This window comes from Streptomyces sp. ADMS (genome assembly GCF_033441795.1).
Classification (GTDB): domain Bacteria; phylum Actinomycetota; class Actinomycetes; order Streptomycetales; family Streptomycetaceae; genus Streptomyces.
In genome coordinates this window covers 147,949-188,748 of record NZ_JAVFVX010000001.1, presented here as the reverse complement: position 1 = coordinate 188,748, position 40,800 = coordinate 147,949, and the positions used below count along the sequence as shown (strand labels likewise).

The following is a 40,800-nucleotide window of genomic DNA, read 5'->3' as shown; positions in this document are numbered from 1 at the left end:
GTGGCCGCGAACGGAGTGCGGCACCCCTCCTCACCGCCCAACAGACCGTTGCTCAAGCCGCGTTCACGTTGCAGCTGGTGCACCAGCGCCTGCACCCGCAGGCTGAGGCCGACCTCGGCGCGGGTCGTCCGGGCGTCACCGAGGGCCTCCGCGCGGCCGTACACGGCAAGACCGGCCACCGTCAGCAGCAGGCAGATCGGGACCGTGATGACCACCGCCGCCCGGCCCCTGATGCTGCGCCAGCCGGGCAGTGAACGACGCCCGGGGCCGTTCGGCCGCTGCGGCGGCGCCCTGAACTGCCTCTGCCGAAACCGCCCTTGGCGGCTGCGCCGAGACTGCGGAGCAACGACCTGATTGGCGTCCACACCCTCATGTCACGAAGCCAGTGCGACCGCCGCAGCGGGCGGTTTCCGACCTGTTGGACCCCGTGGGAACCTGGGTTGCGCCAGCCTCACACCATGGGTGGCGGGACTGTGACCGCCGCCCCGGTGGTGGGTGCGGAGGGATCCCTCCGGCCGCCGCAAGCCGCTCGGCACCGGGCAGGGCCCGGCCGGTGGACCGGGGGCGACGGACAGGCGACGAGGGCGGAGGGCGGCGTTCCGGCTGCGGGACGCCGCCCTCCGACGACTGGCTACTGGCTACTGGCTACTGGCTACTGGCTACTGGTTCGAATCGGATCAGATCAGATCAAGTGGTCGCGCAGGTAGTGCCGTTGAGGGTGAAGGTGGTCGGCGCCGTGTTCGTGGCACCCTTCGCCCCGATGAAGCCGACGGTGACCGAGCCCTCAGCCGGGATCGTGGCCGTGTAGGAGGCGGGGGTGACGCTCACGTTGCCGCCGCTCTGGGTGGGCGTACCGCCCCACATGTTGTTGATCGTCTGGCCGTTGGCGAACGTGAAGCCCAGGGTCCAGTTGGTGAGGGCTGTGGTGCCCGTGTTGCGCAGGGTGATGTCGCCCTGGAAGCCGCCCTGCCATTCGCCGACGACCCGGTAGGCGACGGAGCAGCCGGCTCCGGGGTTGCCGCCGCCCGGGGACGTGGTGACGTTCACCGTGGCGGAGCGGGACGAACGGTTGCCGGCCGCGTCCCGTGCGTACACGGCGAAGGTGTACGCGGTCGCCGCGGTGAGGCCGGTCACCGTGACCGAGTTGGTGGTGGAGGCGGCGGCTGTCGTCTCCGTACCGCCGCTCACGCGAACCACGTCGTAGCCGGCGACGCCAACGTTGTCCGTCGACGCCGTCCAGGTCAGAGTGGTTGACGTGGCCGTGGTCCCGGACGCCGCCGGGGTGCCGGGGGTGGTCGGCGCCTGGGTGTCGGTGCCCGTGCCGCCGCCGTAGATCGTGGCCTCTTCGGAGGTCTGGGCGATGCCGTTGGCGCCGTTGAAGATGCGCTGGCCCCAGGAGCTGAGCTGATTCGGGTCGAAGCCGATGGACAGGTCGAGGATCGGGTCCGTGTTGCCGCTCCACGACCAGGCCAGGTAGCCCAGGTCGAGTTGCTCGGCCGTGGCCATCATCGTGTCCTCGTCCGGATCGCCCCACTGGTCGGCCGGGCCGCCGAACTCACCGATCAGGATGGGGAGTTCCGCAGTGACGAAGGCGTTCAGATAGTCCGTGATCTCCGCCGCCGTGTCGAAGACGCTGTACATGTGGATCGAGAAGATCAGGTTGCCGGTGGTGTCGGCGTCGTACACCGACTGGGCGTTGGCGCGCATGACGCCCTGCCAGTCCTGGCCCCAGTTGGGCGCGTCCACCATGATCGTGTGCTCGAAGCCCGCGGCACGCAGTTTCTGGACCGCGGCGATGGTGGGGGCCGTCCAGCCGGCCGGATCGGTGTTGCCCCAGGGCTCGTTGCCGATGTTGATGATGACGTGGTTCTCCTGGCCGGCGAGCACGCTCTTGAGGCCGATCCAGTAGTCGGCCGCATGGTCGAGCGTCCCGGCCGCCGCCTCCTCGCCGTAGCCGGTGGTGTCGTGCACCTCCAGTACGCAGATCAGGCGGTTGGCCTTGCACTGGGCGACGACGGCGGCCACGTCGTCGGCGCTGTTCTCGGTCCAGCGGTGTCCGTCGGCGAGGACGACGCGGACGCTGTTGGCGCCCAACGCCTTGACGTCCCTGAGGGACTGGGTCTGGTTCGGGTACCAGGTGTGGGCGTGGTTGACGCCCCGCATCACGAAGTCGTTGCCGTTGCCTTCGAGGAGGCGGCCGTTGGAGATGTGGAGGCCGGTGGCCAGGGCGCCGGGCGGGTCGGCCTGGGCCTGAGTGGGGGTCGGGGCGAGCACCAGGAGGCCGAGGATCGTGGCGAGCCCGGTCAGCAGGACGGTTACGGGGTTCTTTCGCGTGGTGCCTCGTGTCGTGCTTCTCGTTGTTCTCACTGCGACTCCAGAAAGTGAGCGCGAGGAAACTTCAGCATCAGCGGAAACGTGGGAGCGCTCCCATAAACCCACCGCGACAGGGACACGTCAAGGCATCGCGCATCATTCGACGCCGGAGCGCTGACTGCGGAACGTACGGCGGTACGTGTCCGGGGGCACGCCGATCGTGCGGTTGAAGTGGCGGCGCAGGGTCGTGGCCGTGCCCATGCCGACGGCCTCCGCGATGGCGTCGACGCTGTCGCCTGTCGCCTCCAGCAGCTCTTGCGCACGCCGGATCCGCTGGGTCAGCAGCCACTGCAGCGGGGTCGTGCCCGTGACCGTCCGGAAGTGGCGGCCCAGGTTGCGCGAGCTCATGTTCGCCCGGCGGGCCAGGTCCTCGACGGTCAGCGGGCGGTCGAGCCGTTCGATCGCCCAGGGGAACAGGTCGGCGAGCGGATGGTCGTCCTGGGCGGGCACCGGCGCGGTGACGAACTGCGCCTGGCCGCCGGCCCGGTGCGGGGGTACGACGAGGCGGCGGGCGACGGTGTTGGCGATCGCCGAGCCGTGGTCGAGGCGTACGAGGTGCAGGCACAGGTCCATCGAGGCCGCCTTTCCGGCGGAGGTGAGCACGCTGCCGTTGTCGACGTACAGCACGTCCGGGTCGACCTCGACGCGGGGATGACGGGCGGCCAGGATCCCGGTGTGCGCCCAGTGCGTGGTCGCGCGCCGCCCGTCCAGCAGTCCGGCGGCGGCCAGCACGAACGCGCCGGTGCACAGGGAGGCGACGCGCGCTCCCGCCTCGTGGGCCGCGCGCACGGCTTCGACGAGTTCGGCGGGCGGCGCCTGGTCGACGTCGGCCCAGCCGGGGACGATCACCGTGTCGGCGTACGGGAGTTGGGCGAGGCCCGCGTCGGGCTCCAGGAGGAATCGGCCGGCGCGGCCCGGGCCCGGGCCGCAGAGGGCGACGGTGTACCAGGGGGCGGCCAGGTGGGAGAGATCGGCGCCGAACACCTCGTAGGCGATGGCCAGTTCGAAGTGCAGCATGCCGTCGGCGAGGGCGATCGCGACGGTGCGTGGGCCGGGACCCGTGTCCGTACCCATGCCTGCGCTCGTGCCCATGTGCGCGCCCGTGTCCGTGCCCATGCCCATGTCCGTGCCCATGTCCGAAATTGTACGGGGCATGTCGTTCCGGACACTCGTGTGGTTCGGGCGTCGACGCCAGGATGGCAGCAGGTGGTCAGCGGAGGATCACGCGGACGCGACGGGGAGAAGTGGTCATGGGATCGGTATCGGGGTCAGTGTCAGGGCGGGCGGTCGCGGTGTACGGCGCGTACGGGCACACCGGGCGCTTCGTGGTCGCGGAGTTGCTGGACCGGGGGTTCGTCCCGGTCCTCTCCGGGCGGGACCCGGAACAGCTGCGGAAGCTGGCCGCGTCGCGCCCGGGGCTCGACGCCCGGCCGGCCTCGGTCGACGACCCGGGCTCACTGGACCGCGCGCTGGCCGGCGCCACCGCCGTGATCAACTGCGCCGGGCCCTTCGCCGCGACCGCCGCGCCGGTGATCGAGGCGGCTCTGCGGGCCGGGATCCCGTATGTGGACGTGGCGGCGGAGATCGAGGCCAACCTCGACACGTTCACGCACTTCGCGGAGCGTGCCCGTGCCGCGAACGCCGTGGTGATCCCGGCGATGGCCTTCTTCGGCGGCCTCAGCGACCTGCTGGTCACCGCGGCGATGGGCGACTGGACGTCGGCCGACGAGGCGCACATCGCGTACGGACTGAGCAGTTGGCATCCCACCGCCGGGACGCGTGTCGCGGGGGCGGTCTCCCGGGAGCGCAGGGAGGGCCGGCGCGTCCGTTTCAGCGGAGGGCGGCTGGAGTACCACGACAACGCGCTGCCGACCCTGAAGTGGACCTTCCCGGACCCGATGGGGCCCCGGGAGGTGATCGGCGAGTTCTCCATGGCCGACGTGGTCACCGTCCCCAGCCACCTCGCCGTACCCGAGGTGCGCAGTTACATGGCGGTCGAGGCGGCGAGGGACCTGGCGGCGGCCGACACCCCGGCGCCGGTCGCGGTCGACGAGGACGGGCGGTCCGATCAGACGTTCGTCGTCGATGTCGTCGTACGGGCCGGGGGCGTTGAACGGCGCGCGGTGGCTCGGGGCCGGGACATCTACGCGGTGAGTGCGCCGCTGGCTGTGGAGGCGGTGGGGCGGGTGCTGGCGGGGCGTACGCGGACGGTCGGTGTCGCTTCCGCCGGGGCGGTCTTCGACGCGGTCGACTTCCTCGGCGCTCTGTCCGGGCACGTCTCGTTCGAACTGTTCCGGTAGGCGGCAGGGGGCCCGTCTCAGGGACCTGTGCCGGGCCTGGGACCTGTGCTGGGCCTGGGACCTGTGCTGGGTCAGGGCGCGCAAGGTCAGGGCCTGCGCCAGGCGCCGAGCAGTTCGTCGGGGCCGTAGGTCGCCTGAAGGCCGGAACAGCTGACCCCGTTGCGGGAGACCGCGACGAGCGGTACGGGCTCGTCGGTGATCGCAGCCCGGTGCTTCTGCAGCGCGGCGAGGTCGTGGTTGTCGAACGGGGCACTCTCCAGCCACTTCACGGAGCCGAGGAAGAGCAACTCCTTGGCGACCGGCTGCCGGTCGGCGCCCACGACGTCGATCTCTACATCGTTGCTGCGGGTCCAGTACCCGCCGATCGCCGGCGCGGCGGGCAGGACCCCGTCCGGCAGGAGACGGGCGAGGGATTCCCGGACCAGGGGTTCGATCGCACGGCCCCGCCAGCTCGTCCACCGCTCCCTGATCCGGCTCAGGGTCAGGTCCCCTCGTCCACGTTCGATCTCCGCCATGTGCGGATCCAGGAACGCGAGCCAGAACCGCAGGTAGGGGTCGGTCACCCGGTAGCGGCGTTCCTTCGACGGCCGTAGGGAGAGGGGAAGCTCGGCCACTACCACCCCCTTGGCGGTCAGGACGTCCGTGGCCCGGGTGAGGGTGGTGTGGCTGATGCCGCCGGCGGCGCGCGCGATGTTGGTGAAGGTGCGTTCGCCGGTTCCGATCGCCCGTAGGACTTCCCCGCTCATCGCCTGTGGCGGAAACTCCGCGGCCAGTGAGCGCTCGGCGGAGACCAGCAGCGCCGAGACGGGGTTGTCGAGCGAGTCGCGCAGGAACTCCCGCACGTCCGCTCCGGGCCGCCACTCCGCGCAGATCAGCGGGAGGCCGCCGGTGATCAGGGTGGCGTCGAAGGCGGCCGCGGGTTCCAGGTCGAGCATCTCGCCGATGTCGACCGGGTTCAACGGGCCCACGACCATTTCCCGGCCGCGCTGATGGAAAGGGCGGTCGTAGCTGTTGAGCGCCTCCATCATCGACAGGTCGGATCCGACCAGGAGGAGAAGCACCGGCTTACGGCTGAACAGGCGGTCCCACGCCCTCTGCAGCATGCCCTCGAAGGCGTCGACGCTGTCCATGAGATACGGGACCTCGTCGATGACGACCACGCTCGCCCGGTCGTCGGGCAGGACCTCGGCAAGCAGCCTGAAGGCCGCGTTCCACTGAGCCGGGGTCTCCTCCGCGAACAGTTCCCGGTCAGGGAGCGTGGACCGGGCGGCGGCGTCGAGGAGCTCCGTCAGCTCGTCCTCGGCCGTGCCGCCCGCAGCGGTGAAGAAGAGGGAGGGCGTCTCGGTGCGCCGGAGGAACTCCTCGACGAGGCTGGACTTGCCGACTCGGCGTCTTCCCCGCATGAGGATGCACTGGCCCGGTTTGGCCGACCCGGCGGCGTCCTGCACGGCGTGGAAGGCGCTGCGGAGCACGGTCAGCTCGCGGTCCCGTCCGATGAAACGGCGCATGAGAACACTCCCACAGGCAATGGTATCGATGGAGATACTATCTCCATCGATACCATCTTTCCCGAGGGCCTGCACAGAAAGGGCTCCTCAAAGGGGACACGCGCCCGGCCCTCCCCGTGCATGCGGCACCCCGCCCCCCAGGTCCACCCGCTCGACCGCCACCCCTCCCCCGGGTGGCAGCCGATGACCGGCAGGCAGTTCCTCACGTGCCTTCGGGCAGCTCTGTCCTTTCGCGCTGGTCAGCTACCACGCCGGCGGCCGAGGATCGCCCCAACGGAGTGGCACGTGAGGTGAGTTCGTCTCGAACGGTCGCTCCGCGTCTGCTCCTGGAAGGTGGACGGCCCCCATGAAGCACATCGCCAAACAGGCGGTCCTGGCCGACTGACGTCCGTCGCCGTGACGGCCTCACTCACCGTCGACGCGACGAGCGCGTTCGCGATCAACGAAGGCACGTGCAGCCGGAGCGACTTCCTGCAGATCACCATCCACCGCCCCGGCGAGAACTCGCAGATGCGGTGTTACGCCAACGCCGGTGAGGCCAACCTGCTCACCACGAACTGGTGGGCCGGATCTCGACCGGCAACAACCGCGTCCAGGGGCTCGGGGACGGAAGCTGGCAGCCCGCTCAGGCGATCGACAAGTGGACCGTCTTCACCTGGCCGAACCACCCCGGCGGGGTCGACATAAACAAGGTCAGAATCCTCTGAGCCACCGGCCGGCCCGGGGACGGCGATCCTGCCGATCGGTGTCCCTGGCCGGTATGGCCGCCGGTTGCCGGTTGCCGGTTGCCGGTTGCGGGCCGACGGCACCCGATCGGTCGGCACGCCGTCCCGATCCGACCGTGCGCACGATGGCCGCGCAGGTGCGAGCGGGGATGCGCGCGCCTCAGCGCGTCTGAGACCTGAGATCTGAGATCTGCGTCGGATGGTCTACGCACGAGATGCCGCAAGGCAGAGAGACAGGAGTGGTCCGGCACAGCACGGCGGCTGTGCCGGGCCGGGGAAGCAAGCAACTGGGCTGACTCCAGAGGCACATGGCCGAAGGGCCCCTCCGTCCGGTACTGGACGGAAAGGCCCCTCGCGGTGGGTCAGCAGGCGTACGTCAGGCCGCCGGTTTCACCGTCGGTGTCGATGCCGTCGCCTCGCCCTTAGCCAGCGGCCACTCCTCGTGCAGCTCCCCCAGCGGAATCCGGTGCTGGAAGATCGGCGTTCCGAAGATGGTCAGCTGGACATGGAGGGCGCCGGACAGATCCACGCCTCCGTACAGGGCCCAGGAGCCGCTCGCCGAGCCCGTGCCGTCGCTCGATCCCTCCGCCGAGGCGTCCGCCTCCACCCGGAGATACGGGGCGAGGTCGGCGCTGACGCCGACGGTGCCGTACAGACCGATGAACGCCTCGGCGCCCAGCGACGCCTTGACGTCACCGGTCGCCGTGACCTTCACGTCCAGCGGCGTCCCGGTCATCGCGGACTCGCTGACCGGCGTCCAGCCCTTGCTCCAGGAGAAGGTGCCGCCGACGCGGAAGTCGCCCTTGAGGTCCTGCTCGACGTCGACGGTCACCTTGCCGTCGGCGTCGACCTGGAAGTAGCAGACCAGGTCGAGGTTGACGACGATCGGGACCGGGCCCGCATAGATGACGGGGTCGGCGTGGAGCTCGGCGAAGGGGATGCGCAGGGGCTTGCCGTCGGTCGTGGTGGTCCCGGCCGCGCGGCCCTTCAGCGACCACTGCGAGGCCCAGTCACCGGTCAGCCCGAGGAACGCGCCGCCGGGCGCGGAGCCCGTCCCGCTGCCGGAACCGTCGTACGAGAACGCGACTTCGGGCGCGAGCTGGACGAAGCCCTGCACCGAGGCCGACGCCGAGGCGGGAGCACCCTCGGCCGTGGCTATGGCGGCGCCCACGTCGATACGCAGGCTGCCCAGCGGAAGCCTGGCACCCTCGGGGCCGAAGGTGAGGTCGCCGGTCTTCGCCCAGGAGACCTTCACGCCCTCGACGAGCGGCTCGACCTCGATGGCGGCCGGGTCCACCGGAACCTCGCCCTCGGCCGTGCTCTCACCGAGTACGTCGCTGAGTTCTGCGGACTTGGTGATCACCTCCGTACCGCCGCTCGCATCCTCGCCGACGACCTCGGTCACCTCGGCCAGCAGACCGTCGGGGGCACCGGGGGCGGGAGCACTGGCGATGACGTCACCGACGGCGACGGGGGCGGCGGTCGTCTCCGACGCGGAGGGCGAGGGGGACGAGGGCGAGGATGGTGCGGAGGCGGAGGGGGAAGAGGGGGGCAGGGCGGCCGGCTTCGCGGCGATGACCGCCCGCCCGCTCTTCTTGTCGTACGAGGCGACCTTGAGCGACGACCTCTGCGCCGTGTCGCCCGCTTCCGCGGCGTCCTGGGTTGCCACGGCCGTGGGGGCCGCGTTGCCCAACGGCGCCTGCACGACTGCGAGTTGTTCCGGCGTCGAGGCGGCGACGGGGGTCTCGGCCGCAGCCGCGGCCGCGCTTTCCACCTCCGGCGACGAGCTTGCGGAGCAGCCTGTGGTCAGCAGGGCCGCGACGGTGACCGACGCCAGTAGGGCATGTCTGGTGAGCTTGTGCACGCGTGGGGGTCCTCGGGATCGAGTCGATCGAATTACGGGACGGGGCACAGGGGTCACACAGGAACGGTTACCCCCCGGTAGCCATGCATGAGCATGCCAGCCCCACGCGCCCCCGAGACACGCTTCCTTCACTTTCCCCACATCACGATCCTGTGATGTGGATCACTGTCCGGTGCACTTCCCGTCTCACTGTCCGGCGTCCAGGCGGTACTGCTCCGACTGCACCAGATACATCCGCCGGAACAGGCCCGGCCCGTCGCCGTCGGCCCTCAACAGCTCCTCGAACGTGCCGTGTTCGGCGACGCGGCCCCGTTCCAGCACGTAGATGTCGTCCGCGTGCCGGACGCTGTGCAGACGGTGGGTGATCAGGATGATCGTCTGGCCCGCCGCCGCGAGGCTGCGGATCTGGTCGAAGACGCGCTGCTCGGTCTCCGCGTCCAGGGCGCTGGTCGGCTCGTCGACGACCAGGACGCGGGCGTCGCGGTGCCGGGCGCGGGCGATGCCGAGGCGCTGCCACTGGCCGCCGGAGATCTGGTGGCCGCCCCTGTAGCCACGGGCGAGGAGGGTGTCCCACCCCCGGGGCAGGCCGGCGATGGTCTCGTCGGCGCCCGCGTACTCGGCGGCGGCGCGCAGGTGTTCGTCGTCGTGCGGGGCGTCGGGGCGGCCGATGGCGATGTTGACCCGGGCCGTGAAGGGCCAGCGGTAGAAGTCCTGGGCGACGACCGCGACCCGGTCGAAGAGGTCGGTGCGGTCCAGCTCGGTGGAGTCGAGTCCGTCCCAGAGGATGCGGCCGGAGTCGGGCGCGTACAGCCCGCACAGCAGCTTGGCCAGGGTCGACTTGCCACTGCCGTTGTTGCCGACCAGCGCGACGATCCGGCCGGTGTGGATGGTGACGTTCACCGCGTCGAGGGCGGGTTCGGTGGCCGTGCCCGGGTAGGTGAAGGAGACGTTCTCGAAGCGGATGGTGTCCACGTGGGGCGGCAGCGGGAGGCCTGTGTCCGGGATGAGCCGGCGGTCCGCCTCCTGGCACAGCCGTTCCAGGTCGGCGACGAACAGGCTCTCCTCGTAGAGGAAGTTGAGCTGGACGACCAGCGCCTCCAGGTTGGCGGACCCGGTCCGGATGGCGATGACCGCCGTACCGGCGACGGCCAGGTTCATGGCGCCCGTCCACAGCAGCAGCCCGAGCACGCCGTACGCGCCGGCGGTCGCGATGCCCGTCCATCCGGAGGCGATCAGCCCCGTCCGGGCGGCCAGCGAGGCGAGCCGGGTCTGTTCCCGCTCACCCGTCTCGGCCATGGTCCTGAAGTGCCGCAGCAGAAACGGCCCGATGTTGTGCACCCGCACCTCGGGAGCGGCCTGCGTGTCGATCAGCAGTCGCCCCAACAGCTGCCCCGCGCGGGCGTGTTGGACCCAGGTATGGAAGGAGACGTACCGTCGGCGGGCGATGGTGAGCGCGCTCCAGGCGCTGGGCAGCGTCATCAGCGCGAGGAGGGGAAGGAGCGCCGGATGCAGCACGGTGAGCACTCCGGCGGCTGCGGCCAGCGCGATGCTCGCGGTCATGACGGACGTACAGAACCGGATCATGCGCCGTGCGGACTCGGCCCCCCACTGGGCGGAGTCGAGGAGTTTGTGGAACTCCTCGTCCTCCACGGCGGCCAGCTCGACCCGGGCCACCCGCTCCAGATACTCCTCGGTCGCCACCCGGAACACCTTGGGCTCCAGCCGCCCGGTACCGGCGGTCGACGCGGACCGCAGCAGCGCCCCGACGATCGCGGTGACCGCGACGACGACCAGCGCGGGTACGGCGGCCCGCAGCCGGTCGGTGGTGTCGCCGCCGCCGAGCAGGTGGGTGAGCACCCGGTTGACGGCCACGAGCCCGACGGCCTGCGCCACTCCCCCGCCCAACTCGGCGACGGCGACCCGGCGCAGGGCGCGCGGGTCGGCGCGGTGGGCGAGCCGGATGGTGGCGCCGATCAGCCGGGGCATCCGCGCGACCATGGTCCGCAGCCCCAGCTCCAGAAACGACCCGTGGTGCTGGTTCCACCCCGTGTCGTACCGCAACGGCCCCCCGAACAGCAGCCGTTCGGACTCGGAGACCCCGTCGTCGGCGCGGGTTTCCTCCTTGGCCGCCTTCTCTCCCCGGCCCTTCCTGTCCGTCTTCTCCGTCTTCCCCGTCTTCTCCGTCTTCTCCGTACGTTCGTCACGCGTCGTCATGCGAGTAGGTCCCCCTTGGCAAGCCGGTCGAGCCGCGCATGTCCTGCCCAGTTCTTCCCGCGCGCGGAATCCCTCACCCGGTCCGGGGACCGCCAGGGGTCACGTACCGGAGCACGACCGCTCCGCCGGGCTCGAACCCGCGCCCTCGCTTCCACCCCGCCCGCGCCCCTCCCGCCGCCCCGCCGCCACCAGCCCCACCGTCAACCTGTACGCGAACCCGCCCCGCGAGATCTCCGGCGCCGAGCTGGTCTTCGTACCCGTGACGCCGAAAACGGGGTGGGTGGCGTGGGAGGAGCCGGAGCGGTACGCGGTGATCTACCCGTGCGCGGGCGTGCTGGCCGAGCACCGCGGTGGGCGTGGGGCGTCCGCCGCTCTCGGGGCGCTCCTCGGGCCGGCCCGGGCCGCCGTGCTCGTACTCCTCGACTCGCCGCACAGCACCACCCACCTGACCGCCGTGACCGGGCAGACACTCGGCTCGGTCGGGCGGCATCTGCGGGTGCTGCTCGACGCGGGGCTGGTGGAGCGGCGGCGGGCCGGGAGGTCGGTGCTGTACTCACGTACGGCGGCCGGTGAGGTCTTGGTCAAGGCTTCGGGGGCGGGGGCCGGGCCCGACACCTACCGGAGTTAGCATCCGTTTATGACCACAGACGCCACGCCTTCCTCCTCCCCTTCCGCCGACTCCCCGCTCTCCGTCGAGATCGGTGCCCTCACGGGCGGTTCCGCGGACCTCGCCCAGTACGCGGGCAAGGCCGTCCTCATCGTCAACGTCGCCTCCAAGTGCGGGCTCACCCCGCAGTACGCGGGGCTGGAGAAGCTCCACGCGCGGTACGCCGAGAAGGGCTTCACCGTGCTCGGGGTGCCCTGCAACCAGTTCCTCGGCCAGGAGCCCGGCAGCTCCGAGGAGATCGCCGAGTTCTGCTCGGCGACGTACGGCGTGACCTTCCCCATGACCGAGAAGGTCGAGGTCAACGGGGACGCCCGGCACACCCTGTACGACCGCCTGGTGGGCTTCGCCGACGGCGAGGGCCACACCGGGGACATCCGCTGGAACTTCGAGAAGTTCCTCATCGGCCGCGACGGTCAGGTCGTCGCCCGCTTCTCCCCGCAGACCGAGCCGGAGACGGACGAGCTGGTGGGCGCGGTCGAGAAGGCCATCGGCTGACCTGTCCGGTTCACTGCCCCGGTTCAGTCGGTTGACCTTGTCCCTGGGGCAAGGGTGAGCGTCCTTGTCACCGGGCCGACCGTGCCCGGTGACGGAGGATGTCGGTGTGGACGGCTACGGGGACGACGACCTGCTCACCATCGGCGCGTTCGCCGCACGGGCCCGGCTCTCGCCCAAGGCCCTGCGGCTGTACGACCGGCTGGGACTGCTCGCCCCCGCGCACGTCGACGAGGTGAGCGGCTACCGCTTCTACCGCACCTCGCAGACCGAACGCGCCCGACTGGTGGCCCTGCTGCGCCGGCTGGACATGCCGCTCGCCCTGATCGGCGAAGTGGTGGGTCTCGTAGAGCTGGACGGGCCGGCCGCCGCCGAGCGGCTCGCCGCCTACTGGGCGGACGTCGAGGCGCGGATCGCGGCCCAGCGCACACTCGCCGACTACCTCCGTGGACGACTGTCGGGGAGGAGCTCCGAGATGGACGAGTTGTACGGGAAGTTCGTGGTCGAGACGGCGGACGTACCCGAGAGGGTGGTGCTGACGGAGACGCGGCACACTCTCGCGGATGAGCTGCCCGCGTGGATCGGGGCGTCGCTGGGGCGGCTGGAGGCGGGGGCCCGGGAGTGCGGGGGCGTGACCGCGGCGCCGTTCGTCGTCTACCACTCGGAAGTGTCCATGGAGAGCGACGGTCCGGCCGAGTCGTGCGTCCCGGTCGCCGACGAGGCCGCCGCGCGGGCTTGGGCGCAGACGCACGGGCGGGCCTGGGAGACGGCGGTACGGGTGGAACCGGCCCGGCGGCTCGCGTACACGCGGATCACCAAGGCTCAGGTGGCCCATCCGCAGATCATCGCGGCGTTCGAGGCGGTGGAAAGGTGGATGTCCGAACAGGGGATCGAACCGGCGGGGCCGTGCCGCGAGGGGTACTTCGCGGACTGGGACGCGGCGGGGCCGGACGACGCGGTGTGCGACATCGCGTTCCCCGTCGGATCCTGAAAGATGTCCTGACCGGATCCCGAAAGCTGTGCTGACCGAATCCCGAAGGCTGTCCATGCCGGATCCTGGTAGCTGTCCTGAAGGGCGCGGCCGGAATTATCCGGTCGCGCCCGCCAGGGGAACCATCCCAAGCTGATGGGGCTCTTTTCCGTCATGCCCCGGTCACCACCTGGTCACATGGGGCCCTGTCAGCCAACTCCCGGGGTGCTATTAGCGTCTACCCCGAAGAGACTCCACCGGACGGACACCCGCCAGTCATTCGCGCGCGCCCGAGTCGAACCGAAACGGAAGTTGCAGTGGCCTTTGCCGAGCTGACCCCACGCAGACCTGTCATGCGCGCCGACAAGCCCACGCAGGCACGTGAGGTGTGGCACGAGCGCCACCGGGTGGCCCTGACGGTGACGGCGTGCGCGGTGCCGCTGTACTTCGTCTGGTGGGCGGTGTTCGCGACCGGCGGCGGCGACCTGGCCGCCCAGGTGGCGTGGGCCGAGTTCGCGAAGATGTACCCGGGCTCCGCATACAACCTGTTCTGGTACGGCGGTCTGCACGCGGCCAACTACAGCCTGATGTCCCCGTACCTGATGGCCGCCGTAGGTGTCGTGGCGACCACCATGCTGTCGGGGGTCACGGCCACGGTTTTCGGCGCGGAACTCGTCGCGCGCACCGGCGTGCGCAAACCGCTGTGGCCGGCGATGGCGGTGGGCTTCTCGCTGTGGTGCCAGGTGATCTCGGGGCGCTCGACGTTCGTGCTGGGCACCGCCTTCGGGATGGCGGCCGTACTGGCGGTGGTGAGCGGGCGCAGCGCGCGGCACCTCGGCGCGGCGGCCGTGTGCGCGACGCTGGCGACCACCGGCAGCCCCGTCGCCGGCCTGTTCGCCCTCGTCGTCGGCGCCGCCTACTTCCTGTCGCGCGACTGGGGCCGGGCCGCGGCCCTGCTGGTGCCTCCGGTGGCCGTGGTGGGCGTCACGACGCTGCTGTTCCCCTTCGAGGGCGAGCAGCCCATGCCGTTGGCCCGCATCGGGCTGCCGGTCGTACTGTGCGCGATCGTCGTCCTGACGGCCCCGAGTGCCTGGCGCACACTGCGGCTGGGCGCCGCGGTGTACGCGGCCGGCGTGGTCCTCTGCTACCTGATCCCGACCCCGATCGGTACGAACGTCGAGCGGCTCTCGGAGCTGGCGGCCCCGGCGACGCTGCTCGCGATCATGATGTACCGGGCCGAGGGGAGGCGGCCGGGTCAGGAGCCTGGCGGGGAGCAGGAAAGGGAGCCCGGCGGGGAGCCGGGAAGGGAGCCGGACGGGGAAGCCGCCCCGGTGTCCGCCCCCGCCCCCGCTCCCCGGCTGACCCTGCCGCTGCCCTGGTTCACGCATCGGCGGAGCATGGTGGCCCTCGGGCTCGCCATGGTTATCGCCGTGAGCTGGCTGTCCGGCAAGACGATCGCCGACATCGTCACCAACACCTCGGTGCCCGAGTGGGCCGTCAAGACGGACGGCGTCGTGAACGAGCTGAAGCGGCTCGGCGCCGAGCAGACACGCGTCGAGGTCGTCCCGGCCCGTGACCACCGCGAGGCCGCCATCCTCGCCCCGTACATCAACATGGCCCGCGGCTGGAACCGGCAGGCCGACGTCGAACGGGGCCGGCTGTTCTACGAGGGCCACGGCGGCACCGAGGAGCCCGAGGGCGGCTTCTCCGCCGAGGCCTACAAGGCCTGGCTCTCCCAGTGGGCGGTGGGCTTCGTCGTCCTCGTCAACGGCGAACCGGACGGCCCGGCGAAGCTGGAACACGCCCTGGTGACCAGCGGGCCGGACTATCTCCAGCCGGTCTGGGAGGACGCCAACTGGAAGATCTACCGGGTCAAGAACGCGACCCCGCTGGTCGACAAGCCCGCCTCCGTGGTCAGCTCCGACGGCGCCAACCTCGTCGTCCGGATGCCGAGGGCCGGCGAGGTGACCGTACGGATCGCGTACTCGCCCTGGCTGTGGGCGGAGAACGGCTGCCTGACGGACGACGGCGAGTTCACCAAGCTGACCGTCGAGCAGCCCGGCAACGTCCGGATCAGCTCCGCGTACGGCGGGCCGTCCCGGGAGACGGCGCTGGAGTGCGAGATGGAAGCCGACGAGACTCAGTAACGAGGACGAGCAACGACGACACAAGCGCGAGAGGCGCTCGCCCCGGTCGGGGCGAGCGCCTCTCGCTTGTCCTGCTCCGTCTGCGTACCGCTTCTCCGTACCGCTTCTTCGTACGGCTCAGCCGACGCGCGTCAGCTTCTTGTCGAAGCCGGGCTCGACCAGGTCCTTCTGGAGCTGCACCGGTACCTCCACCGCGCCGCCGCTGCCGTCGCCCACGGTGAGGGTGCCCACCGCGGTGCCCGCCTTGGCGGAGTGCGGCAGTTCGTCGGCGGCGTCGAACGACAGCTCGACCTTCAGTCCGGCCCAGCCGACCGCCGTGACGTCCTTCGACAGCACGACCGGCGTACGCCCGCCGAGCCCGTCGTCGACGTACCCGACGACGTCGCCCTTCTTCAGGATCTTCGACGAGAGCAGCGCCTCCCGGGCGGCGATCAACGCCGTCTCGCTCACGTCGTTGACGGTGTCGATGATGGGCGGCGTGTGCTGGCCGAGGATCGCGCCGACGACGGTGACCGTCTCACCGCCGACCTCCCTGGTGCCGGCGAAGAGCAGGTTGCCTCCGGCCACGGTGGTGGTGCCGGTCTTGATGCCGATGGCGCCGTTGTACGGGACGAGGTCGTTGTAGTTCCGCCAGCGCTGCCCCGACGGGTCGATCCAGTAGGGCTGCCTGGTGATGTCCATCAGCGCCGGGATCTTCACCAGTTCGTGGCCCAGCTTCACCTGGTCCTCGGCGGAGGAGACGGTGGTGTCCTTGAGGCCGGAGGCGTCGGTGTACGTCGTGTTCTTCATCCCGAGTTCCTTGGCGGTGTCGTTCATCTTCTTGATGAACGCCGCCTCGGTCCCCGCGTCCCAACGCGCCAGCAGCCGCGCGATGTTGTTCGCGGACGGAATCATGATGGCCGACAGCGCCTGCTTCAGGGTGAGGGTGTCGCCCGCCTTGGCGGTGGGAAGGGTCGACTCACCGTCCGCGTTGTAACCGCCCTCCTTCTCGGCGGTCGCGTCGATCTCGATCTTCGTGCCCTCCTCGCCGGCCTTCAGCGGGTGGCCCTTGAGGACCACGTACGCGGTCATGGCCTTGGCGACCGACCCGATGGCGACCGGCGTCTGCTCGCCGAAGTTCCCCATGGCCCCGATGCCGTTGACATCCATCCAGCCCTGCCCCTCGTTCGGCCACGGCAGTGCTGCGGCCTTCCCGTCGAAGGTGTAGGAGTCCTTGGCGGTCAGTGTGAGCTCGGGGGTCGGCAGCGGACGCATTGTCTGTACGACTGCAAAGACGATCGCCAGCAGGATGACCACCGGCGTCCAGATCTTGACGCGCCGCGCGATCGTCCGTACCGCGGTGTCCCTGGGCGGCGGGGTGTTCGTCAGCTCCGCCAGCAGGTCCAGCGGCGGCTTCGGCGGCAACGGCTGCTGTGTCGTCCGCTCCGGCCCGACCTGCGGGATGGCGGCGGTGGCATCCGCGGCGGCCGCCTTGGGCGGCTGGGCGACGGGCGTACCGGCGTGCGGTGTGGCGGGCGGCGGCTTACGGGTGGCCGGGTCGTCCAGCTGCCTCAGGGCTACGAATTTGCTGGTGCGCTCAGCAACGGACTCGCCGTTGGCGTCCCTGGCGTCCGACTTGGCGTCCGCGTCACCCTGGTCGCCGCTCTTGTCGCCGCCCTCGGGCTTCTCGGCCGCTTTGGCCTTCCCGGCCGGGAGATCACCCAGTTTGAGCATCGTCGTCGGCTGGTCGACCTGGGGCGCGGCGGGCGGACGTACGGCCTTGAAAACGGCGGTGGGCTGGTCGACGGGGGGCTTGGGGGCGAGGACGCCACTGGGGTCGGGGCCGGCGTCAGGGTTGGCACCGGCGCCGGGGTCAGGGTCGAGAGCAGAGGCGATGTCGGCCTCCGCGCCCGGCTCGGACCCCGAACCGACCGCCCCCTTGAGCTCGGGCTTGATCTCGGGCCTGCCTTCGACCGCGGCCTTGGAGTCGGACTCGGAGTCCGGCTCGGGCGTCGATTCGCTCTCCTGTGCACTCTCCGGCTCAGAAGAGTCCTCGTCGGCATCGCCGGATGCCCCGCCGGCGGCCCCAGGGACCCTGTCAGCGGCCCCGGAGGGCCCGTCGGGTCCCGCGTCGCCCCCGGCGTCCGCCACGGGCTCCTCGCCGCCCTCAGGGGCGTCGGCCGGAGCGTCCGCATCCGGGGCCGGCTCCGCGTCCGCATCGGGGCCGTCCTTCTCGGCGGCACCCTCGACGCCTTCGGACTTCCCCTCGCCCTCGTCCGCACTGGCGACCCACGCGGCCACGGCCGCGCGCAACCGGGTGCTGCCCGATCCGTCGGTGCCGTCGGCCGAGCCGGCCTCGGTGGCATCCCCGGGCCCGTCGGCGGCCTCCGCGGCCGTGTCCGCCGCACCCACCTCGGCGTCGGTGTCGGCGTCGACGTCCGCGTCCGCGGCCTCCGCCGGAAGCTCCGCTCGCGAGAACACCCGCGTCGCCGTGTCCACGCCGCCGCGCGCCGTGGGCTCCCGGTCCCGGGCCACCGCGAGCCGCGGGTCGCGTACCCCGGCGCCGGATTCACTCCTGGCCCCGGGAACCGGCCCCGTGCTCCCCGACGTCGGTTCTTCCGACGACTCGCGCTGCTTCGACCTGTCGGGGGACTCGCCCGCCACCGATGCCTCCTCCATGCGCCGCACGTTCTCCGTGCGTGTACCCAACCGTGAACCGTCAATGGCAGCCCGAACGACACTGTCCGAACCGCCTACCAGTGTCCTGTGCGCAGCCTTGACTCCTGCGGTAGACGAGAACGACATACCTACTGGTTCCACTACGAACCGGTCACGCCCTCTCGACAGATGAATGTGAGAGGGGTCACCCTGTCATTCATCCACGCGGGGAGGCATGGATGGGCAGGAGCCGCAGATCAATTCCGGAAGAGCTTCTTCTGCTGGCGCTGGACCCGGCCACGGGTACCACCGCACAGCCGCAGTCGCTCGACCTCGGTCTGGCCGGAGCACAGCTAGTGGAGCTGGCGATGGCCGGACGGATAGCCCCGGACGGGGATCGTATCGCCGTGGTCGTACCACGGCCGACTGGAGATCCAACACTGGACTGTGCGTTGGAACTGCTTCGCCGACGCGGAGCACCCGTACGCGCAGTGAACTGGATTGGCGGGCCCCGCCTGGGGCTGCGTCAGACCTACCTCTCGCATCTGGAGCGGTGCGGCATGGTGCATGCCGTGGCGGGACAGATGTGCGGGGTGCTGCCGACGACTCGCTATCAGGCGACGGACACGGAGATCAGCCGGGAGATCAGAGCCCGGCTGGACACCGCAATCCGCACCGGCGTTCCGCCGGACCCGCGGACGGCGGCGCTCGCCGCGCTGGCCCATGCGGTCGGTCTCGGCAAGCACCTGTATCCGGGTAACGAGGGACGCTCGTCCCGCTCCCGGCTGCGGGACCTGATCCGGCACGACCCCATGGGCGGACTGGTGGCCCACGCTGTCATGGACGTGCAGAACGGCGTCGCGGCCCAGCCGCGCCGCAGCCCGGCACCGGCAGGCCGTCAGGCCGCCCCCGGAGCCAGGCCCGCACCGGAGCCCGCACGCGGCGTTCCGATGCAGCCGCACCGCGGATCAATGGCACGCGCCGTGGCTCACTGAGCCGCAGTCCCACGGCGTACGCCCGATCCACCGCAGCACCCGCACCACGCAGGACATCATCAGCACCGCACCGCAGTCCCCAAGACCGGTTCGGGAGCCGCTGGTTCGCGCGGGGCGGTGAGGACCGCAAGGACGTCCGCAAGGACTCCGGAACGGCCCTCGCCGCCCCGCGCGGCCGCATGTCCGGAACCAGGTCCCCGGCCCACAGCGGTCGTCCGGCACGAGGCGTCCGGCACATGCGCGCCCGAGGACGACCGGAAACGCACCCGGACGGTAAGCGGAATCCGCCGGACTGGCGTGTACCGGGCGCATATCTCCTGCCTCGGCACCGCATATCCGCAGTTTCCCAGCGGTAGCACGCGCCTTGGTGGCAGTCTGCTCAACAGCAGATACGGAAAGTGGCAAGTACACGCACGCAGCCGGAGGTGCACGTCCCATGCCGTCCAACGTCAATCCCACCGTCAGGCGACGCCGGCTGGGCCAGGAGTTGCGCAGGCTCCGCGAGCAGAAGGGCATGACGGCCGAAGAGGTCGCCGAGCGGCTGCTGGTGTCCCAGTCGAAGATCAGCAGGCTGGAGAACGGCCGCCGCAGCATCAGCCAGCGCGATGTCCGCGACCTGTGCGGGGTGTACGAGGTCGAGGACCAGCGCATGGTCGACTCCCTGATGGAGATGGCCAAGGACTCCCGCCAGCAGGGCTGGTGGCACGCGTTCGGGGACGTCCCGTACAGCGTGTACATCGGGCTGGAGACGGACGCGGCGTCACTGCGGGCCTTCGAGTCGCAGATCATCCCGGGCCTCCTGCAGACCCGCCCCTACGCCGAGGCCCTCATCCAGGGGGCGTTGCCGGAGACGTCGACGGACGACGTCGAGAAACGCGTCCAGGTGCGACTGCGCAGGCAGGAACGCGTCTCCACCGACGACAATCCGCTGCGGCTGTGGGCCGTCATCGACGAGGCGGCGCTGCATCGCGTCGTGAGCAACCGCCTGGTGATGCGCGAGCAGTTGGAACACCTGGCCGAGATGTCACAGCTGCCCCACGTCACCGTCCAGGTGCTGCCGTACGAGGTGGGCGCGCACCCGGGCCTGAACGGCCAGTACGCGATCCTGGAGTTCCCCGACGCGGCGGATTCGAGCGTCGTCTACATCGAAGGCGTCACCAGTGACCTCTATCTGGAGAAGGCGCCCGACGTGCAGAAATACAGCGTGATGTACGAACATCTTCGGGCACAGGCGCTGAATGTGGACCAATCGCGCCAGTTCATCCTGAACGTCGCGAAAGAGTACGCGCGCTGACGGTCCCGACTCCCCCTGCACCCCTCCAGGCCCCCTCAGCCCGAAGAAGTGCCGCACGATACACCGCCGCCACTCAGGACCGGAAGACCCCAGTGAAATATGCCATCCGGAAGAGTGAACGGCCGCTTCAGACGGAGCAGTTGGCGAGTAGCGTCGATCACGCCATCGAGCAACAAACGTTGGCGCAAACCGAACCACGAGTTCCGCATCGAACCCGCAGTCCGGTGACAGCAATTCGACAACTGGTCCACTGGAGCAAAAATGGCAATTCTGCAAGGCGCCACGGGAACCTGGACGAAGTCCTCCTACTCCGCCGGAAACGGCGCGTGCGTCGAGGTCAGGTCCACCGTGGCGACCGCTCTCGCCGTACGTGACTCCAAGGTCACGGCCGGCCCGACGCTGGCGTTCCCCTCGGACTCATGGAACACGTTCGTGACCGAGGTCAGCCGGGGAACTCTCAACCCCGCCTGACACACCGTGACGACCGACAATTTCATAAGCACCACCGAAAGAGCCCTCTCGACTGGCCCGCCGTCCTAGCCGAGGGGGCTCGGCCATGCTCAGACTGCGGACTCTTCGAGCAATCGGTCGAGCAGACCCATGGAGTCCTCCACCGACAGGGCGACATCCCCTGCCAACGTCTCCATCGCAGCCCGATAGACAGCCACTTCGGCAGGATCGTTGGTCATGACGCTGGAGGTGAGAAGTTCGTTGTAGACGGTTGCCTCGCCCCCGCCATACGTCAGGATCGTGAAGTCACCGTTGGAGCCGGGATGGGACGACCGGCGCAGCGGCACGACCTGGATGGTGATGTTCGGGCGCGTGGCGAGTTCCCTGAGCCGTCGACGCTGTTCGCGCATGATGTGCGGCTGCCCGTCGAACTCGTGCAGGAGAACTGACTCCTGCATCACCACATGCAGGTCGAAGGGCGATGACAGCCGGGTGAGGATCGACTGACGGGCAGCGTTCATGTCCGCCACCACGTCCGCCTTGCGAGCCGTCCCGTCCGGAGCCCCTTGAGTGAGCACCACGGCTCGTCGGTACTCGGCAGTCTGCAACAGGCCGGGCACCACCATCGTATGAAAGACGAACTCCCGCACCGCCTGAGACTCCAGCTCGATGAAGTCGCGGAAACCATGTGAGATCACGTCTCCATAGCGGGTCCACCAGCCGGCCTCATCGGCATCACGGCACAACCGCTCGAAGTACACCCGGCTCTCCGCGTCCACCCGATACAGGTCCGCGAGCCTGGAGTACGTGTCCAGCGACACCTTCGTACTGCCCGTCTCCCAACGGCTCGCTGTCGCCAGGCTGACCTCCAGCCGGTCCGCGACCCCCTGAAGCGTCAGCCCCTCGCCGGCGCGCCACTGGCGGAGCTGTGCGCCAACTCGTCGCCTGCGGGCGGATGTTCCCTCACTCATGCAGACCTCCTGCCGGAAGTCTGACACTTGCACCTCTCTCTCCGCATCACCTCTGAGAGTGAAAGTTTTCAGATCTTCCAGAATTACTTGCACACTTGCCCGAGAGGTGAGCAGACTCCAAGTCACCGCCCGTCACATTCGGCCATTCACGGCATTCACCCGTCGACGAGGGAAGAGCCATGCACCAACCGCCGGACAGAGCAGCCGTCGCCTACCTCTGCACCACCGTGCACACGGACCCACAACCGCTCCTGCAGGCCTGCCACGTCTACGCCCGCCGCCGAGGCTGGCGAGTCGTCGACGTGCAGCACGACACCACCGGCCAGAGCGATCCGACCAGTTCCCGCCAACGCCCTGCCCTGGCCCGCGCCATCGAGACCCTCAGCAACACCGAAGCGTCGGTTCTCCTGACCGTCTCGGCCGAGATGATCTCGCCGCTCTCCACGGAGTACGCACAGGTCACCGGACACGTGGCCCACGTCGGCGGTTTCATCCACACCATGGGCTGGGCCGAGGTCCGGTCCGCCACCAGGAGATCCACGTGAGCAGGCCACACCGAGTCGGCACCTGGGACAGTCGGGGCCGGGCCGTCCGGTGCACGGCGAGCGCCTGGCGGTAATCACGGTCCGCACGAATCTCCGCCTGGGCGACGGAGTTCAGGATCCAGAACGCAGTCCCAGAGCGCTGTGCTCCACCGCACCCGCGGGAAGATCGCTCTTCACCGAAGCCCGAGCAGTCAGCTCCACGAGTCCGGCCCGGAGGTCGGCGGCCGGCTCAGCAAGGACGATCGCGCTGATGATCAGCTCCATCATCAAACAGTCGTACTCGTCGCCCATCCTCCGAACGCGCTCCCCATCAGCCTCCACCACAGCAGAGGTGATCCTCCTGCCACCGGCCACGGGGGCAAGGGACACCTCGTAGATACCATGCCCGGTCCAACTCCGGTGCATGTAAACGACATCGGCTTCGACGAAGACGTTCCACTTCTCATCCATGTCCCGGGCTCGATATCCGCGCCGGATCCGGTCCCAGTCCCCGTCAGTCCAGACACGACCGGGCAACTGGGACACCGACCTCGGCGCGTTCATCGGATGAAGGCGCCGAAACGACTCTCGGGTGAGCGGGGCATCGGAAGACATGGCGTGATCCTACGGATGCACCACTTCAACAGGACAGTGCATTACCTCCAACCAGGCAGAGGGTGACCCCAACAGCGCGCACAGCACGCATAGTTGGACGGCTCCTCGTCGGCGAGCCGTCCCATACGGCAACGCTCCCGAACCACGCCGACCGCCACCTCACTCGCAAGGCTCCCCGGTCAACGCAAGTCGGCGACGTACCGGTCCGTCCCCGGTACCGTCGGAATGAACGGCGCCACCAACTCCACCCGCCCCAGGCCGACTTCGTTGACCGCCTCCCTCAGCCCCGCGAAGTGCCGCTCCCAGCAGTCCCGCGGGTCCGCCTCCAGGAACTACAGCAGCTTCAGCCGTACGTCCACACCCTCGACCTGCTTGACGTACGCCATACGGTCGCCGGGCAGCGTGGTCGGATGGAAGACGGTGACCATCGCGGCGGGCGATCCCACGAGCCGCTCGGGCAGGTGCCGGGCGCGCAGCCACTCCAGCAACTCCGCCCGCGCTTCCGGGGTTTCGGCGTCGATGACCTGCAACACCAGGCCCGTGTACGGGTGGTCCAGGGCGTGGAAGTCACGGGGGCCGGCGGCGCCGTCCCGGTAGACCGTCGTCTCGTGGTCCTGGAACGCGGTGAAGACGTGGGTACGGTCGTGGTGGACGCGTGCGTCGCGGTTGAGGCGTTTGTTGATGCCCACGGTCCAGCGCATGTGGTCGGCGTAGCGGCCGTCCGTGATCCAGTAGGTGGAGAGATAGCGGCCAGCGGTGACCGGCCGCGCGATCGCCGACTTCTCGGGTTGGCGCGCAATCACTGAACTCCGGACAGAGTTGAGCGGAACGCCTCTCCCAATCTGACACTTCGTCAGCTAGACCGGACACATGACAGACGACGCGACGCACGCAGACGAAACCCGCAGCCACGTGTACGCCGAACTGGCCGCCGTCGGCCCCTACAGAGCCGACCTCGGGCACGCGCTTATCACCATGGTCGAGCCGCACCCCGGCAGGGAACGCGAATACAATCGCTGGTACGAAGACGACCACTTCATCGCCGGTGCGATGGCCATGCCATGGATGTACTCCGGGCGCCGCTGGGTCGCCACGCGGGAACTGCAACTCCTGCGCTACCCCGAGAAGTCCGCCGTCGCGCAGCCGGTGACGGCCGGGTGCTACATATCCGTCTACTGGATGACCGCCGGCCGCTACGCCGACCACATGAAGTGGACTGTCGGCATCAACAAGCGCCTCAACCGCGACCACCGTGTCTTCCAGGATCGCACGCACATCTTTACCGCTTTCCAGGACCACACGACGACCGTCTACCGCGACGGCGACCACGGTCCCCGCGACATCCATGCCCTCGACCATCCCTACGCCGGGCTCGTCGTCCAGGTCATCGACGCCGACTCCCCCGCCAGGCTCACGGACCTGCTCGCCTGGCTGCGCGACGACCACCTCCCGAAACGGCTGGCGGGCTCGCCTGCAGCCATGGTGACGGTCTTCGCGCCGACGCCGCTGCCCCGGGACCGGATGACCTACGTCAAGCAGGTCGAGGGGGTCGGGACCCGGCTGACCCTGCTGTGGTTCCTGCAGCACGATCCCCGCGACACCTGGCGCGACCACTTCGCGAACCTGGACACAGCCGTAGCGGCTTCGGGGTTGGGTGTCGTGCAGTTCGTCGCACCGTTCATCCCCACCGTGCCAGGAACGGACCGCTACGTGGACGAGCTGCGATGAGTCCATCGGGTGCCATCCGAGGCTTGCGCACAACGCCCCGCCTCGGACTCGAGCCACACTGAGGCGTCGTTGCCACATGTGATGCCCAACCGCGAGCGAGATCGGCGACACAGCCGGTGCCGCCCTCGTCCTCAACGAAAGCCAGGCGACAGGAGCAGATCCGTGTACATCGTCAACGCGGTCTATCGATGGAGTCATGGGGTCCGTTTACGGTGATGTCCAGGGCAGACCACCCCGCTCCCTCCGTCGGCGGCCCGCTTGTCACCGGCTCTGAGATCGCCAGGCTCGTCGGCGTTACGCGGGCCGCAGTCTCCGACTGGAGGCGTCGGTACGAGGACTTTCTTTAGCCCGCAGGCGGTGGTGCGAACAGTGCGCTGTTCGACCTGGCCGCAGCGCAGACGTGGCTGGACAAGCAGCGCAAGGGCCAGGACACGTCTCCGTGCAGGTGCAGCTGCGGCAGGCCCTGCGGGCGGCCTACGGTGACGACATGATCGGCGGTACGCCGTGGACGGTCTGCGGGTTAGCAGTGCGGCAGCGGGGCAACTTTCCTCGGGGAGGTGAGGCTCTGGTGAACGCGTCCTTGGTGGTCGCCCTGATTTCACCCGTCGTGGCCGTCGTCATTGCCGTCTGGGGTTTCCAGCGCGCGTCCCGTGCGGACCGGCTGCGCGCCTTCTTCGAGGTGCAGCAGCGTTATCTGGACGCCGAGGTACGCGCAGGGCGTCGCATGCTGCACCGTGAGATCGCGGGACGGGAGAGCCACCAGATGTCTGAGCTTTCGCCGGAGGTCTCCAGCCGGATCGGCTACACCCTCGCGGTCATGAACTCCATTGCCATCGCCTGCGAGGGCAGGTACGTGGACATGGACCTCGTTGAGCGCAGCATGGGCAGGTCGTACGCCGGGGCGGTCGTCGCGGCCAAGCCGTACATCGACTATGTGGAACAGCAACGCGGGTTCCGGCCGTATCCCTTCGCGGAGCAACTGGCGAGGAAGCTGCTGCCGCAGGGGCGACGAGCCGGTGGGGGCGCAGACCCACAGTCGCTCAGCGAGCCCCCCTGATCCTGTGGAGGGCCAAGCGGAGGTGCCACATGAGTCGTGCCTGCTCGCGCCGGACTATGGTCCGGTACTCCGGCACGTTGGCTTCCAGCCACGCCGCCTCCTCCTCCTCCTCCTTGTGCGGCTCGTCGACGAGTTCCTCGAACTCGCTCAGCTGGGCCTCGGTGAGCCCTTCGGTCAGTGCGGTTCCCACACGCAGCTCCAACTCGTCCGAGTAGGCGCGGAAGAGGGATTCCTTGTCCTTGTCGGAGAGGAGTTCCAGCGAGAGGTCTTCGAAGAAGGCGTCGGAAGAAGGGGGAAACGCCGGAGGTTCCGCCTCCGGGTCTGAGGGTGGTTCACCGCTCGCTTCTCGCTGGGCGCGGAGCCGTTGCCTCTGAACAGCAGCGGCACGCAGCAGGGGTGCCCGCAGGACCGTCGCCACCCGGGACAGCTCTCGTTGCCGAGCGGTCCCGTCCGCGCCCGAAAGGCTCAGATCGTCACGCGCCTTCTGGTGTTTCGCCAGCCATTCGTCCAGAAAGGACGACCCGCTGGGAGTGTCTGTGGTGCGGCGAGAGGCGGCGGAACGTGAGGGAGGCTTTCGTGTACCACTCAGATGACTTCGTACCGCGGCCTGCGATCGGGCCTCCCGCTCCTCGTCGTCCGCCCGTAGTTCCGCCCGTGAGCGCCAGAAGCCCTCCCGGAGCATGCGGTCGCGCACGGTGTCGCGATCCATGGGAAGCCCGCTGTCGGAGTCCGCGTAAGGCGGCTGGAGGGTGAACGTGTGAGTCTCGCCCGCGTGCAGGGTCTGTGCCACCCCCCTGAAGTTCCCCGGGGTACGCAGGGCCTCGGCCGAGACGTCGAGCTCGTCCGCCAGCAGTTTCGCGTCCCGGTTGGAGACGCCGAAGACGATCCGGTTCGCGACGTTGCCGAGGATGGCTGACAACAGGTTGTCGGAGACGGTTCCCGTGAAGCGTGAGAAGGCGTTGAGCTGACTCAGGTTCTGATGGGCGAGGACCAGGCTCAGTCCGAACTTGCGGGCCTCTGCCACGAGTTCATCGAACCCGGTGACCGCGAAAGCCTGGAACTCGTCGACGTACATATAGACCGGGTCGGACTTGCCGCCGTGTTGCCTCCAGCGAGCGTACACCGCCTTGCGGACCCGCTCCTGGATGAACGTACCGAGCAGGGTGGCAGCTGATCTGCTCATCTCCCATTCGGGGAGTTTCACCAGCAGCACGCCGCCGCGGTCCACCACCCGTTCAATCGAGACGGTCGACTTGCCGCCGGCCAAAACCTTCCCCAGCGCTCCGTCCTGCTGCATTTCGCTGAACTTGGACAGTACCCAGTGCAACACCTCGGCGATCTCGTTGTCCTGCTGCTGCTCGAAGATGGCCCAGCGTTCCTTCAGATCCGAGTCCGTGAGCAGGTCCTTGATCCACCTGCGTCGGTCCTTGCTGCGCAGTACCCGGATGAGGTCGATTACCCCGGGCGGCTTGAACGGGTAGTCCTTGTGCGTGATGGACTCCAGTGCCAGACGGACGATCTCCTCGAAGCGGGGTCCGTAGAACTGGTGGTAGGACTGGCGCACGAGGAGTTGAATGAACTCCTCGATGGCGAGTTCGAGTTCCGCCTTGCTGCGCACGTCCAGATCCAACGGGTTGAGCACGGGCAGGTACTCCGGGTCCCCGAAGTCCAGCAACAGGACCTCGTTCTCCCGGCCTGCGGTATGGCCGAGCAGATAGTCGACCAGGTCTCCGTGCGGGTCGATGACAACCACCGACCTCCCTTCCCGGATGTCCTGTCGTGCCATGTGCTTCAGCATGTTCGTCTTGCCGGACCCGGTCCTGCCGATGACGTAGGTGTGCCGACGCCGGGCCGCCTCGTCCAGACGCACCTCGACGGGTTGGTCCTGACGTGCCTGGGCGAGGCGAGCTGTTCCCAGGCTGATGCCGTCGACCGGCAGAGTGATGTCGGGTAGGGAAATCGCCCGGGAATGCCGGTTCACGAGCCCACGGCCTTCGATCCTGCCGTGCGGCGGGTGGAAGATGCGCAGGGCCTCTGCGGGGGTCAGCGGAGTATGGGGCTCCGGTGCGGGGCTGCCGGGCGCCAGTGCCGCCGTCGCCGATTCGTCGGACACGATGTCGAACGGCACTCCACGAAACAGCCACAGCCCGATGCTGCGCAGAACGGCGTCTCCCAGTTGTTCGTCCGAGGCGACATGGATCTGGAGAGCGAGATTCGCCGTGTTGGCGGACTCCTGGCTGGCCCGGATGAAGAAGGCCGCCGCGTCCCTGTCCTCGCTGGCGAAGAGCCCGGTCCCTTCGGGAAGCAGCACGGAGTACGTTCGCTCGGCCTCGGGCACCCGGCGGAGGGTCATCTGCACGGTCACCTGAGGTTTGAGCGCCCGGAGGTAGTCGATGAGTCCGCCCCAGTCCTCCTCCACGAGGGGCACGCTCTCGGCCTTCGGCCGCAGTTCCACCATGAACGGAGCATCCAGTGCGGCCTGGCCGGAGGTGGGGGAGATGTCCCAGCCTCCGCTGAAGGCCACGCCGAGCTGCTGCCCCACTCCTTCCGCCAGATCCTCGATGACGGCTGGATCACCGCTTTCAGTCTGCGCCAATACGTCGAAGAAGGGCGCGAGGTTTCCGCTCGTCTGCCGGACGGTGATGACGCGGTAGAGCAGCCGCACAGTGGTGTCGTTGACGAGCGACAAGGTACGCAGCACACCGAGCTGGCGGGGCAGGCTCCGTATGGCGCTCTCTCCGCTGTATCGGCCCAGCCTCGCCGAGTAGAACAAGGTGAACTCCTGCTTGCCGGTCCCGTCGCCGTCCGGCGAGAGTGTCGGCGGAGTCACCCGCTGGTACTTGCTGCGGATTCCGGACTCGAGTTTCCGGCGTGCCCGGTTGACCTTGTCCATCAAGCCGCCGAGGCCGTCGATCGAAGGATCCTCCAGCAGCGGATGCCAATGCTCGTGCAGATTGTTCAGGGCCGCGTAGAGGAGTTCAGGCTCCGACTGCACTTGAGTGAGGACCAGGTGCGTCTTCGCCGTGAGGAAGTCCGACGGGTTTATAAGCCGCTGCTTCTGGCGCCGCCGCAGGATCTTGACGGCGTTGAGCAGGATCGTGTCCCGCCCGACTTCGGCGAGTCTCCGCTCCGCGGTGGAGAGGAACTCGGCGTACCGGCCCACGGTGTAGTGGTCCAGTGACCACGACTGCATGGGACGTGCCAGTCCACTGGCGGTTCCGGAGTCGTCTGCGCCGGTGTCGTCGTAGAGGACCGCGGCACGCAGATGGATCCGGTTCTGCGGAGTCTTCGTCGAGCGCGGTCGGGTGGCGAAACCGGCGAAGTCGGCGGAGACGATCGCCTCACCGGGGGGCAAGGGGTCCGTGCCCAGTTCCTCGTTGACAAACAGGCCCGCCACGTGCGGCGCCATGACGGCGCTGCCGCCGTGGCCGGCGTGGTTCGCAAAGACCGTGGCGAAGTTGCGGGGGCGCTTGAGGAAATCGTCGGTCGGGTTGGACAGCGCGGTCACCAGGACGACGTCCGGTGGCCTCTCCCCACCGTCGAAGTCCCGACGAAGGTTGACGTAGTCCATGCAGATGGCGAGACCGAGTTCGTAGGTGCGCTCCCCCTTGGTGATCTTCACCCGCTGTGGACCGAGCCCCGGTTCGATCGTCTCGCCATGTGCGGGGTCCTGCTTGGTGATGAGGACGAGTTCCTCCTGACCGACGAACACCGCGGCGTTGCATTCGACGGCGTTCTCGGCTTCCGTGAGCCCGTGTTCGGCCAGTGCGGCGGCATCGGGCTCACGCAACTGGCCGATCCCGGCGAAGATGGCCAGGCGGTTGCGATATCCGATGAGGACGGGCACAAGCTCGGTGGGGATCGAGCATTCGGGAAAGACGACGATGTCGACATGGTGTTTAACGCAGAACTCGAGTATCTGCTTCACCTTGAGTTCCATGGACCGTTGGCGCTCGCGGCGTGCGCTGTACACAGCGTCGTCGGTTCGCGACTCGAATTCCTCACCAAGGTCGAGGTCGGCCAGAGCGGTGTCGCCGCCGTCGGTCACCGACGCGTACGGCAGCCCCAGAAGCGGTTCGTCGGGGAGCCAGTAGTTTCCCTGGTTCTTGCGGATGTTGGGAACGTAGGCCAACTGGACCGCAGCGAGACGCAGAACGTGGTCACTGGTAGGTGTCTCCGATGGCGGTTCGTCGGCCAATGGTGCCCCCATGATTGTCCAACCACCACATAGCGCTCTGCGCTTGCGTTCTATCACGGTACTGTGCCAGGCCCCGGAAGTGACCTCCTCGCGCCTTGGACGCTCGCGGGCCACGCACGCTCAGTGCTCGCACGCCCCCGGTAAGACGGGAGGACTCGACGTTCGAGGCCGAGCAGCGCGGAAGGCCGCAGACTGGATCCGAACGGGTCCCGGAGGCTCCTATGCCTTCCCTTTCCCTCTCTTCCTTCCTCCTTCGGACGCCCATACTCTGACGCTCCGTCAGATAATCCGCCAGAGTCGGGGAGGGCTTCGATGTCGCTGCTCACAGGGAAGACCGTGATCGTCTCGGGGGTGGGCGCCGGGCTGGGGCGACAGGTCGCGGCGGCCGTCGTGCGGGACGGGGGGAACGCCGTGCTCGGGGCGCGTACCGAGGCGCACCTCGTGAAGACCGCCGCGGAGCTCGATCCGGCCGGGGAGCGTACGGCGTACCGCGCGACCGACATCACGGACGAGGGGCAGTGCCGGGCGCTCGCCGCGCTGGCGTGCGAGCGGTTCGGGCGGATCGACGGGGTCGTGCATGTCGCCGCCTGGGACAGCTACTTCGGGGGGATCGAGGACGCGGACTTCGAGAGCTGGGCGGGTGTCGTCGATGTGAATCTGCTGGGCACACTGCGGATGACGCGGGCCTGCCTGCCGGCACTGAAGGAGCGGGGCGGGAGTGTGGTGTTCATCGGCACACAGTCCGCCGTGGCGGCTCCCTCGCAGGTGCGACAGGCCGCGTACGCCGCTTCCAAGGGGGCGCTGACGAGCGCGATGTACTCGCTGGCGCGGGAGCTCGGGCCCCATCGGATACGGGTCAACACCGTATTGCCGGGATGGATGTGGGGACCGCCGGTGGAGGCGTACGTGCGGTTCACCGCACAGGGGGAGGGGGTGCCTGAGGCCGAGGTGCGGAGGCGGCTCGCGGAGCGGATGGCGTTGCCCGAGCTGGCCACGGACGGGGATGTCGCGGACGCGGTGGTGTTTCTGGCATCGGAACGGGCACGGGCCATCACCGGGCAGTCGTTGCTGGTGAACGCGGGTGAGCTGATGCGGTAGCTGATATTCCGCCAATCTTTCAACGGTCGCGCTGGGTTCACAGACATGAACCTAGGTCAGTGCGGCGAACTTTTTTACTCCCTCTTGACTCTACGGGCTGTTGTCGCTGCCATGCCGGCGAATCGACTATGAGCGGGCGCTCGACACCCCCGCTCCACTTGCTCGACCGCCCCTGGGAGGGAGCACATGAACGGTCTCGACTGGGCCGTGCTCATCGCTTACTTCGGTGTGATGGTCGCGATCGGTGTCTGGTCCCACAAACGGGTCGACAACGTCAGCGACTTCTTCACCGCGGGCGGGAAGATGCCCTGGTGGCTGTCCGGCATCTCCCACCACATGTCCGGCTACAGCGCGGTGATGTTCACCGGGTACGCGGGCATCGCCTACACGTACGGCGTCACTTCCTTCGTCACCTGGTCCTTCCCCATCGCGCTCGGCATCGCGATCGGCTCCAAGCTGTTCGCGCCGCGCATCAACCGGTTGCGGTCGCGGCTCCATGTGGCATCGCCGCTGGAGTACCTGAAGAACCGGTACGACCTGAAGACCCAGCAGGCGCTGGCCTGGTCCGGGATGCTGCTGAAGATCGTGGACGTGGGTGCCAAGTGGGCCGCGATCGCAACCCTGTTGTCCGTCTTCACCGGTATCTCCCTCAACCAGGGCATCCTGATCACCGGCACGATCACGGCCGTCTACTGCACGATCGGCGGACTGTGGGCCGACGCACTCACGGAGTTGGGGCAGTTCGTCATCCAACTCCTCGCCGGTATAGCGATGTTCGTGGCAGTCGTGCTCAAACTCGACGACTTCGGTGGGTTCTTCGGGGTCTGGGACGAGCCTGCGCTGCAGGGTCACGAGAAGCCGCTGGTGGGTCCGTACGGCACGGTGTTCCTGCTCGCGTTCCTCTTCATCAAGCTGTTCGAGTACAACGGCGGCATGCTCAACCAGGCGCAGCGCTACATGGCCACGGCCAACCCGCGCGAGGCCGAACGGTCGGCGCGGCTGTCGGCGATCCTGTGGCTGGTCTGGCCACTGGTGCTGTTCTTCCCGATGTGGATGTCTCCACTGCTGGTGGAGTCGCAGAAGCCGGACGGGTCGGACTCCTACGCCCTGATGACCGAACAGCTTCTGCCGCACGGCCTGTTGGGGCTCGTCATCGTCGGTTTCTTCTCCCACACGATGGCCATGTGCTCGTCCGACGCGAACGCCATCGCCGCCGTGTTCACCCGGGACTGTGCGCCGGTGATCTGGAAGCGGGCGCGGACGTGGACGGACTCGTCGGGGCTGGTCGCTGCGCGGGTGGCGACGGTTGTCTTCCTCGGGCTGTCGATGGCCGCGGCGACGCAGGTCAACTCCCCCGCGTTCAAGGACATCATCACCGTAGTCATCAAGTGGGTGGCCGGTCTGATGGGTCCGATGGCGATTCCGATGATGCTGGGGCTGCTGCGGCCGTTCCGGCGGTCGGGGCCGACGGCTGCGCTGGGCAGTTGGTCGATGGGGCTGCTCGCGTTCTGGCTGGTGAACTATCCGGTCAACTGGAACGTGGAGGGCGGGGTGCCGCTCCAGTACCAGGTGTCGATTCCGCTGGCTGTCTCGCTGGTGCTGTACATCCTGATCGGCTTCGTGCGGCCCGAGGACACGCCGGAGCGGTTGGCGATCATCGAGACCGTGAACACGGACGGGGGCGACGGCGCGGCGGCGCGGGTGCCGGTGGCGGAGCCTGAGCCTGAGCCGGCGGATGCGGTGCCTGGTAAGGGTGGGTGAAGGACTGAGGGTTCTCGCCCCCGCCGCCCCTACCCGTCCCATCCCTGGGGGCTCCGCCCCCAGACCCCCTACGGCCCTGAACGGGCCTCGTCCTCAAACGCCGGACGGGCTGGGGGTGCGGGCCGGTGCTGGAGGGGCTGGGGGGGTGCGGGCCGCGCTGCGGGGGCGGGCCGGCGCTGGAGGGGTACCGACCCGCGCCTGAAGGGCGCCGCCTCGGCTGCGGAAGCCGCGGGGGCAGACGGGTGGGTGTGGGAAAGGAGGCCGGGCGGGGTGGGTTGGGGTCGGGTCGGGTCGGGTCGAGAAGCCGTACGGACAGGCGGGTAGGACAGAAGGTTGAGCGGACGGCCTCACCCGGGTCGACGCACTCATACCCCGGTCGGCTGCGCCGACCCCAACCGCTCCCTGACCCTCGCCGCGCTCATGTGCCCCAGCCGCTCCAACAGCTCCAGCGCCTCCCGCCAGCACGCCACCGCCTCCGCGCGGGCGCCGAGGGACAGGTGGGACTCCGCCAGGTGGTCCAGGGTTTCCGCGATCTCGCCGAGGTCGTCTCGTTCGCGGCGCAGGCGCAGGGAGTGGGTGAAGCACACGATCGCTTCCTGGTGGCCGCCCAGGTGGTGATGGGCGCGGCCCAGGCTGTCCCACGTCGCGCCCTCGCCGTCCCGGTCGCCCAGTTCCTGGAGGATGCGCAGGGACTGCCTGCAGTGGTCGACAGCGTGCCGGTGGTCTCCCAGGAGCGACAGGTGCCAGCCGATCTGGTTCAGGACCCTGCCCTGGCCGATCCGGTGTCCGGCTGCCTGGAACAGGCTCAGCGCCTGCTGGGCGAGGTCCAGTGCGTCCGCGTGCTGGCCGCGGCGGCCCAGTACCGCACTCATGTTGCGCAGTGCCTGCGCCTGGCCCACCGGGTCGGCCAGTTCGCGGCCGAGGCTCAGTGCGCGCCGCAGATGGACGAGGGCGTCCTGGTGGCGGCCCTGCCGGGAGCGGACGCGGGCGAGATTGCGGCGGGTGCGTGCCTCGCCGACGGTGTCGCCGGTCCGTCTGGTCGCGTCCAGTGCCTGCTGGTGCGTGGCGACCCACTCCGGCCAGTGGCCGGCGAGGTCGAAGAAGGCAGCCATTGTCCAGGCCAGTTGCCAGGCGTGGGTCTCGAAGCCGGCCCTGGCCGCTGTGCGTACCGCCGCCGCCAGGTTGGGCAGTTCGGCAGTGAACCAGGTCAACGCGTGTGCCGGACCGTTCAGTTCCTCCGGTGCGGTGTCCGGGCCGGGGTCTGCCAGGGGGATCGGGTCGCGGTACCAGCTGAGGGTCTCGGACGCCGTGGCCGCCGTATGGAGGTAGTGGTCGAGGAGGCGGTGGAGCGCGGCGCGTCCATCGGCTTCCGGGTCGTGCTCGTGGGTCAGTTCGGTGGCGTAGGCGCGGAGCAGGTCGTGGAAGGTGAAGCGGCCTGGCGCGTGCTGGTTCAGCAGGTGCGCGCGGGTCAGTTCGGCCAGGTACGTGCGTATCTGGCCGGGTCTCAGCCCGGTCAGGGCGGCTGCGGCCGGGGCGGTGGTGTCCGGGCCCGGGTGCAGTCCCAGGAGGCGGAACAGCCGGGCGGCTTCGGGGCCGAGGCGGTGGTACGACCAGGAGAACACCGCCCGTACGTCCGTCGCGGGGTCGTCGTCGCTGAAGGGGTCCAGTCCGGCGCCCGTGCCGGTACCGGTACCGGTACCGCGCAGTTCGCCGGCGAACTCGGCCAGCCGGAAGTGCGGGTCGGTGGCCGCGCGGGCGGCCACGATCGACAGGGCGAGGGGGAGGCGGGCGCAGCGGTTGATGATCTCCGTCACCGCTCCGGGGTCCTCCGCGAGGCGGGCCGGGCCGAGCCGGTGGGCCAGCAGTTCCCTGGCCTCGGTCATGGTCAGCAGGTCGACGCGGAGCGGGTGGGCGCCGTCGGAGGCGACCAGGCCGGTGAGCTGGTTGCGGCTGGTGACGAGGGCCAGGCAGCCGGGGGCGCCGGGCAGCAGCGGTCTGACCTGTTCGGCGTCGCGCGCGTTGTCCAGCAGGACGAGCACCCGCTTGCCCGCGCACAGCCTCCGGTACAGGCCGAACTGCGCCTCGGTACCGGCCGGGACCCGCTCGGCCGGTACCTCGAAGGCGTCCAGGAACACCCGTACCGCCTCCGCCGACGTCATCACCGCCCCGGCCGGATGGAAGCCGCGCAGGTTCACGTACAGCTGCCCGTCGGGGAACCGGGCGGCCACCCGCGACGCCCAGTGCACCGCCAGGGCCGTCTTGCCCACGCCCGCGGTGCCCGAGATGGCGGAGATGACGACGGTGCCGGTGGTCGGTCGGTCTGTTGCGCCGTCCAACAGTGCGTTCAGTGCGCTCAGTTGCTCGGTCCGTCCGCTGAAACCTGGGTGGGGTGGCGGGAGTTGGGCCGGTACCGACTTCGTCTCCGGGTATGCCGGCTGTGCGGCGGGCGGGGTGTGCGAGATGCCGGTCGCCGCCTGCTGGAACTCGTCGAGGCGCGGTCCCGTCAGGGCCAGCGCGTCGGCCAGCCGTCGTACGGTGGCCGGCCTCGGGCGTTCGATACGGCCCGTCTCGACATGGCAGATCGTGCGCACGCTCACGCCCGCGCGCTCCGCCAGCTCCTCCTGGGTGAGCCCCAGTCGGCGCCGTTGCTCACGCAGCACATCACCCAGCATCGGCAATCCCCCTGGCCCCCGCTGGCCGGTCGCCCCCACCCTCCCCCTCTCCACCCCCGTCGGGTGAGAGCGCATCCGGCCACTTGCCTGGCCGATTACCGGTCAGTTGCCGGTCAGTTGCGTGCCGCGTTCCTGGTTGCGCCCGGGGTCCCGCTGCGACTGTTCGCATACGTCATCGCACGCCGCACCAGGAGGAAAAATGATCACGAAGTCGAGATCCAGGCTGACGAGAAGCGGGCTTGTGGCCGCGGTCGTGACCGCGCTCGCCGTTCCGGTGGTCGTGGTCGTGACGGCCGGGCCCGCCTCCTCGGCGGCCTACTGCGGCCGGACCGTCGGCGACAAGGACAACAGGTCGTGGCCGCGGCAGACGTCGGGCGTCAGCGCGAACCAGCGCAGCGGCTCCAGCACGGACTGCGGGGTGACCGGCTATGCCGACAACCGGAACGTCCTGGACTACCACTGCTGGACCGCCGGCGACGGCGGAACCTGGACGTACCTCAGGAACGACACCGACGGCAGCTACGGGTGGGTCAAGGACACCCTGCTGCCCGACGGCGGCTCCAACATCTGGTGCGAGTTCTGATCCTGGCTCTCACGCCCGCGGATACCGCGTGAGCCACCCGGGAGAGGACCCCGCCGGACCGTGCAGGGCCGGCCCCTGGGTCATCTCCATCGCGAAGTCGTCCGCGAGGACCAGCATCGTCGGCCGGCCCTCCAGTTCCGCCAGCCAGGCGGGCGGGAGGGCCGTCTCGCCGTGCAGGGCGCCCAGCAGGCCGCCGGCCAGGGCGCCCGTCGCGGCGGACGGGCCACCGTGGTTGACCGACAGGGCCAGGCCGTGCCGGACGTCCTCGCCGACCAGCGCGCAGTAGACCGCCACTGACAGGAGGCCCTCCGCCGAGCCGGCGCCGGCCAGGTCGGCGACCCGCGCGGGGGACGGGATGCCCTGGCGTACGGCGCCCAGGGCTCGTTGGAGGGCCTCCGACACCTGCTGGTGGCCCGGTCTGGCCGCCAGCAGGGCCAGCGCCCGCTGCACCGCCGCGTCGAGGCTCTCACCGCGCGCCAGACCGTGCACGATCACGGCGTACGCGCCCGCCGCCAGGTAGGCCGCCGGGTGGCCGTGGGTCTGCGCGGCGCACTCCACCGCCAGTTGCATCACGAGCTGCGGCTCCCAGCCGACCAAAAGCCCGAAGGGGCCCGAGCGGGCCGCCGCCTCCGCCCCCGTCTCGCCGGGGTTCTTGGGTGCGTCGAGGGTGCCCATCGTCTCGTCGCCGAGGCCGAGCAGGCAGGCGAGGGCCGGGTCGCGGCGAGCGTACAACCACTCCTCGCGGGCCAGCCAGCCGTCTTCCTTGCGGCGTTCGTCGGGACCCCAGTCGCTCTGGGTGGCCGCCCAGCGGCGGTAGGCGCGGTGCAGGTCGGTCGGCGGATGCCAGGCGCCGGTGTCGCGGCGGACCTGGGCGCGGATCAGGCCGTCGAGGGTGAAGAGGGTGAGCTGGGTGAGGTCGGTGATCGCGCCGCGTCTGCCGTACGCGAAGGCCAGATCGGCGAGGCCCTCCGCGCCGTACGCCTCGTGGATGGAGTCGAGGGTGAGTCCGTCGAGCGGGGTGCCCAGGGCGTCGCCGAGGGCGGCGCCGAGCAGGGTGCCGCGGACCCGGCTGCGGAAGTCCTGCTGTTCGGAGCGGCCCCAGATGGCGCCGGACGCGGCCCCGGTCACGCCACCGGATGTCATCACACCCACCTCGGACCTCCCTCACAGCACCGTTCGTACGATTGACAGCTCAGCACTGTAATCGACCGGGAACGGTCTGTTCAGAGGCCGGATTGGTATGCGGAATGCGGCATGAGTGAGCACGAGTGATCCCGGCTGGTCACCAATTGACGGTCTCACGCCTCCACCACATGCCCTCCACGTGACCGTCACCCCGCATACCGCTCCCTGATCCCCTCCCTCGCCTCCCGCACCCGCGCCAGCCGTACGGCGATCCGCTGCCCGTCCGCCTCCAGGACGCCCGGCGCCCCCGCCAGCTCGCCCAGCAGGTCGGCCAGCCAGGCCACATCCACCCATTCCCGCGTCCCCGTGAGCAGTCCGGCGAGGTGTTCGTCCAGGTCCGCCCAGTCGCCGAGGCCCGCCGCGATCACCGCGTGCAGGAAGTCGGAGGCGCCCTCTGTCAGCTCCCAGCCGGAGGCCAGCCTGGCCGCCTCGCGCCAGACCGGGCGGGCTGCCTCCACCCCCTGCTCCCCACCGACCGCGAGGGCGAGACAGAAGGCCCCGCCCGCCTCGTGCAGGGCGCGCATCCGGTCCGCCGTCTCCCGGGCCGCCCTCCACTCCCCCGCCCTGCGCTGGGTGCGGGCCAGTTCCTCCAGACCGGCCGGCTCCATCAGCCCGTGCCGCGCGGCTTCCGCGAGCGCCGCCGCCGCGTCCTCGCGGCGCCCGTCCAGGAGGTGGATCTGGGCGAGGGTGTGGTGCGCCCAGGCCAGGTCGTCGCCGATCACGAGGAAGCGGTGGAGATCGGTGCGGGCGTCGTCCGGGCGACCCACCGCGAGCAGGGTCATGATCCGGCGCATCAGATGCCAGGCCCCGTCCGGATCGAGCGCGACGGCTTGGTCCAGATCCGCCAACGCCTCGCCGTACAGGCGTAGTTCGTGCAGTACGGCGCCCCGGCAGCCGATCGCCCACACGCTGTCCGGGGCCAGTGCCAGCGCCCGGTCCAGGTCCGCGCGCGCCTCCTCGAACCGGGCCAGACAGCGCAGCGACTCGCCCCGGTTCCACAGGGCCCACGCACTCTCCGGCTCCAACTCGACCGCCCGGTCGGCATCTTGGTACGCCGCCTCGTATCCGTCGACCCGCCGGTGCACGACCGACCGCTGCACAAGCGCCCAGGCGTACGCCGGATACAGCTCCAGCGCTCTGCCGAGATCGGCCAACGCCTCGTCGTGGCGGCCGAGTCGGCTGCGGGAGACGCCCCGGCTGGCGTACGCCGACGCGTACGCGGGGTCGAGTGCGAGAGCGCGGTCGTAGTCGGCGAGCGCCTCGGCGTCACGGCCGGCGGCCCGGAGCGCGTCACCGCGCTCGCACGCGACCCAGGCCAGCTCGGGACCGAGGGCCACCGCCCGGTCCAGGTCGGCGAGTTGACCGGCCTCCTCCCCGCGCGAGCGGTGCACCCGCGCCCGCCGGACCAGCGCCCACACGTGCTCGGGGTCCAGTTCGAGGGCCCGGTCGAGGTCGGCGAGGGCCTGCTCGGTGTCGCCGGTGCCGTGCCGGGTGACCCCACGGGAGGCCCAGGCGCCGGCCAGGTCGGGGCCGAGGGCGACGGCCCGGTCCAGATCACGGACCGCTTCCTCGTGCCGGCCGAGGATGCGGTGGTAGTCGCCGCGTACGAAGAGGACGCGGGCCGTGTCGGGGGCCAGTTCGTCGGCCCGGTCGAGGTCGGCGACGGCGGCGGCGTAGTCGCGCTGTTCGGCGCGGGTGACGCCCCGGCCGTAGTAGGCGCGCTCCAGCCCTGGATCGAGGGCGACGGCCTGCTCGTACTCGCCGAGGGCCTTCTCGTACTCCCTGCCCAGCCGCAGTTCACGCCCGCGCAGCATGCGCGCGACGGCCTGCCCACGCGCGTCGAGCCCGCCCCGGGCCAGCAGCAGCGCGAGCGCGCCGAGCACTCCGCCGTCGCTTCCCTCCCCGCCCTCCGCGAGCACGTCGAGGAGATCGCGCCCCCAGTTCCGCACCGCCGGTGCCTCGTTGTCGTCCCCCGCCTCCACCAGCATCCGCGCCCACCGCCCGGCGACCACCTCCCCGTGGTCGCAGGCATCGACGACGTCCCGCAGGACGACGGGCAGCGCGGTACGAGGGGACGCGCACAACAGGTGGTACGACTCCGCGAGCCGCAGCTCCCGCCACTCCTCCGCCGCCCACAACTCGTCTGCTGCAAGCGGCACTTCGACCTCGGCACGCCAGCCGGCGAAGGTGCCGGCGAGGCCGGTGTGCTGCCCGGCCCAGCGGCGCGGGGAACGGCGGCGCTGGAGACGGAGCATGGGTGCCCGTACGACGTCGTGGTACTGGACGCGGTCCCCCCGGTCGCTCACGAACGGCAGCGACCTCAACCACGCGAAGAGCAGGTCGAGTTCGGTATCCCCGCCGGTCTGTCCGAGGGCGGGGAGGGCGGCCCGGAAGATGTCCGCGTCCAGCCGCCGGGGCAAGGCGCAGGCGAGGGCGGCGGCCTGGCGTACCGGGTCGGTCTCCCACTTCAGGAACCGGCCCACGGCGGTCGCGCTCGGGTCGCCGACGTCGTCAGGGTCGGCGGGGCGGGCCTCGGCCAGGGTGGACACCAGCACCGGCAGACCGCCGGTGAGCCGCAGTACCTCCTCGACGACCGGCTCGTCCGTCACGCCCTTGTCGGCGAGCAGTCCACGCGTCTCGGCCTCCGTGAACGGCCCGAGCGGCACCTCGGTGACGAAGTCGGCGAAGCCGCCCCATCGTCCGGTGTCGAAGGGGCGCTGACCCGCGGTGACGAGGACGAGGTTAGAGGGGAAGGAGAGGTCGCCGTAGCGGTCGGTGGTCATGATGTCGTGCAGCCAGCCGTCGAGGAACGGGCCGGTGCGCTCGTACGTGTCGAGGAACAGGACGATCCAGGGCACGGCGGCGCAGATGTCGTCCAGCTCGGCGAGCAGCACCGGAGTGAGGACGCGCTCGGGTGCGAGGACGAGCTGTACGTCGTCCTGGTTGCGCAGCCGGGCGGCGATCCCGGCCCGTACCCGGTCGGCGCCCTGGGCGATGCGTTCGGCGTCGAGGGCTCCGGCGAACGGGCCGACGACGGGGATGAGTCCGGCGCCGACGAGCCCGAGCCGGGTGGCCGTGAGACTGCCGGCCGAGGGACTCTCGGGCTGCGGTTCGAGACTCGCGACGGCGGACTCGGCCTCGTGCCGCCGCTCACGATGGGCCGCGAGCAGCCGCTCCAGCTCCTTGAACCGTCTCCCCTGGGAAGCGAACTGACGGCACATCACCGCCAGAGCCTCCGGAACGCTGCCGACGCCCTCGTCGACGTACGCGGTGAGCGCGCCGCGTTCCTTGGCCTGCTGCTCCAACTCCCGTACCAGAAAGGTCTTTCCGACCCCCGCGTTGCCGTGCACATGGAAGCGGAAGTGGTGGCGTTCGTCGTCCGGCGGCAGGTCGAAGTTGGCCCGGAACGCGGCCCGTTCGGCACCCCGGCCGACGAATCCGGCGCGTCTGCGCTGCTGGATCAGCTGCCGCATCGACGGGCGCGACGCCTGGGGCATCGGTGGGTCTCCTCGTGTCGGGGCGGGTACGCCCACGCGTGTACGCCACCAGTCTGGCCCAACTTCCCGGACAGGAAACGGGGGAACGGAGGTGGGGGACGGGTGCGGAGGACGGGGACAGGGGACGGGGACGGGGGACGGGTGCGGAGGACGGGGACGGGGGCCGATGTGCGGGGACAGGGGACAGGGGACGGGTGCGGAGGACGGGGACGGGGGACGGGGGCCGATGCGCAGGGCCGATGCGCAGGGCCGATGCGCAGGGCCGATGCGCAGGG

General features: G+C 69.8%; 25 protein-coding genes and 4 pseudogenes. 15 read left to right on the top strand and 14 right to left on the bottom strand.

The features are described 5' to 3' along the window. The 3 genes and pseudogenes from RB628_RS00845 to RB628_RS00835 all read right to left on the bottom strand — a co-directional run. A pseudogene (locus RB628_RS00845) lies at positions 1–215 on the bottom strand (histidine kinase); the annotation flags it as partial. A gap of 472 nt (positions 216–687) precedes the next feature. After that, the gene (locus RB628_RS00840; protein ID WP_318318253.1) at positions 688–2,367 is read right to left on the bottom strand and encodes a cellulase family glycosylhydrolase; all 1,680 of its coding nucleotides are present in this window, start codon (positions 2,365–2,367) and stop codon (positions 688–690) included. A gap of 102 nt (positions 2,368–2,469) precedes the next feature. Continuing rightward, a complete protein-coding gene (locus tag RB628_RS00835; protein WP_318318285.1) occupies positions 2,470–3,447 on the bottom strand; it encodes a helix-turn-helix domain-containing protein in 978 nt (325 codons plus the stop codon). A gap of 176 nt (positions 3,448–3,623) precedes the next feature. Here RB628_RS00835 and RB628_RS00830 point away from each other — a divergent pair, with 176 nt between their 5' ends. Beyond that, a complete protein-coding gene (locus tag RB628_RS00830) occupies positions 3,624–4,673 on the top strand; it encodes a saccharopine dehydrogenase family protein (RefSeq protein WP_318318252.1) in 1,050 nt (349 codons plus the stop codon). Positions 4,674–4,759: 86 nt separating this feature from the next. Here the strand turns inward: RB628_RS00830 and RB628_RS00825 are convergent, their stop codons facing one another. Next, positions 4,760–6,181, bottom strand: a complete 1,422-nt coding sequence (locus tag RB628_RS00825; protein WP_318318251.1) for an ATP-binding protein — start codon at positions 6,179–6,181, stop codon at positions 4,760–4,762. Between the two features lie 560 nt (positions 6,182–6,741). Here RB628_RS00825 and RB628_RS00820 point away from each other — a divergent pair. Beyond that, positions 6,742–6,888: a hypothetical protein gene (locus RB628_RS00820; RefSeq protein WP_318318250.1), complete on the top strand. Its 147-nt coding sequence runs from the start codon at positions 6,742–6,744 to the stop codon at positions 6,886–6,888. A 394-nt stretch (positions 6,889–7,282) separates the two neighbouring features. Here the strand turns inward: RB628_RS00820 and RB628_RS00815 are convergent, their stop codons facing one another. Beyond that, complete coding sequence (locus RB628_RS00815; protein ID WP_318318249.1) at positions 7,283–8,770, bottom strand: hypothetical protein; 1,488 nt, start codon at positions 8,768–8,770, stop codon at positions 7,283–7,285. 186 nt (positions 8,771–8,956) lie between these two features. Beyond that, positions 8,957–10,768, bottom strand: a complete 1,812-nt coding sequence (locus RB628_RS00810) for an ABC transporter ATP-binding protein (RefSeq protein ID WP_318318283.1) — start codon at positions 10,766–10,768, stop codon at positions 8,957–8,959. Between the two features lie 415 nt (positions 10,769–11,183). Here RB628_RS00810 and RB628_RS00805 point away from each other — a divergent pair. From RB628_RS00805 to RB628_RS00790, 4 genes and pseudogenes are all read left to right on the top strand, one after another. After that, positions 11,184–11,612: pseudogene (locus RB628_RS00805) on the top strand (ArsR/SmtB family transcription factor); the annotation flags it as partial. Positions 11,613–11,621: 9 nt separating this feature from the next. Next, positions 11,622–12,146 (top strand): glutathione peroxidase, encoded by a 525-nt coding sequence (locus RB628_RS00800; RefSeq protein WP_318318248.1) that lies wholly within the window; start codon positions 11,622–11,624, stop codon positions 12,144–12,146. A gap of 88 nt (positions 12,147–12,234) precedes the next feature. Beyond that, positions 12,235–13,134: a MerR family transcriptional regulator gene (locus RB628_RS00795; RefSeq protein WP_318318247.1), complete on the top strand. Its 900-nt coding sequence runs from the start codon at positions 12,235–12,237 to the stop codon at positions 13,132–13,134. 332 nt (positions 13,135–13,466) lie between these two features. Further along, positions 13,467–15,260, top strand: a complete 1,794-nt coding sequence (locus RB628_RS00790) for a hypothetical protein (RefSeq protein ID WP_318318246.1) — start codon at positions 13,467–13,469, stop codon at positions 15,258–15,260. Positions 15,261–15,377: 117 nt separating this feature from the next. On the opposite strand, the gene RB628_RS00785 is transcribed toward RB628_RS00790, so the two are convergent. After that, positions 15,378–17,918: a D-alanyl-D-alanine carboxypeptidase gene (locus RB628_RS00785; RefSeq protein ID WP_318318282.1), complete on the bottom strand. Its 2,541-nt coding sequence runs from the start codon at positions 17,916–17,918 to the stop codon at positions 15,378–15,380. 218 nt (positions 17,919–18,136) lie between these two features. Here RB628_RS00785 and RB628_RS00780 point away from each other — a divergent pair, with 218 nt between their 5' ends. The 3 genes from RB628_RS00780 (at position 18,137) to RB628_RS00770 (ending at position 20,657) form a co-directional block, all read left to right on the top strand. Continuing rightward, a complete protein-coding gene (locus RB628_RS00780; RefSeq protein ID WP_318318245.1) occupies positions 18,137–18,892 on the top strand; it encodes a GOLPH3/VPS74 family protein in 756 nt (251 codons plus the stop codon). A gap of 436 nt (positions 18,893–19,328) precedes the next feature. Beyond that, a complete protein-coding gene (locus RB628_RS00775; RefSeq protein WP_318318244.1) occupies positions 19,329–20,186 on the top strand; it encodes a helix-turn-helix transcriptional regulator in 858 nt (285 codons plus the stop codon). 261 nt (positions 20,187–20,447) lie between these two features. Further along, positions 20,448–20,657, top strand: a complete 210-nt coding sequence (locus RB628_RS00770) for a DUF397 domain-containing protein (RefSeq protein ID WP_318318243.1) — start codon at positions 20,448–20,450, stop codon at positions 20,655–20,657. An 89-nt stretch (positions 20,658–20,746) separates the two neighbouring features. On the opposite strand, the gene RB628_RS00765 is transcribed toward RB628_RS00770, so the two are convergent. After that, complete coding sequence (locus RB628_RS00765) at positions 20,747–21,607, bottom strand: helix-turn-helix transcriptional regulator (RefSeq protein ID WP_318318242.1); 861 nt, start codon at positions 21,605–21,607, stop codon at positions 20,747–20,749. A gap of 179 nt (positions 21,608–21,786) precedes the next feature. Between RB628_RS00765 and RB628_RS00760 the strand changes: the two genes are divergently transcribed. Then, positions 21,787–22,152 carry a hypothetical protein gene (locus RB628_RS00760; protein WP_318318241.1) on the top strand — a complete coding sequence of 122 codons (366 nt, stop codon included), beginning with the start codon at positions 21,787–21,789 and terminating at the stop codon, positions 22,150–22,152. Between the two features lie 111 nt (positions 22,153–22,263). On the opposite strand, the gene RB628_RS00755 is transcribed toward RB628_RS00760, so the two are convergent. After that, entirely contained in the window at positions 22,264–22,602 is a 339-nt protein-coding gene (locus RB628_RS00755) for a hypothetical protein (protein ID WP_318318240.1), read from the bottom strand. A 323-nt stretch (positions 22,603–22,925) separates the two neighbouring features. Further along, a pseudogene (locus RB628_RS00750) lies at positions 22,926–23,540 on the bottom strand (hypothetical protein); the annotation flags it as partial. A 76-nt stretch (positions 23,541–23,616) separates the two neighbouring features. Between RB628_RS00750 and RB628_RS00745 the strand changes: the two are divergent. Continuing rightward, positions 23,617–24,474 (top strand): hypothetical protein, encoded by an 858-nt coding sequence (locus RB628_RS00745; RefSeq protein WP_318318239.1) that lies wholly within the window; start codon positions 23,617–23,619, stop codon positions 24,472–24,474. A 215-nt stretch (positions 24,475–24,689) separates the two neighbouring features. Beyond that, positions 24,690–24,973, top strand: a pseudogene (locus RB628_RS00740) (SAM-dependent methyltransferase); the annotation flags it as partial. Between the two features lie 541 nt (positions 24,974–25,514). Here RB628_RS00740 and RB628_RS00735 read toward each other — a convergent pair. Continuing rightward, on the bottom strand, positions 25,515–29,741 hold the full coding sequence (locus RB628_RS00735) for a helicase HerA-like domain-containing protein (RefSeq protein ID WP_318318238.1): 4,227 nt from the start codon (positions 29,739–29,741) through the stop codon (positions 25,515–25,517). 300 nt (positions 29,742–30,041) lie between these two features. Between RB628_RS00735 and RB628_RS00730 the strand changes: the two genes are divergently transcribed. Next, positions 30,042–30,827, top strand: coding sequence for an SDR family oxidoreductase (locus RB628_RS00730; RefSeq protein WP_318318237.1), 786 nt, complete (start codon positions 30,042–30,044; stop codon positions 30,825–30,827). A gap of 186 nt (positions 30,828–31,013) precedes the next feature. Beyond that, positions 31,014–32,588, top strand: coding sequence for a sodium:solute symporter family protein (locus tag RB628_RS00725; RefSeq protein WP_318318236.1), 1,575 nt, complete (start codon positions 31,014–31,016; stop codon positions 32,586–32,588). 365 nt (positions 32,589–32,953) lie between these two features. Here the strand turns inward: RB628_RS00725 and RB628_RS00720 are convergent, their stop codons facing one another. Beyond that, a complete protein-coding gene (locus RB628_RS00720; RefSeq protein WP_318318235.1) occupies positions 32,954–35,260 on the bottom strand; it encodes an ATP-binding protein in 2,307 nt (768 codons plus the stop codon). A 199-nt stretch (positions 35,261–35,459) separates the two neighbouring features. Between RB628_RS00720 and RB628_RS00715 the strand changes: the two genes are divergently transcribed. Beyond that, entirely contained in the window at positions 35,460–35,843 is a 384-nt protein-coding gene (locus RB628_RS00715) for an SH3 domain-containing protein (protein ID WP_318318234.1), read from the top strand. Between the two features lie 9 nt (positions 35,844–35,852). On the opposite strand, the gene RB628_RS00710 is transcribed toward RB628_RS00715, so the two are convergent. Together RB628_RS00710 and RB628_RS00705 are read right to left on the bottom strand one after the other, a co-directional pair. Next, entirely contained in the window at positions 35,853–36,986 is a 1,134-nt protein-coding gene (locus RB628_RS00710; RefSeq protein ID WP_318318233.1) for an ADP-ribosylglycohydrolase family protein, read from the bottom strand. 188 nt (positions 36,987–37,174) lie between these two features. Further along, positions 37,175–40,525 (bottom strand): tetratricopeptide repeat protein, encoded by a 3,351-nt coding sequence (locus RB628_RS00705; RefSeq protein WP_318318232.1) that lies wholly within the window; start codon positions 40,523–40,525, stop codon positions 37,175–37,177. Positions 40,526–40,800 lie beyond the last annotated feature (275 nt).

Bases quoted from the DNA above. Each gene is read 5' to 3' on its own strand.
- RB628_RS00835 (WP_318318285.1), bottom strand. From the start codon at position 3,447: ATGGGTACGGACACGGGTCCCGGCCCACGCACCGTCGCGATCGCCCTC.
- RB628_RS00830 (WP_318318252.1), top strand. From the start codon at position 3,624: ATGGGATCGGTATCGGGGTCAGTGTCAGGGCGGGCGGTCGCGGTGTAC.
- RB628_RS00825 (WP_318318251.1), bottom strand. From the start codon at position 6,181: ATGCGCCGTTTCATCGGACGGGACCGCGAGCTGACCGTGCTCCGCAGC.
- RB628_RS00810 (WP_318318283.1), bottom strand. From the start codon at position 10,768: ATGGTCGCGCGGATGCCCCGGCTGATCGGCGCCACCATCCGGCTCGCC.
- RB628_RS00800 (WP_318318248.1), top strand. From the start codon at position 11,622: ATGACCACAGACGCCACGCCTTCCTCCTCCCCTTCCGCCGACTCCCCG.
- RB628_RS00790 (WP_318318246.1), top strand. From the start codon at position 13,467: ATGCGCGCCGACAAGCCCACGCAGGCACGTGAGGTGTGGCACGAGCGC.
- RB628_RS00785 (WP_318318282.1), bottom strand. From the start codon at position 17,918: ATGGAGGAGGCATCGGTGGCGGGCGAGTCCCCCGACAGGTCGAAGCAG.
- RB628_RS00780 (WP_318318245.1), top strand. From the start codon at position 18,137: ATGGGCAGGAGCCGCAGATCAATTCCGGAAGAGCTTCTTCTGCTGGCG.
- RB628_RS00775 (WP_318318244.1), top strand. From the start codon at position 19,329: ATGCCGTCCAACGTCAATCCCACCGTCAGGCGACGCCGGCTGGGCCAG.
- RB628_RS00770 (WP_318318243.1), top strand. From the start codon at position 20,448: ATGGCAATTCTGCAAGGCGCCACGGGAACCTGGACGAAGTCCTCCTAC.
- RB628_RS00765 (WP_318318242.1), bottom strand. From the start codon at position 21,607: ATGAGTGAGGGAACATCCGCCCGCAGGCGACGAGTTGGCGCACAGCTC.
- RB628_RS00760 (WP_318318241.1), top strand. From the start codon at position 21,787: ATGCACCAACCGCCGGACAGAGCAGCCGTCGCCTACCTCTGCACCACC.
- RB628_RS00755 (WP_318318240.1), bottom strand. From the start codon at position 22,602: ATGGATGAGAAGTGGAACGTCTTCGTCGAAGCCGATGTCGTTTACATG.
- RB628_RS00745 (WP_318318239.1), top strand. From the start codon at position 23,617: ATGACAGACGACGCGACGCACGCAGACGAAACCCGCAGCCACGTGTAC.
- RB628_RS00735 (WP_318318238.1), bottom strand. From the start codon at position 29,741: ATGGGGGCACCATTGGCCGACGAACCGCCATCGGAGACACCTACCAGT.
- RB628_RS00730 (WP_318318237.1), top strand. From the start codon at position 30,042: ATGTCGCTGCTCACAGGGAAGACCGTGATCGTCTCGGGGGTGGGCGCC.
- RB628_RS00725 (WP_318318236.1), top strand. From the start codon at position 31,014: ATGAACGGTCTCGACTGGGCCGTGCTCATCGCTTACTTCGGTGTGATG.
- RB628_RS00720 (WP_318318235.1), bottom strand. From the start codon at position 35,260: ATGCTGGGTGATGTGCTGCGTGAGCAACGGCGCCGACTGGGGCTCACC.
- RB628_RS00715 (WP_318318234.1), top strand. From the start codon at position 35,460: ATGATCACGAAGTCGAGATCCAGGCTGACGAGAAGCGGGCTTGTGGCC.
- RB628_RS00710 (WP_318318233.1), bottom strand. From the start codon at position 36,986: ATGACATCCGGTGGCGTGACCGGGGCCGCGTCCGGCGCCATCTGGGGC.
- RB628_RS00705 (WP_318318232.1), bottom strand. From the start codon at position 40,525: ATGCCCCAGGCGTCGCGCCCGTCGATGCGGCAGCTGATCCAGCAGCGC.